Below are 57671 nucleotides of genomic sequence, written 5' to 3' on the forward strand. Positions count from 1 at the left end.
CTACCTGAAAATCTGGGGCCTGTTGTTCGTCCTGAGCACGTTGTCGTATCTGGTGGATTACTTTCACGTGCAGGGCCTGTTGCGATGGGTGCTGATCGTCATGCTGATGATCGCCAAGGCCGGGCTGATCGTATCGATCTTCATGCACATGATGTGGGAACGGCTCGCGCTGGTGTATGCGATTCTCATACCGCCGCTGTGCCTGCTGGTGCTCATGGTGCTGATGGCGGCTGAAGCGAATCATACCTTCGGAATGCGGGCACTCTTCTTTCATTGATCGGTTTTCTGGTCTGTGCATCGCGTGGCCGATGATTCGGGTTACGTATTATCTGATGCGCTTGCGTGCGAATGGTTGACTTTGGACAGGTGCCGTTAAAGGTGATTGGCCGGTGCCGCCCCATCTCTACCATCGGCAAAGTCCGTATCTACGTCTACAGTGCACCTGAAAACAGCAACCTAAACGCTCACTGTCGCTTGCGCTAGCGTAAGAGTTCGACGATCACGACATCCGTGTCGTCACGCGCCCTCAACTCGAGCCCCGTTTCACCCTTGATGGCAATGCCATCGCGTCGCGCCAGCGTGATCGGCCCGACGTCCAGTCGCCCATGATCTGCAACCAAATATGCAGAACCGGGCACCGGCAAAGCGTGCTGCATCACCGTGCCTTCACGCAGCGTCGCGATACGTACACGCGCGTTGGCGTGAATGGGCAACGCGCCGGCCCTGACATCCGCCGGGTCGCTGCTCGCCAACGTAACGAATCGGCCCTCACGACATCCGAGCGAACAGACTCGCGTCGCGCAGCGCGCGGTACTGGTCAGTGTGCGCGGACGTAGCAGGATCTGGAACTGCCGTGCGGGTAGATTTTCCTCGTTGCGCTCGGTGTGATGGATCGCAGTTCCGGTACTCAGCACATGGACGGAGTTAGCGACCAGACGTGCGCGATTGCCCGCGTCGTCTTCGTGCGTGATGACGCCCGAACGCACCCACGTGACTATCTCGACTTCGCGGTGAGCATGCATGCCGAGGTCCGAGTGCGGCGCGAATTCAACGTCGTTCCACACGTGGAGCGGATCGAGCTGCGCATGGTCCGCGCGATCGGGTTCGCCCGCGGTGAAATGCTGGCGCGCGTCGACATCGCCGCGCCGGAATGCGCGAAGTGTAAGAAAAGGCCGGTGTTCAATCATGGCGGAGTCCGGTTCCGGTACGTTGGGGGCGGATTTGCGAGCATCAAAGATCGCGTTCACCGCGCCCCACGCACCTTAGCCGCGCTCAGATCTGCTGCTGGCCGCCATCGACAAACAATTCGATGCCGTTCACGAAGCTCGCGTCGTCCGAGGCCAGGAACAGCACCGCGCTTGCGATCTCGCCCGGCTCGCCGAGGCGCCCCATCGGGATCTGAGCTGCCAGGTAATCGGCAAGCCCCTGGCGCTGGGCAGCATCGTTACCGGCAAGATCGAGCAGGCCCGGCGTGCGGGTCGCGCCCGGGCTGATCGTATTCACGCGGATCTGGCGGTCCTTGAGGTCGAGAATCCAGTTGCGTGCGAACGAGCGCACCGCAGCCTTGGACGCCGAGTACACGCTGAACGCCGCCGTGCCTGCGCTGCCTGCCGTCGAACCCGTGAGAATCACCGACGCGCCCGTGGCGAGCAGCGGCAGTGCCTTTTGCACCGTGAACAGCACGCCCTTCACGTTGCGGTTGAAGGTCTCGTCGAAGTGTTCTTCGGTGATGTTGCCGAACGGCAGCATCGATCCGCCGCCTGCGTTGGCGAACAGCACGTCGAGGCGCCCCTGTTCTTCCTTGATCTGCGCGTACAGCGCGTCGAGCTCGTTCAGCTTCGTCGAATCGACGCGCACGCCAGTCGCCTCGCCGCCCGCTTCACGGATGCTTTTCACGGCGATGTCGAGTTCGGCCTGACGACGGCCCGTGAGGTAGACGTGCGCGCCTTCGGCCGCGAAGCGCTGGGCGGTGGCGAGGCCGATGCCGCTGGTTGCGCCGGTAACGAGTGCGATCTTGTTGTCGAGTTTGCGTGCCATGGTAGTGCTCCTTTCGTTTCGTTCGGTAGACGTGGGCGTTGGCTGGTTCGGTGTTGCGTGCTGCGATGTAAGGAGAATATCGACGGCCCTGTCTTTTCGAAATAGAATTGATCGCAACTTAACGTTGCACAAATGAAAAGATGAGACGAAATGGCGAAACTGCCTGATTTCGAAGGACTCGCGATGTTCGCGAAGGTCGCAGAGGAGGGATCGTTCGCGGCTGCGGCGCGCGCCATGGGCGTGTCGGTGGCGACGGTCTCGCGCGCCGTGGCCCGCCTGGAGGACCGGCTGGGTGCGCGGCTTTTCAACCGCACGTCGCGCCAGCTTTCGCTGACCGAGTTCGGCCGCACGATCTGCGAGAAGGCCGGCGAGATCTACCGCCGGGCGGAAGAAGCAGAGAGCTCGGCGCGCGAAATGTCGGTGCAGCCGCGCGGGCTGGCGCGTCTGGCGGTGCCGATGTCGTTCGGGCTGCGCTGGGTCGCGCCGCTGCTGCCGGGGTTCTTTCGCGCGTATCCGGAGGTGTCGATCGACCTGCATCTATCGGATGCATCGGTCGATCTGGTCGCCGACGGCTTCGACGCCGCGCTGCGCATTGCCGCGTTGCCCGATTCGTCGCTGGTGGCGCGGCGGCTGTGCGCGGTGACACAATACGTCGTGGCGTCGCCGGAATATCTGAAGCGCGAGGGGCGGCCCACTCACCCGCGCGAACTGGCGGACCGGCCCTGTCTTTCGTACGCGTATCGCGCGCGTAGCGATGTCTGGCGCTTCACGAACGACGCGGGCGAGGAGGAACCGGTGATGCCGACCGGCCCGCTGCGCGTGACGAATTCCGATGCGTTGCTGCCCACGTTGCTGGACGGCCTGGCGATCGCCGAACTGCCCGAATTCATCGCCGCCGAGTATCTGGCCGATGGCCGCCTCGAAGCGATCCTCACGGACTGGTCGCTGACAAAGGGCGGTCTGTACTTCGTCACGCCGTCGGCGCGTGCGCGGCCTGCGAAGGTGGCGGCGCTATCCGATTACTTCGCCGAGCATCTTTCCGATCCCACGTGGCGATGGCCAAAGCCGCAATGAAGGCAGGCGCCCAGCGCAGCGCCGAGGTCGCGCGAGGCACTGGATACGATGGCTGCTGCACAGGCATTCTCGACGGCGCAGCCCGTTTGAAGATATGACAATGAAAGGCCGCTTTAACGATCGAAGCGGCCTAATAGGGTTTCATCCTGACTGGTCGCAGTTGGCCAACAGCGCGCCAAAACCTGCCGCCCGCTGTTCCACCACAAATCGGTAACCGCTAACGCACGATCAGCATTAGCGCGTACCGCGACCACCCGCCGGCTTGCCGGCCGGTTTCCGCGCCCCCGCCGCCGCCTTGCCGGCGGGTTTGCCGCGCGGCTTTTGCACGCTGAACGGGCTTCCGCTAGACAGGCTCGTCGCCTTGCCCGCCGCCCCGGCGCGCTGCCCGGCCGACTTGCGCTTGCCTTCCCCACCCTGCGGCCGTGGCTTCTTGCCAGCCGCCGGCATGGCACTCATCCCGGCCTGCGGCACTTTCGGCTTCTTCGGCTTTTTGGGTTTCTTGATGATCTGCCCTGTCGCGCTGGTTTCCGGCACGCGATGTTCCGCCTCGAAACCCGGCTCCTCTTCACGACGCAGCGTCTGCCGAATCAGCGCCTCGATCGCCGCCAGTTGCGGTGCTTCATCGGCACACACGAGGGATACCGCCACACCGCTCGCGCCCGCGCGGCCGGTACGGCCGATACGGTGCACGTAGTCTTGCGCCACGATCGGCAGATCGACGTTGATCACCAGCGGCAAGTCGTCGATGTCCAGCCCGCGCGCAGCCACATCGGTGGCCACCAGCATCTGCACTTCGCCCGTCTTGAAGCGCTCCAGCGCACGCAGGCGCGCCGGTTGCGGCTTGTCGCCGTGAATGGTGTCGACCGCGTAGCCGGCATCGTTCAGCATGGCCGCCAGGTAATCCACGCCATTGCGGGTCTTGACGAACACCAGCGCGTGGCCCCAGTTGTTCTCGGCCACCAGGTGCATGAAGAGGTCAGGCTTGTTCCGCTTGTCCACCGGCACGACCCACTGCTTGATCTTGCTGGCGGTGACATTGGGTGGGCTGACGCTGATGTTGACCGGATCGCGCAGAATGCTCGCCGCCATCGCGCGGATGTCGTCGGTAAACGTCGCGGAAAACAGCAGTGTCTGGCGCTGCACCGGCAACGCGGCAAAGACGGCGTTGAGTTCGCGTGCGAAGCCCAGATCCAGCATGCGGTCGGCTTCATCCAGCACCAGCGTCTGCACTTGATCGAACTGCACCGCGTTCTGACGATTGAGATCCAGCAGCCGGCCCGGCGTGGCGACGAGCACATCCACGCCCTTGCGCAACTTCATCATCTGCGGGTTGATGCTCACGCCGCCATAGGCTGCCAGAAATCGCAAGTCGAGACCCTTGCCGTATTCCACGAAACTCTGCAGCACCTGTTCAGCCAGTTCGCGCGTGGGCACCAGCACGAGAACGCGCGCACGGTTGCTGGACACCGCCGGCCCGTGCCGCACCAGTCGTTGCAGCAGCGGCAGCGCGAAACCCGCCGTCTTGCCGGTGCCGGTCTGTGCCGCGGCCATGACGTCCTTGCCGCCGAGTACAGCGGGAATCGCCTTGGCCTGCACCGGCGTGGGTGTCTGGTAATTGAGGCCCTGCAGATTACGCAGCAAGGGATCGATCAGGCCTAGCGAGGCAAAAGACATGGGCGTGTTCCGGGCTAAAACCGCAATTCTAGCGGTTGCCGCGATGATCGCCGTGGGGATAGCCGGTGCGGAGCAGCATTCGGCGTCGGGCGATCCCTTCGAGCATCACAAGGGCCGCCCGTCACCTGCCTATTTCGGCACGGCACGCGTGAAAGGTCGCGGTAGCCTGCCCGCCGCCTGACGATCGATCATCCAGCCAGGATACTCGGGCGGCAACGCGCTCACGGCATCGAGATGCGCAAGCTCGTCCTCGGTCAGGGCGACGTCGACCGCGCCGAGATTGTCTTCGAGCTGTTCGACGCGTTTCGCGCCGATGATGACGCTCGTGACATGCGGTTTGGCGAGCAGCCACGCGAGCGCGATCCGCGCGACCGACACGCGTCGCGCGTCCGCGATGGCGCGCATCGCGGCAACGCACGGCCACGCGCGCTCGAGATCGACCGGCGGAAAATCGAAATGGCTGCGTCGCGCCCCGTCTTCGGTCGGCGCCCCGGGACCAAACTTCCCCGAAAGCAGGCCGCCAGCGAGCGGCGACCAGACGAGAAGCGCCATCTGCTCGTCGATCGCCAGCGGCACCAGCTCGCGCTCCACATCGCGTCCGGCGATCGAATAGTAGGCCTGCAGTGTCTCGAAGCGCGTCGCATGGAGCGCTTCGCTGAGCCCGAGCGCCTTGCCGATCTTTCCGGCGCGCCAGTTCGAGACTCCAACATAGCGAACCAGCCCCTGACGCGTCAGATCGTCGAGCGCCCGCAGCGTCTCCTCGATCGGTGTCACGGGATCGTTCGCATGGATCTGGTAAAGGTCGATATGGTCGACCTGCAACCGTTCCAGACTTCGCTGCACGGAATCCATGATGTGGCCGCGCGATGCGCCCTGATCGTTGGGTTTCGCGCCCATCACGCCCGCTGTCTTCGTCGCCAGCACGATCTCGCCGCGCGCAACGCCGAGGTCCCGAAGCGCCTGCCCGACGAGCCGTTCGGACTGACCGAAGGAGTAGATGTCGGCGGTATCGATGAAGTTGATGCCCTCGTCCAGTGCGCGGGCGATCAGTCGCGTCGCGTCGTCCTGGCCGACCGCGCCGATCGCTGCCCACATGCCGGCATCGGCATTGCCGCCCAGCGTCATGGTGCCGAGACACAGCTCGGACACGTACAGGCCGGTGCGGCCCAGTTGCTTGTATTTCATGGCTGCTTCCTTCGAGGTCGGCGAGAAAAAGTACGGGGGCGTCCGTTCCGGGGCGCCCCGCACGCCAGTGTCAGTTGACCAGAGCGTGTCCGGCGCGAAATTGTCCGGCGATCGCTGCGACGCGTGCGCCATAGCGGCGGGCCGTCTCGAGGTCCCCCGGCGACATTTCGTCGGGCGACGCATCGGCCGGCGTCTGCGCCATCGGCGCGATATACGAGCCCATGCGGTTCAGGTCGTCACGCATCGACGCCTTCAGGTTCGCCGGCTTGATGTCCATGCTCACCCAGATGCCGCCATGCTGCCCGGCAAGCAGAACGAAGTATTCGAGCGTGTTGAGCTTGTCTCCGTTGATGCTTGCGCTATTGGTGAAGCCGCCGAAGATCTTGTTGCGCCATGCGCCTTCGAACCAGGCCTTCGACGATGCATCGGCGAATTTCTTGAACTGCCAGCTGGGGCCGCCCATGTAGGTCGGCGAGCCAAAAAGGATGGCATCCGCGCCTGCAAGCGCGTCCCATGCGTCCGGTGCGATGTTGCCATCGGCGTCGATTGCGACGAGGACGCCGCCGGCGCCCTCGGCAACAGCTGCCGCCATGCGCTCGGTATGCCCGTAGCCGGAGCGATAGACGACGATCGTTTTAACCGGAGAGATGTGCTGTGCCATGGTTGTGCCCTTTCGTTCAGGTGGTCGTCGGGGGACGACATCGCAAAGCACTTTACTGAGTCGGAATTGAGTTATAAATGACGTCCGATTGAACGTTCTGTTACCCCCAGGGTGAACAATGCAAAACCTCGATGCGCTTTTGATCTTCGCCCGTGTCGCCGAAATGACGAGCTTCACGCGCGCGGCCGAAAGCCTGGGCATCCAGAAAGGACGAGTGTCGATGGTGATCCGCGCGCTGGAGCGCGACGTTGGCGTCGCGCTCCTGCATCGGACGACGCGCAGCGTGCAGCTGACGGAAGACGGACGCGCCTTTTACGCGCGCGCACGCGACCTGCTGGCTGAAGTACAGGAGCTTCAGTCGATGTTCACCGGCAATGGCACGCGGCTGCGCGGACGATTGCGCGTCGACATGCCGACCGAGCTCGCGCGCAGCGTCGTGGTTCCAGCGCTGCCGCAACTGATGGCCGCGCATCCGGAGCTGGAACTGGAGCTGTCGAGCACCGATCGGCGCGTCGATCTCGTGCAGGAAGGATTCGATTGCGTAATCCGTCTGGGGCCGATCGTGGACGAGACGCTGATTGCCCGACCGTTGGGCCGCCTGCGCATGATCAACGCGGCGAGTCCCGGTTATCTGGCGCGCCATGGCGTGCCGCAAACGCTCGACGATTTGCTCGCCCAGGGACATCGGATGGTCCACTACGCGCTGACACTCGGTGCCCGGCATCCCGGTTGGGAGTATCCGAGCGGCGACGGCTATGCGACGCTTGCATTGCCGAGCGCAATGCAGGTCAACAACGTGCAGACCTATCACGCAGCCGGCCTTGCGGGCATCGGGTTGATCCAGGCCGGTTATTCAGCGCTCGCGAATCATATCGCAAGCGGCGCGCTGGTCGAGGTGCTGCCCGATTTGCGTCCCCAACCCCTCGCGGCGTCGCTCGTCGTCGCGCATCGGCGCAATCTGTCACCGCGCGTTCGGGCGTTCATGGACTGGATCGAGCGGGTGCTGGAGCCTTATTTCGATTGAGGGCGGTGTGGCGGGTAACGGACCGGCTCGCAAGGCGGAGTGACTGCCGGGGTAGCACCGACGCCGGGATGGTTCGAGATGGGACGCCACGGCACGGGGCGCTGATCTTCCGTGATCCACGTTGGCCAATTTGCTTTTCTGCGCGGGAAAATCGCCTGGAGCACCGTAGCGAATCGACCTGCGCGTAAAGGCTTCACCTACACAGGAACCTACAGAATGAAAATGGATGCATTTGCGTTCGGCACGACCGACTGGGCGGCGATCGAAAAGACGGAGCACCAAGGCGAAACCGGCACAGCCTATTGGCGCACCCGGCATTTCGGTGACCATCCGAATCAAATTCGCGTGCGGATGGTTGAATATACCCCTGGCTACCTTGCAGATCATTGGTGCAACAAAGGACATATTCTTTTCTGCATGGAAGGCGAACTGGAAACGACGCTCGCGGATGGGCGAAAGTTCGTTTTGACAGCGGGCATGAGCTATCAGGTAGGCGACAACGCGGAGCCACATCAGTCCTATACCAGAACGGGTGCAAAGCTTTTCATTGTGGACTGAACTGCGGACTCTCTGCCTCTGTATCGAAGTTGACGAAGCCCTTGCGACGGCAGAGCACGCGGAAGTTCGACGGCATCGCAGCCGGTGAGCGCTCGCTGGCCAAAACCCGCCTCAAGGTGAGGTGCGAGCACGCTGCCCCGGGGCGCACAAGCGCGTCGATTTCCCTTGCACCTGACGCCACGTCAGCTTTTATGGTTGATACCGACGACTGGGAAGGCAATGCGACTAAAAATCGGCGAACTGGCGAAGAAGACGGGATTGAGCGTCCGGGCTCTGCATCACTACGACGCAATCGGGCTACTGTCACCATCGCAGCGTACCGACGGAGGCGCGCGCCTGTATGGGCAGGACGACGTGATCCGTCTGCATCGCATTGAAGCCCTGAAACGGTTCGGCTATTCGCTGCCGGATATCAAGGCCAGCCTCGATGCTCAACCGGCCATCATTCCGCTGCAGCTTCTGCAACGTCAGATCACGGAGCTGAATGCGCAGGCAGTGCGCGCACAGCGTCTCGGCCGTCACTTGCAATACATCGTCGACATGGTCTCCACGGGCAGCGAGATCGCGGCGACCGACTGGATGAATGCTCTGGAGTTGATGAACATGTACCAAAAGCATCTTGATGACGAGGAACTCGATGCGCTGTTGGCATCCGGGCCGGAAGCGGTACTGCCGTCGGATCCGGCTTGGGCCGGTCTGATAGACGAGGTCCGCGTTGCGATGCAGCAGGCGTTGCCGATCGAAAGCGACGCGGCACAGGCATTGGCCTGGCGCTGGATCAGGCTCGTGATCCGTATGACCCGCAATGATCCGGACCTCGCGACCAAGCTGATGATGATGCAGCTCCGCGAGCCGCGCGCAAGGCAAATCGTCGGTATTACGGCAGAGATGCTGGAATGGATCGACCAAGCCTTCACGCACGCGCGCTGCGCGCTGTTCGCCAAGTACCTCAGCCCGGCACAGGCCGACGAGGTGCGGCGTCGCCAGTTCGCCACCGCGAAAAATCATTCATGGCCCGCGCTGGTGGTCGAACTGAGAGCCAACATGGAAGCGGGTGTCGACGCCGGTGCCGAGCCGGTCCAGGCGATCGTCAAACGCTGGCAGCAACTGTTTCGAGACAGTTTTTGCGGAGACGATGCGGTCCTGGAGGCACGTGTGCGCGATGCCATGATGCGCGAACCGGATCTGCAACTGGGCGTCGGCCTGGATGATTCGCTGTTGGCCTATCTGCACAAGGCACATATCGTCGGACGCGACACGTCGCCAATCGACGCCGGACCCAAGCCGAGCGCGTTGATGGTGGCGACGCAGCGGGCCGCGCATCAACTGCTCGATCGGCCGTTGGTCCTGGATGATCCCGTTGCGCTGACTATCCTCGGCGCAGCCGAAGCACAGGTACTGCGTGACAACATCGACCGGTTCCGCGATCCAACATCAGTGGGAATGCGCAGCTCCGTGATCGTACGCAGCCAGCTTGCCGAGGACGTGTGGCGCGAGGCTGTCGACCGCGGCATTCGCCAGTATGTGATTCTCGGGGCGGGGCTCGATACCAGCGCATTCCGGCATCCCGAGACACCGGCTCGCATCTTCGAGGTCGATTTGCCGGCAACGCAGGCGTGGAAGCAGGCCCGCCTGCGCGAGGCAGGCATAGCAGTGCCGCCGTCGCTGCATTTCGTGCCGGTTGACTTCGAAAGCGTCGGACTGGCAGAGGGATTGGCGCGTGCGGGTTTCGATGCTGATGCGCCCGCCATTTTCAGTTGGCTCGGCGTGACGATGTATCTCGATGAGGCGGCTGTCTTTGAGACGTTGCGCTTCATCGCCGGTTGCGCCAAGGGCAGCGCGGTCCTGCTCGAATATGTGACGCCTCTTTCGAGCTTGCCGCCGATCATGCGTATTGCCATGGAACAGTTGACGGCACGATTCGCCGAGCGCGGCGAGCCGTGGAAAACCTTCTTTGAACCGGCTGTCATTACCGAGACGTTGCGTGCATTGGGATTCAACCATACCGATGCGTGGACGCCCGAGGAATTGAACCAGCGCTATCTTGCGAACCGCGACGACGGACTGCTGATCGGTGTGACGCCCGCGCGGCTGATCCTCGCAACGGTCTGAGACTACTTCCCGGGTGGATGCGCTCCAAATCGCGATCCAGGCGTGACTTTCACTTCAACCGCGTCGCGATTTTCAATCGTGTGCCTCGGTGAAGATTGACGACCGTCGTGAGTCGATCTGATTTTCTTTCAGCGAGCGGTAACCAGTCCGCCGAGTGTTCGATGCTGCGAAGAAAGGTATTCAAGTAGCTTCTGGAGAGCGATACGCTCGCGTTGTTCTGGAGCGGGTGAAACAGAAAGGCTTCTTCGCCGGCCAGTTCAGCGTCGATGACAAGTCGCACTCGTTTTTCTTCGTCATTGACGAGCGCGAGCGGACTCAACGAGTCTCTTTTGCGTAAATCACGAACATTCCGGACTCCGTCATGTTGACCATCGCGAGGTGCTCCTCGCACGAGAACAGCATCTTCGCCTCTTCCGGGATTTTTCGAGCACCCTTCTTTTCCTCGCATCAACAATGCGGCACGGCCCGGAAAATCCAGGCCGTGCCGTCGATCAGCGGGCCGCCGCGAGCGTTTCGGTAATCGCCAGGAATCGCGCGATATCGTCCGGTGAATGACAATGGAGCGGCGATATCCGTACCGCGCCGCCCAGCCCGAACGACTTCAGCATCCGTCCCGAATACAGGCTCGACGCGACGCGTTCGTAGACGATCACGCCGTGCTGCTCATATGCCCGCACCGCCTGAGTCGGTTCGAGGTTCGCGAAGCCGATCCCGACGATCAGGTCGCGCTTCGTCAGGTCGTCGTGATCCCAGTAGACTTCGACACCGTCGATCGAGCGCAGCCCGCGACGACCGCCATACCCGTCGAGCAGCGCGGCCAGCAGCGCGCGCTCATGCAGTTCGATCCGGTGCATGCCCTCGACGAACAGCGTGCGCCGATCGTCCGAATCGCGGAAATACCGGCCGATCCAGGTCACGTAATCGACGATCGACGTCACGACCGCGAACTGCGCGGGCGCCGGGCTGCCCAGTTCCCATACGCCGTTCTCCTTCGCGGCAAGCCGGTGATGCGGCAACGCGGCCGCGCGCGGTGACAGCCACGAGATGCCCGAGCCGCGACAACCGAAGAACTTGTACGGCGCGAAATTGATGCCGTCGACCGGCGTGCGCTGCACGTCAATGATGCCGTGCGGCGCATGTTGAACGGCGTCGACGACGATGAACAGGTCCGGCTTCTTCTCCCGCGCACGGGCAACGATCGTCTCGATGTCGAATTTCGAGCCGGAAATGTTCGACGCGAACATCACGCTGAGCAGCGCGGTATCGGCGTCCACCAGCGACACGATTGCATCGACGTCCACGCCGCCGGTCTCCGGATTGCTCGGCGCGATGCGCAGTGTCTTACCGGTTCGTTGTGCGTAATACGTCATCGCATCGTAGGACGACGGATGCTCGAGCACGGTCGTCACCGCGTTGGTGCCCGGCACGTTCTCCATGATCGCGCGCACCATGTCGAACATCGCGCCCGACGCCGTCAGCGATGCATACACGGTGCCGTCGCGTGCGTTCAGGATCGTGCGAACGTCGTCCTCGCCGCGCGACTGGATCGCCTGGAGATCGAGCGCGCGCTCATGGATGCGCTCAGGGCAATCGGGCAGCGCGTCGATCCGCGCGTACGCGTCGACGGCGGCCTTCAGCCGGAACGATCCGCCCGCGTTGTCGAAAAACAGCCGCGCGCGGCCGTCGATATCGCGATCGACGTGACGAAAGCGCGCCTTGACCTGCTGCATCAACGCGTCGGGAAAAAGTGCTCCACGGGAACTACCCATCTTCGTGACTCCTGTCTGCTTCTGAATGTTGTGCACTGCATGCATCGCGGCGCTCATCCGCGCAGCGATTCGACGTACGCGCGGCCCTTTTCCGCGTCGTACCGGCCTTCCCATTTCGCGATAACGAGCGGCGCGAGGGCATTGCCGACGACGTTCAGCGCGGTGCGGCCCATGTCCATGATCCGGTCGACGCCGGCGATGAATGCCAGCCCTTCGAGCGGCAGCCCCGCGCTCGCAAGCGTGGCGAGCATGATCACGAACATGAAACCCGGCACGCCCGCAGCGCCCTTCGACGTGACGACCATGGTCAGCGTCAGCAGGATCTGCTGCTGCCAGCCAAGATGTACGCCGTACAGCTGCGCGACGAACAGCGTGCCGATGCCGAGGTAGATCGATGCGCCGTCGAGATTGAAGGTGTAGCCGGTCGGCACCACGAAGGTCGTGATGCTCTTCGGCACGCCGTAGTCCTCCATCTTCTTCATCAGCTGCGGCAGCACGGTCGCCGAACTGCAGGTCGAGAACGCGATGACCAGCTCGTCCTTGATCACGCGCAGCAGCGTGAGGATTCGGAAACCGAACAACCGCGCGGTCACGCCGAGTACGACGATCGCGAACAACAGGATCGCGAAGTAAGTCACCGCGACCAGCTTCAGCAACGGCAGCAGCGACCCGAATCCGAAGCTCGCAACCGTCACCGCAATGAGCGCGCACACGCCGACGGGCGCATAGCGCATCACCATGTTCGTCACCTTGAACATCGCATCGGCAACGCCCTTGAGCATCGCGAGCACCGGCTTGCGATGCTCGTCCGGCACGGTTTGCAGCCCGAGCCCGAACAGCAGCGAGAAGAAGATCACCGGCAGCAGGTCGCCCTTCGCCATCGACGCGACGATGTTGTCCGGGATGATGCCGAGCACCAGCGCCATCAGCCCGTGGTGCGCCTGCTGCACCTGTTGCGTGGCCTGCTGGTAACGGGAAATGTCCGTGTGCCCGAGCTGCGACATGTCGGTGCCGACGCCCGGCTGCAGCACGTTGCCGATCACGAGCCCGAGCACGATCGCGATCGTCGTGATCACCTCGAAATAGACCAGCGTCTTCAGGCCGATGCGGCCAAGCGACTTGCCGTCGCCGACGCCCGCGATGCCGATCACCATGCTCGTGAACACGATCGGCACGACGATCATCCGGACCAGCTTGATGAAGATGTCGCCGGCCGGCTGCAGCACCCCGGAAACGGCGCTATCGCGCAATTGCGGAAACCGGTTCAACACGAGCCCGGTCGCGATGCCGATGACGAGCCCGATGACGATCTGCCATGCGAGACCGATGCGCGGCTTGCGCACCGCGTCGGGAACGGGCCGGGATTCAATGACGGTGTCCATGCTGTCTCCACATAAAGGGGGCGATTGAACGCTGGATGCGATACGGCGCGTTTTCTGACGAACGCGCTCGTCGAACAACGCAACGGGAGAACCTTAAGCAGCCGAAATAGTTAAAAAAAGCGATTTTTTGATATGCGAAAATATCGCTTTTCGTCATCTATCGAGTGCCGCGCCATGCTTACGTTCAAACAGATGGAAGCGCTGTACTGGATCGTGCAACTCGGCTCCTTCGACGCGGCGGCGACGCGCCTGAACACGACGCAATCCGCCGTATCGAAACGGATCCAGGAACTCGAACGCGCGTTCGACCTGACGGTGTTCGACCGCACGCATCGCAGCGCCCGGCTCACCGACAAGGGCGCCGAACTGTTCGATCACGCAAAGGAATTGCTCGAGCAGCGCGACCGCGTCGTCGAGCGAATGAGTTCGAAGGAGGCGCTGGTGCGGCATGTCCGGATCGGCGTGACCGAACTGACCGCGCTGACCTGGCTGCCGCGCCTGATCGCGGCAATCCAGGCCGCCTATCCGCGCGTGCATGTGGAAGCGGAAGTGGACCTGACGGCGGTGCTGCGCGATCGTCTTGCCGCCGACACGATCGATCTGATCGTCGTCCCGCAGATTCATGCGACTGAATCATTCGCGGCGACGACGGTGGGCGAAGTCGACAACGCGTGGATGTGCGCGGCCGGCTTCATGCCGGCGCGCAAGGCGGCGATTTCATTGACCGACGTCGCGCGCTTTCCGCTGATCCTGCAAGGCACCCTGTCAGGCACCGGGCATCTGTACACGCGCTTTCTGCAGGAGCACGGCGTCGCGATGCAGCGCGTGCTGTCGAGCAACAGCCTGATCGCACAGATCGGCCTGACGCTGTCGGGGCTCGGTGTCAGCTACCTGCCGAAGGCATGCGTCGCCCATCTGGTCGCAAGCAAGGCGCTGGAGATCGTGCGCACGCGGCCGGCGCTGCCGCCGGTGCGCTATGTCGCGCTGCATCGTGCGGAACGGGCCCATTCGCTGACTGCCGAGATCGTCCGGCTGGCGGCGCAGACGTGCGACTTCAGCACGAGCCTGCTGGCCCCCGGTGCGCACGAGCAGGCATGACACCCGGCGACCGCAACGCCCTCGCGGCTCCATGACAGGCCGTCTGCTGCTCCGCACAAGCCGGAAGTCGGGTTGCGCCGCGCGCCGGCATCGTCGCGCCACCGGTGCAATCGTCGCCGGGCAATCGGTCGCGACATGGCGCTAGCGCAAACCCGCCCCCGGTTGCACTGTTCATCGCCGTTTGCGTCCTGTATTGTCCTTCCATCCCCGGTAGCAGAACCGGTGCATGGGAGGCTCACGATGCAGAAAAAAAATGCTGCAGCCGTCTGGATCCTGATCGCGATGGTCGCTGGCATCCTGATCGGCTACATGATCTTCTCGAGCTTTCCGGACAAAAAGGCCACCACCGAGATCGCCGGATACATCTCCCTTATCTCCGACGTGTTCCTGCGCCTGATCAAGATGGTGATCGGGCCCCTCGTATTCTCCACGCTGGTCGTCGGCATCGCGCACATGGGCGACGCGGCGTCGGTCGGGCGCGTGTTCGCGAAATCGATCGGCTGGTTCATCACCGCGTCGCTGATCTCGCTGCTGCTCGGGCTGTTCATGGCGAACCTGCTGCGGCCCGGCGACAACCTCGGCCTGCCACTGCCGGACATCGGCGCATCGGCGAACCTCGCGACCTCCAAGTTCACGCTCAAGGATTTCGTCGGCCACATGGTGCCGAGGTCGTTCGCCGAGGCGATGAGCAACAACGAGATCCTGCAGATCGTCGTGTTCTCGATGTTCTTCGGCGTGGCGCTCGCCGCGCTCGGCGAGCGCGGCAAGATCCTCGTGGCCGCGATCGACCAGCTGTCGCACGTGATGCTGAAGATCACCGGCTACGTGATGAAGCTCGCGCCGCTCGCGGTGCTGGCCGCGATGGCCGCGACCGTCGCGGTCAACGGGCTGTCGGTATTGCTGAAGTTCGCGGTGTTCATGGGCGACTTCTACGTCAGCCTGTTCCTGCTCTGGACGTTGCTCGTCTGTGCGGGGCTGCTGTTCCTCGGCCGCCGCGTATTCAAGCTGCTGGTGCTGATCAAGGAAGCGTTCATGCTGTCGTTCGCGACCGCCAGCTCCGAAGCCGCGTACCCGAAGATCCTCGATGCGCTCGACCGGTTCGGCGTCCGCCGCAGGATTTCGAGCTTCGTGATGCCGATGGGCTATTCGTTCAATCTCGACGGCTCGATGATGTACTGCACGTTCGCGGCGCTGTTCATCGCGCAGGCGTACAACATCCACCTGTCGCTCGGCACGCAGATCACGATGCTGCTGGTCCTGATGCTGACGTCGAAGGGAATGGCCGGCGTGCCGCGCGCGTCGCTCGTCGTGATCGCCGCCACGCTGCATCAGTTCGGGCTTCCGGAAGCCGGGCTGCTGCTGATCCTCGGTGTCGACACGTTCCTCGACATGGGCCGCTCGGCCACCAACGCGGTCGGCAACTCGATCGCGAGCGCCGTGGTCGCGAAATGGGAAGGCCAGCTCATGTCGGAGGCGGAAGCCGAGGCCAACGTGGCCCGCATCGACGCCGAGCAGGAAGGGACGATCGCCCATCCGGCGGATGTCTGACGGAGGTCCGGCGATGAAGATGCAGCGATTCTGGCGCGCGCTCGCGCTCGCAGGCCTCGTTGCCGCGGGCGCGGCCGCGCACGCGGAAGATGCGCCGTCCACGACGCCGCGCGTCGAGCCGTTCGCGCCGGCCCAACTGACCGGCACGCTCGCGAAGGTGCGCGGCAGCGGCACGATCGCGATCGGCTACCGCGACGCGTCGATCCCGTTCTCGTACCTGAATGCACGCAACCAGCCGATCGGTTATTCGATCGAGCTCTGCAAGGCGCTCGTGTCGTCGATCGAGGATGCGGTCAACAAGAGCCTGACGATCCGCTGGGTGCCGGTCACTTCCGACAATCGCATCGACGCGGTGGTCAACGGCACGGTCGATCTGGAATGCGGGTCCACGACGAGCAATCTGGAGCGGCAGAAGCGCGTGGCGTTCTCGCCGATCATCTTCGTGGCCGGCACGAAGGTGATGGTGAAGCGAGGCTCGCCGATCCGCTCGTTCCGCGATCTCGCGGGCAAGAAGGTCGCGGTGACGGCCGGCACGACCAACGAGAAGGCGCTGCGCGATCTGGACGCGCGGTTCAGGCTCGGGATCCAGCTGCAGGTGGTGCGTGACCACGCGCAGGGCTTCGCGCTCGTCGCGAACGGTCAAGCCGATGCATTCGCGACGGACGACGTGTTGCTGTACGGCCTGATTGCCGAGAATGCGGGCAAGGGCGGCCAGTACGACGTGGTTGGCGATTTCCTGTCATACGATCCGTACGGCATCATGTTCCGCAAGGACGATCCGCAACTCGCGCAGGTCGTGAAGAGCACGTTCGAGGAGCTGGCCGCCGACGGCGAGATCACGCGTCAGTACAAGCGCTGGTTCCTGCGACCGCTTCCTTCGGGCGTGAGCCTCAATTTGCCGATGAGTCCGCAACTCGAGACCATCATCGAGACGATCGGCGTCAAGGGCGAATGAGATTGCGCGGCGGATCACATCGCCGAATGTAAAAGCGGCCCCGGTGCCTGACCGCACACCGGGGCCGCCCGCATGACGCACCGCGTTCAACCGACCTGCGCTTCTCCGTGCCGCGCAGCCTCATCGTCTTGCGTCGCCGTTCGCGCCAGCACGGGCTTGAGCGCCTGCCCGGTATGGCTCGCCTTCACCTGCGCAAGCCCTTCGGGCGGCGCCGCCGCGACGATCGTGCCGCCGCCCACGCCGCCTTCCGGACCGAGATCGATGATCCAGTCGGCTTCGGCAATCACGTCGAGGTCATGCTCGATCACGACCACGCTGTGCCCGCCGTCGACCAGCCGGTGCAGCACGCGAATCAGCTTCGCGACGTCCGCCATGTGCAGGCCGACCGTCGGCTCGTCGAGCACGTACAGCGTGTGCGGCGCCTTCTGGCCGCGCCGCGTGACGTCGTCGCGCACTTTCGTGAGCTCGGTGACGAGCTTGATGCGCTGCGCCTCGCCGCCGGACAGCGTCGGCGACGGCTGGCCGAGCGTCAGATAGCCGAGGCCGACGTCCTTCATCAGTTGCAGCGGATGCGCGATGTTCGAAATCGGCGCGAAGAATTCCACCGCTTCGTCGATTTCCATCGTCAGCACATCGCCGATGTTCCGGCCGCGCCACGTGACCGCGAGCGTCTCCGGATTGAAGCGCTGCCCGTGGCACACGTCGCACGGCACCTTCACGTCGGGCAGGAAGCTCATCCCGATCGTGCGCACGCCTTGTCCTTCGCAAGCCGGGCACCGCCCGTCGCCGGTGTTGAACGAGAAACGCGACGCCGTGTAGCCGCGCGCACGCGCTTCCAGCGTATCGGCGAACAGCTTGCGGATCGTGTCCCACACGCCGATGTAGGTGGCCGGGCACGAGCGCGGCGTCTTGCCGATCGGCGTCTGGTCGACTTCGAGCACGCGGTCGATCCGCTCCCAGCCGCTCAGCGACTCGCAGCCTTGCCACGCGTGCGTGACGTTCAGCGACGGCCGCGGCGCGCTGCGCGCGAGCACGCTCGAGCGTCGGTTCGTGGCCGGCGCCTCCTGCTGCGCGGCCTTGCGCGCGCGCCGCGTGGCCGGCGACGACAGCACCGAGCGGCCGACCGCGTCGAGCAGGTTCGTCATCAGCACGTCGCGCGCGAGCGTCGACTTGCCCGAGCCGCTGACGCCGGTCACCGCGACGAGGCGTGCCAGCGGGATGCCGACCGTGACGTCGCGCAGGTTGTGCAGCGTCGCGCCATGGACGGTAAGCCAGCCCTCCGGCACCGCCGGTGCGCCGCTCTTGCCCGGCAGGCTCACCGCACGGCGCGGTTGCAGCGGGTGCGTCATCGGGTGCGCGAGCAAACGCCCGGTGACCGAATCCGGCTGTGCGGCCAGATCGGCGACCGCGCCCTCGGCGACCAGCGTGCCGCCGCGCTTGCCGGCGCCCGGGCCAACGTCGATGATGTGATCCGCGCGGCGGATCGTGTCCTCGTCATGCTCGACGACGACGAGGGTGTTGCCCTTGTCGCCGAGCTTGCGCAGCGCATCGAGCAGGATCTGGTTGTCGCGCGGATGGAGGCCGATCGTCGGCTCGTCGAGCACGTAGCACACACCCTGCAGGTTGCTGCCGAGCTGCGCGGCAAGCCGGATCCGCTGCGCTTCGCCGCCCGACAAGCTCGGCGCCGCGCGATCGAGGCTCAGGTAGCCGAGCCCGACCTCCTCGAGAAACGCGAGGCGGCTGCCGATCTCGCTGACGATGTCGCGCGCGATCTGCGCGTCGCGGCCGGTCAGTTTCAGCGCATCGATCCAGCGGCGCGTATCGGACACCGTCCACTGCGCGACCTCGACGATCGGATGCGCGTCGAACGTGACCGCGCGCGCGGACGGGTTCAAGCGCGTGCCGCCGCAATCCGGACATGGCTCGTTGCCGACGCCTTCCGGCTCCTGCTCGTCCGACGGCAAGGTTTGCTCGCGGCCGCGATCGTCCCCGGCGAGCACCGTGTCGTCGTACGCGGCGCGCTGTTCGCGCGTGAGCGTGACGCCCGTGCCGACGCAGGTCGTGCACCAGCCGTGCTTGCTGTTGTACGAGAACATCCGCGGATCGAGTTCCGGGTAGCTCGTGCCGCACACCGGGCACGCGCGCTTGACCGACAGCACCTTGATGTCGCCAACGCGCGCGGTCGAGCGCTCGTTCTGCATCGCGTGGTGCAGCCCGTCGAGCGGCGCGAGCAGATGCATCACGCCCTTGCCGAGCTCGAGCGTTTCGTCGAGCATGCGGCGCAACTCGGCTTCGTTGTCCGGCGACACGACGATGTCGGCCACCGGCAATTCGATCGTATGCTCGCGGAAACGGTCGAGCTTCGGCCACGGATCGACCGTCACGAACTCGCCGTCGACGCGCAGATGCGTGCTGCCGCGCGCCTTCGCCCACTTCGCGAGATCGGTATACACGCCCTTGCGGTTGACGACGAGCGGCGCGAGCAACCCGACGTGTTCGCCGCGATGGTCGCGCAGCAGCTGCGCGGCGATCGATTCGACTGTTTGCGACGTGACGGGCGTGCCGTCGTGGATGCAATGCTGAAGGCCGAGCTTCACGTACAGCAGCCGCAGGAAGTGCCACACTTCGGACGTGGTGGCGACCGTGCTCTTGCGGCCGCCGCGCGACAGCCGCTGCTCGATCGCCACCGTCGGCGGAATGCCGTACACCGCATCGACTTCAGGCCGCCCGGCCGGCTGCACGATCGAGCGCGCATACGCGTTCAGCGATTCGAGGTAGCGGCGCTGGCCTTCGTGGAACAGGATGTCGAACGCGAGCGTCGACTTGCCGGAACCCGACACGCCGGTAATCACGTTGAACTTGCCATGCGGGATGTCGACGTCGAGCGCCTTCAGGTTGTGCTCGCGCGCGTTGACGATGCGCACGACATCCTCGCCCTCGATCGCGCGCCGCTCGCGGGCGGCATTCAGCACGGCCTGCAGCGGCACGCCTTCGTCGGCGAGCGCGGTTTCGCCGTCCATCGCGCGATCGTACTGCAGCAGCGCGACGCCGGTATGCGATTGCGCGCATGCCTTCACGTCGTCGGGCGTGCCCGCGCACAGCACGAGGCCGCCGCCGTCGCCGCCCTCCGGGCCGAGATCGATCAGCCAGTCGGCCGCGCGGATCACGTCGAGGTTGTGCTCGATCACGATCAGCGAATGACCGGCCGCTAGCAACTTGCCGAACGCTCGCATCAGCTTCGCGATGTCGTCGAAGTGCAGCCCGGTCGTCGGTTCGTCGAACATGAACAGTTTCGCGCGCGCGATGCGCGCCTCCTCGCTCGCGATCCGGCGCCCGCCCGCGGCGGCCGCCGATTCGGCGAGGAAGCCGGCCAGCTTCAGCCGCTGCGCTTCGCCGCCCGACAGCGTCGGCACCGGCTGGCCGAGCTTCACGTATTCGAGGCCGACGTCGACGATCGGCTGCAGCACGCGCAGCACCTCGGCATCGGTCGCGAAGAACGCGGCCGCTTCGCTGACGGTCAGGTCGAGCACGTCGGCGATGTTCAGCGCACGGCCGTCGCGCTCGATGCGCACTTCGAGGATCTCGGCGCGGTAGCGGCTGCCGTCGCAATCCGGGCAACGCAGGTAGACGTCGCTCAGGAACTGCATCTCGATGTGCTCGAAGCCCGAGCCGCCGCAGGTCGGGCAACGGCCGTCGCCCGAGTTGAAGCTGAACGTGCCGGCGCCGTAGCCGCGCTGCAGCGCGAGCGGCGCCTTCGCGAACAACTTGCGGATCTCGTCGAACGCGCCGACGTAGCTGGCCGGATTCGAACGCGTGGTCTTGCCGATCGGCGACTGGTCGACGAACACGACGTCGCCGACCTGGTCGGCGCCCGTGAGGCTGCGATACGCGCCCGGCGACTCGGTCGCCTTGCCGTGGTGCCGCGCCATCGCCGGATAGAGCACGTCCTGCAGCAGCGTCGATTTACCGGAACCCGACACGCCCGTCACGCACACGAGCCGCTGCAGCGGAATCTCGACCGTCACGTCGCGCAGGTTGTGCTCGGTCGCACCTTCGAGCACGATGCGCGGCGTGTTCGCGTCCACCGGGCGGCGCGCCCAGTTCGACGCATGCGCGACGTGCTTGCGGCCGCCGAGATACTCGCCCGTCAGCGTGTGCGCGGAACGGATGTCGCCCGGCGTGCCGTCGTAGACGATCGTGCCGCCGCGCTCGCCGGGGCCCGGGCCCATGTCGATCAGCCGGTCGGCCGCGAGCATCACCGACGGATCGTGCTCGACGACCACCAGCGTATTGCCCGCGTCGCGCAGCCGCTGCATCGCCTCGACGATCCGCGTGAGGTCGCGGGGATGCAGGCCGATGCTCGGCTCGTCGAGCACGAACAGCGTTTTGGTGAGCGACGTGCCGAGCGCGGTGGTCAGGTTGATCCGCTGCACCTCGCCGCCCGACAGCGTGCGGCTCTGCCGGTCGAGCGTCAGGTAGCCGAGGCCCACGTCGCACAGGTATTTGAGGCGCGTGCGCACCTCGGCGAGCAGGAGCTTCAATGCCTCGTCGAGCAGCGCGCTCGGCAGCGTGATTTCGTCGAAGAAGCGGCGAATGCGCTCGATCGGCAACAGCATCAGGTCATGCACCGTCAGGCCCGGCAGCGCCTCGAGCTGCGCGCGCGTCCAGTCGACGCCGCGCGGCATGAAGCGATTCGCGGGCGCGAGCACCGCATCGGCGTTCGCCTTCGAGCCGAGCCGCCACTGCAGCGATTCCGTCTTCAGGCGCGCGCCGCCGCAGACTTCGCACGGCGTGTAGCTGCGGTACTTCGACAGGAGCACGCGGATGTGCATCTTGTACGCTTTTGATTCGAGATAGCCGAAGAAGCGTTTCACGCCGTACCACTGGCTCTGCCACTTGCCGTTCCAGTCCGGCGAGCCGTTGATCACCCAGTCGCGCTCGGCGTCCGTCAGCTCGGACCACGGCGTGTCGCGGCGGATGTCCGCCTTCGCCGCGTAGCGCATCAGGTCGTCCTGGCACTCCTTCCACGCGGGCGTCTGCATCGGCTTGATCGCGCCGCCGCGCAGCGTCTTGCGCGCATCGGGAATCACCAGACCGAGATCGACGCCGATCACGCGGCCGAAGCCGCGACAGGTCTCGCATGCGCCGTATGCCGAGTTGAACGAGAACAGCGCCGCCTGCGGCTCCGCGTAGCGCAGGTCGCTGTCGGGGTCGTGCAGCCCGGTGGAGAAACGCCACACCTGCGGCTCGGCGAGCGCATTTTCCGCTTCCGGCGCGAGCACGTAGACGTTCACGCGGCCGCCGCCGCGCTTGAGCGACGCCTCGATCGCCTCGACCACCCGCACCTTGTCGGCCCGCTGCACGCGGAAGCGGTCGGCCACCACGTCGAGCAGCTTGCGCGGGCCCGTGGGCGACGCGACTTCGCGCTGCGCCTGCACACGCGTGTAGCCGCTCGCGGACAGCCACTGCGCGACTTCATCGTCGGACGCGCTTTCCGGCAGCTCGACCGGGAACGTGACGACGACGCGCGGATCGTCGGCGCGGGTGCGCTCGACGAGTTCCGCGTAGATCGTCTCGGGCGTGTCGTGCCGCACCTGCCGCGCGGTCTGACGGTCGAACAGCTCGGCCGCGCGCGCGTACAGCAGCTTCAGGTGATCGTTGAGCTCGGTCATCGTGCCGACGGTCGAGCGCGAACTGCGGACCGGGTTGGTCTGGTCGATCGCGATCGCGGGCGGCACGCCGTCGACGCGCTCGACCTGCGGGCGGTCCATCCGGTCGAGGAACTGCCGCGCATACGCGCTGAAGGTTTCGACGTAGCGCCGCTGCCCTTCCGCGTACAGCGTGTCGAACACGAGGCTCGACTTGCCGGAGCCCGACGGGCCGGTGACAACCGTCATTTCGCCGGTGCGCAGGTCTAGATCGAGATTCTTGAGGTTGTGCTGACGTGCTCCGCGAATGCGGATCAGATTGCTGGATGACAATTTGCCTGCCCGTCTGAATGAGTTAGCCGGAATTCACGGTGCCGGAACGCTGCGGCTGATGCCCGCAGGCGCGGCGCACGGGCCGCACGGGTGATGCCCGCGCCGCTCGAGTTCGCCGGATACTATACTGTATATTCATACAGTTTTCCACGAGCAGCGCGAAGGCTCGGTCCGCATGCTCATCGCGGCAGTCCACGCTCCGAAGCGTGCTGCCGTCACCGCAAGACATGCCGTGCGCCGACGCCGACAAGCGCGCCTGTCGCGCCGCCGTGCTACGCGGGTTTGCGCAGCGGCTCCAGCAGGTGCCGCAAGCCGTTATGGTCGATTTCGTGCATGAGTGCGAGCTGCCGGCCGAGTTCGCCGCGCGGGAACCCTTCGCGAGCCAGCCAGTTGAGATAAGGTCCGGGCAGTTCGGCGATGAGTCGGCCCTTGTATTTTCCGAAGGGCATGGTGACGGTAACAAGGCATTCAAGATCGGGGGCTCGCATGCGCGTATTGTGCACGGCTTTCCGCTCTCCCGCGCATCGCCGCGCCGCCGCGCGCTCGCCGCCCCACGCCGGCCCGCGGCCGCGGACCCGGCCCTTCACGGACGGCCGAATCGACGAACCGGCCCCGATTGACGGCCGGAATTCGCGTCGGCCGCCGGCTTCCTTCCTGCCTGCTAGACTGGAACTTCCCCCTGCAAACCATGGAGGGAATCATGATGTCCATCTACGTCGTGAAGACCGGCGAGCAGTTCCTGTGCACCGCCGAAGACGGCGATATCGGCATGGCGCCGGCAATCGAAGACGCCGCATCCTTTGGTTCGTATGACGATGCGGAGAAAGCCGCGAACGCGCATGCCGACCCGGGATACGAAATCGTGGCCGTCTGCGTGATCAGGCACTGAGCGCCGATCCGCGTGCCGGACGCCCGTCACCGTGCGGGGCGTCGTCGCCAGGCGACGCACTCCGCATGCGCACGCAGCGACGGGCCTTTCCCGCCGCCGTCCGCGCCGAGCCTCATTGCCGCCAAGCGAGCCGTCCGCTTCGACGGCTACGCTTGCGGCAACCCGATCGCGGCAGCCTATTTCTGCAGCGAGATTTCCACGCGGCGATTGCGCGCCCGTCCTTCGACCGTATCGTTCGGTGCCGCCGGATTGGCTTCGCCGTGACCGGTCGCGGCAAACGAATCCGCTTTCAGCCCGTGCTCGCGCAAATATCCGGCGACCGCATCCGCCCGGCGCTTCGATAGCGCCCGGTTGTGCGCGTCCGAACCGGTGGCGTCGGTATAACCGTCCACTTCCACGCGCGAGAAATGCCGATCGCCCTGCTGGTTCAGCAGTTTGTCGAGCGCGGCGGTGGCCTCGGACGTCAGCACGGCCGAATCGGTCGCGAAGTACGCATCGCCGGTCAGAGTCACCTTCTCGACCGGCGCGGGCGCCGGCGCAACGGCCGCGGCGGCCGGCGCTGGTCCCGCACCGCACTGGAACACGATCGAATGCGGATCGGCGCCGTCGCGGTACGGCGTGGTGGTGTCGACCAAACGCACGGGTTCGTTGCCGCACATGCGCGTCGCGACCTTCATGCAGGTCTTCGCGGTCGACAGGATGCCGTGGCAGTCGACCTGGAACGTCCGGATGCCGTTGCGCGACTGCAGTTCGTATGCGTTGTACGTCGGGCCCGACGCGCTCGAACAGGCTGCGAGGGACACCACGGACGCCAGCAGGACAAGATGGATGTTTTTCACTTGACGACTCCGAAAATACGTTGAGCGCGGCGCGATGGCGCGGCCGCATGCGTTGGGTTCGGCGCGGTCCGCTCCGGCAGCGCGTGCCGGAACGAACCGCCGCGCGCGATTACTTCCACTGATACAGCATGCCTGCGCCGACGACGCGCTGGCTGCCGGCGAAACCGCCGTTCAGCGTCGCCTTCAGGTTCTCGGTGATGCGCGCCTGCATGCCGACCGCCATCGCCTTCTGGCCCTGGAACGACGCCGTGCCGACCCCCATCGCGAAGTTCGAATCGCGGTCCATGTGCGGGATCGACGCCATCGCGGCGGTCGCGGCAATCCCTTCACGTGCCATCGAATCGGTCTGCTGGATCTGCTGCTGCATCTGCGTGAGCTGGTTGTTGACGGTGTTCAGCGACTGCGTGAACTGGTTCGACACCGCATTCAGCTGGTTCACGTTCACCGCGTCGGTACCCTGCGTGCCCGCCGCGACGTTGACGACCTGCCGCGCCGAATCCGCCGAACCGACCGCGACGACGTTCGAGCGGCCGCCGTCATTGCTGCCCGCGCCGACCGCCGCCGAGTTGCTGCCCGACGAGGTCGCGCCGACGCCGAGCGCGGTCGAGCCGCTGCCGGACGCCGTCGAACTGTTGCCGACCGCCGTGCTGTTCGAGCCGGAGGCCACCGCGCCCGAACCGCCGGCCGACGAGTTCGAGCCGGACGGCCCCGGCGGCACGTTGCCGCCGGACGGGTTCGACGTGTAGGAACCGCCGATGTTGGTCGTGCGCTGATCGATCAGCGTCGTCAGCTGGTTCGCAATCGAATCGAGCTGCGACACGTTCACCGCGTCCGTGCCGTTCTTGCCGGCGGCAAGGCCCGTGATCTGCCGGTTGCCGACGTTCACTTCGCCGGCCGACGACTGCGGGCTGCTCAGGCCATACGCGACGTAGTTCGTCAGCGCGCCGACCGTCGTCAGCGAGCCCGCGCCGAGCGCGACGCTGTTCGCGAACGTCGCCGACGCGCCGGCGCCGAGCGCGAGCGCATCGGTCGCGTTGCTGCGGGCGCCCGAGCCGAGCGCGACGCTGCCCACGCTGACCGCCGCCGCATTGGCGCCCTGCGCCACGGACTGCGCGCCGGTCGCCGTCGCGCCGCTGCCGAGCGCGATCGCGTCGGCCTGCGCGGAACTCGCCGCCTGCCCGATCGCAATCCCGCCCGGCGCGGTCGCATCGACGATCGCGCCATTGCCGATGCCGACGCCGTTGTCGCCGTTGACGACCGTCGTCGGCCCCACCGCGACCGATTCCGCGCCGACGGCGAGCGAATCCGCCGCCGTCGAATTCGCGTGGAAGTACTTCTGGCCCGTGACCGCGAACGACTGCAATGCGCCGGCAAGCTGCCGCACCGTCACCGCGTCTTGCTGGCCGGTGCCGTCCGCGACATTGGTGATCTGGCGATATGTCTTGCTCGTCGCATCGCCGACCGATACCGCGCCGAGCAGCGTCTGGTCCGTCGTGTTGAACGGGATCGCCGCGGTGCCGTTGCGGATGATCCCCGACGCCGGCACCGTCGCGCGATCGGCCACCGAGCCCGCGCCGAGCGCGATGCTGCCGTCCACCCGCGAAATGGCGTTCGGCCCGATCGCCACGCTGTCGACGCCGATCGCCTGGCTGTCCGGCGCGGTCGAGTTCGCGTGGAAGTACTTGATGCCGTGCGCGTTGATGTTGTCGATCGCGGAACCGACGTTGTTGTTGATCGTCGTCGAACCGTCGCTGTTGTACGTCACGTATGACGGCGCCGAGATCGTGCCGGTCGTCGGATCGTAGGTGGCCCCGCCGCCAATCGCGCCGGCCGTGCTGTTGCCGAGGTTGGTGTTGTTGTTGGCGATGGAGCTCAAGCCCGTCGACAGCGAACTGATGCCGGTCGACGTGGCGGTCGACAGCGACGTCAGGCTGCTGTTCGTGCTCGACAGGCCGGTCGACAGCGAACCGATGGTGGTCGACGTCGAGGTCGACAACGAGGTGATCGAGCTGTTGGTCGAGCTCAGGCCGGTCGACAGCGAGCTGATGCCGGTCGACGTGGAGCTCGACAACGAGGTCAGGTTGCTGTTCGTCGAACTCAAGCCGGTGGACAGTGAACCGACGACGGTCGACGTCGACGTCGACAGCGACGTGATCGAGCTGTTGGCCGAACTCAGGCCGGTTGACAGCGAGCTGATGCCCGTCGAAGTGGAAGTCGACAGGGACGTTACCGAACTGTTCGTGGAGCTGAGGCCGGTGGAAAGCGAACTGATCCCCGTCGAAGTCGACGTGGACAACGACGTGATCGCGCTGTTCGCCGATGACAAGCCCGTCGATGTGGAAGTCGACAAGGATGTCACTGAACTGTTCGTGGAGCTGAGGCCGGTGGAAAGCGAACTGATCCCCGTCGAAGTCGACGTGGACAGCGACGTGATCGCGCTGTTCGCCGACGACAAGCCCGTCGATGTGGAAGTCGACAAGGACGTCACTGAACTGTTCGTCGAGCTGAGGCCGGTAGAAAGCGAACTGATCCCCGTCGAAGTCGACGTGGACAACGACGTGATCGTGCTGTTCGTCGACGACAGGCCCGTCGACAACGACGACACCCCGGTCGACAACGACGTGATGCTCGACAGCGTCGACGTCGACAGCGACGTCACCGCCTGGTTCGTCGCATCGAGCTGCGACCCGTTGATCGCGTCCGTGCTCGACGAGCTGATCCGCCCGGCTGCGACGTTGGTAATCTGCCGCTCGCTGCCCGGCGCGCCGACGCTGACGACGCTGGTGGGATTGATGCCTTTGAAACTGTACGTGACGCCGCCGATCGTCGCGGTCGCGGTCGGATTCGGCGCGGCCGTCACCGACCCGGAGCCGAGCGCGACATCGTTGGCGTTGTTCGCCACGGCCGACGCGCCAAAGGCCACCGCACCCGCCGCGGCCGCCGTCGACGTATTGCCCAGCGCGAGGGAGCCGACACCCTGCGCGTTGTTCGAATTGCCGATCGCCACCGCGCCGTCGCCATTCGCGGTGTTGTTCGAACCCATCGTGACCGCGCCGGTGCCGATCGCGGTGCTCGGATCGCCGATGGCGACCGCGCCGTTGCCGCTCACGGTCTGGCCTTCGCCGAGCGCAACGGCGCCGGTGCCGCTCAGCACCTGCGAGTTATTCCCGCCGGCGATCGAGCCCGCGCCAGCCGCCGCCGCAACCGAGTTGCTCGCGCCGATTGCGACCGTGGCGCCAGCGGCCGCCACGCTGTTGATGCCGATCGCCGTTGCATTCACGGCAGACGCCGTCGCGCCGGCGCCCAGCGCGGTGCCCGAGATGCCCGTCGCGAGCGCGAGATTGCCGAGCGCGACGCCGAATTGCTGCGTCGCGGTCGACTGCACGCCCATTGCAATCGAGCTGAGGCCGGACGCATTCGCGTTCAGGCCGAACGCCAGCGCATTGTCCGCACCCGCCGAGGTATTCGAGCCCATCGCGATCGAACTGGTGCCGAGCGATTGCGTGCCCGATCCCGGCACGCCTGCGGTGCCGCCCCAGCCGATGGCGATCGACGACGTACCCTTCGCACCGCTGTTTACGCCCATTGCCACGGCCGAATTGCCGGAAGCGAGCGAGCCACTGCCGACGGCAACGCCGGCCGAGCCCGAACTCGTCGACTGGTTGCCGAGCGAGACGGCGCCCGTATTCGTGGCATTGGACGAAAAGCCGAGCGCGACGGCTTGCGCCCCGGAAGCGACCGCCCCGAGCCCGAGCGCGGCCGCATATTGACCGGAGGCCGTTGCATTGTTCCCGAGCCCGATCGCGGAAACGCCGATCGCCGACGCACCGCTGCCGATCGCCACCGAGCCGCTTTGGGTCGAGCTCGACAGGTTGCCGATCGCGACCGAATAGCTGCCGGATCCGATTGCCTGCACGCCCATGGCCACGCTGTTCACGCCGGTTGCCTGAGAGTTGATGCCGACGGATGTCGAGCCGTCGGCGATGGCGTGCGCGCCCGGGCCAATCGCCGTGGCTGAAACGCCCGTCGCCGTGGACAGGTTGCCGAACGCGGTGGAATTCACCTGTGTGGCAATCGAGCCGTTACCGACGGCGATCGAACTGGCGCCGCCCGTCGCGGAACCGCCGCCTGCCGAATACTGCGCGTGGGCCCCCGCCTGAAACAGTCCGAGATACGCAGCCGCCATCATCGTGGCGATTCGCCGCGGCGATAGCCCCGCCAGCGCTGCCGCGCTCGCGGCGGCGCCAGCGCCCGGTTCGGCATGTACGTGCGCACTTCCCGACGACGCCACGCGCTTGCCGCGCGCGCGATCGAGCTCGGACGCAGCGACCCACGCCCCCAATGCTTCGTTCCAGATCGACTTGAACGACTTGTTCATGTTGTTTTCCCTCGGTTCTCGTGTGCTGAATCACGCGACAGCGACGCGACGGCAAACGAAGCGCGCATCTACACACGCGCTCGTCATCTCGCACCGCTCCGGTGTCTCACTTCGGACGACTAAATTGACTGCCGAATGGCCCTGCACGACACTCGCGACCGCTGTCGCGATCACGCGACCGCACACCGCGCATGCCAGTCGGACACGAGGCGCAGCGACGATCGCGGGTTATCGAATCATGGAAGCCGATGTCGCTCGCCGGATGACGGCGCGACGCGCGGCACGCCGCGAAGCCAACGCGCGCGGACACCGTCGCGCCGGACCGGCGGCGACTTCGAATCTCATGAGGAGGCGTCGTTCAGACGCCGGATGGACGCAGCCAGCCTGACCTGCAGACCGGCCGCCCTGGTTCATTCGGGAGGAGGATGCCGCCGTGCGGCCTCCGGGGCTGACGCATGCGCCGCAGGATCGCGAACGCTGACAGCCGACACCGGTCCGAGCGAGCCGGTGCGTTGATCCGCCGTGCCTTTGATGTTCATGTCTTCTCGTGCCTGCCTGATCGACAGCGGTGTCGCGCGACCGCCGTTCGAAGGATCGAACTGCCCGGCGATCGACGCGTACACGCTCACCCCTTTTTACATCCAGGCCAGCGCCGGACATTCCGGATTTCCGGAAAAACCGCCGACTGGCCGGATGGCCCCTTCACCACATTTATCGACTGACTTTCTTTGACGATTTATTGCCGCCTTATGTGTCAAACTCGCATCAACTTCTGCATTCCTCGATGCATCCTGTTGCATCGGCACATTCGAAGAATGATGAAGTTTTTATTACCCTCGTGCCGGTCTCCGTCGCATCGCCGCAATCCCGGAATATGAGATTGACAGCATGCAATGTCACATTGAATGTGGCGCCCCAAAAGGGTGCTTACAGAAAGCCTTTTCGCTAAAGCCGCTTGTGCTGCAGAACCGATTCCAGGCTCTTCCGGCCTAGTGTGCCGGCGTTCGTCAGAACAAACCTTTTCTCAAGCGGAAAAATTCTTTTCCAGAGCAGACGATATTTACATTCATACAACCCCGCCGGGGTGAAATTTAAATGTGAAAGCGATCTTAATCATGGAGACGATTAATTGAGGAACTCTGCCAGCACCAGATTCGGGCATTGCAACGACATAATTTTCTTAAAGACATCATTCGGGCCACGCGATTTTCACAAGGAATCATGCGGCAATAAGAACCGATATGAAATTGGTAATTCGGAAAGTTTTTCCACTCGCTGTTTACTCGAATCGATCGGAGCGGCCAAGCACCCGCGCAACCGTGTCAGACATGCCCACACAAATCGCACGGACTCCCCACCGTCGACGCAATCGTCGTCATATAATTTTTCGCAACAATCGTGCACATAGATGCATCGAGTCCGACCCCGGCCTACCCTCCGTTCACGTCCGCAACCATGTCATCTCGCTCGTCCAGTCCGGCGTCGCTCCGCGCCACGCCGGATCTCGTTGGCGCCCACATTCTTGTCGTAGATGACCGACCGAACGACCTGCGGCTCCTGACGGAGATCCTGCGTTCCGCTCGCTGCCGGATCAGCGTCGCATTCGATGGTCTGCAGGCCTATCACCGTGCGCAGGCAATCGCGCCCGACCTGATCCTGATCGACGTGAGAATGCCGCGCATGGACGGCTTCGCCGCGTGCCGGCTGCTGGCCTCGACATCGTCGACGCAGAACATTCCCGTCATCATCCTGACTGCCGCGAGCGATCTCGACGATCGCATCGCGGGGCTCGAAACCGGTGCGCTCGACTACATCGTGAAACCGTTCGAGCCGGCCGAGGTCATTGCACGGATCCGCAATCATCTGAAACGGACGCGGCGCAGCCAGCCGTTCGCGCACCTGCCCGAGCTGCCCGACCACCCGGACGCCGCGCTGGTGCGCGCGGCATGCGACATCCTGCTGCGCGAACTGCGCAATCCGCCGGGGCTCGACGAACTCGCGAAACAGGTCGGCACGCACGAAAAACGGCTGTCGCGCGTGTTCCGCGATCATCTCGGCCAGACCGTTTTCGAATATCTGCGCGACACGCGGCTGCGCGCCGCGAGGCACTTCCTCGCCGAGACGTCGATGGGTATCGGCGACATCGCCGAGGAAATCGGCTTCTCTACGCCGGGCAATTTCGCGACGGCATTTCGCGAACGGTTCGGCATCACGCCGTCCGACTGGCGGCGCCAACGGCCGGCGGTCGATATTGCGCCGCCGCCGCATGACCACCCGAGCGATGCATAGGCGCTTCGCCTCGGGCTGGCACACGGTCGTGCTGCTGCTGGCGGCACTGGTGCTCGCGTGCGCGACACACCGCGCCCACGCGACGGAAAACCCCGCGCAACTGGACGCGGTCTCGTTGCTCGAGGATCCGGGCACGCAGATGTCCGTCGATCAGGCCGCCGCACGGCTCGCCGAATCTCAACGCCGTGCCGCCGCGGCGGCGCGACCGTCGTTCAACATCGAATTCTCACGCTCCGCATGGTGGGTCGGCGCGACGCTGGTCAACCGCGGCGGCGTTGAACAGCCGCTGGTGCTGGCGATCCGCGACGCACGCGTCGACCGTGCCGATTTCTATGTCGAGCACGGCGGCACGTGGGCCCTCGCCGGCCGCTTCCCGGCCGACGAAAATGGCATGAGCCGGCCGGCTTCCCGGTATCCGGTGCTCGATGCAACGCTGCGCCCGGGCGAACGGCTGCCCATCCTGATCCGCATCACGTCGCGCAAGGAACTGCGGCTCGCGCCGAGCGCCTTCACGCGCGACGCGTGGCAGACCCACGAGCTCCACGCGACCATGTGGAACTTCGGCTTCCTCGGCGGCCTGCTCGCGCTCGTGTGGTGTGCGCTTCTGATCGGGTTCTTCTCGCGCAGCGGCATGTTCGTCGTGCTGGCCGTGCTCGCGTTGAACACGGCGCTGTTCGAGGCAACCTACCGCGGCTACACCGCGCTGTATCTGTGGCCTGCCGCGCGCGAATGGTCGGCGCGCGGCGAGGTGATCTTCGTCTACCTGTCGATCGTATGCTTCATCGCGTTCATCCTGACGGTCGCCCATCGCGAGAAGGCGCGCATCCCGTTTCGCGCGATCTACGCGGGGTTCATCGCGCTCGAGTGCGCGGGCATCGTTGGCGCCGCATGCGGCGACCTCCTCACGTTCACGTGGTTCTGCCTGCGGCTGAACACCGTGCTGGCGATCGTGAACCTTACCCTCGCGCTGACGCTCGCGATTCGGCGCACACCGACGGGCCGCGTGATGTTGATCGCGATCGCGTTCGCGAGCTTCAACATGGCGATCCGCATCCTCGACGGCAAGGACGCAATCCCGGCGTGGCTGTTCTGGCTCAAGTCCGATATCTATCCGAACCCCGTCATCGCGATCATCGGCCTCGCCACGCATCTGCTCGTGCTGGCCGCGTGGATCAACCATGTCGGCCGTCAGCGCACCGAAGCACGCAAGCGGCTCGAGCACTGGCAACTCACCGAGCAGGATCGCCTGCGCGACGAGGTCGCGAAACGCACGGTCGCGCTCAACGACGCGCTGCAACAGGTTCGCGTGCACATGCAGCAGAAGATCGAGACGCTAGGCTATGTGAGCCACGATCTGCGCGCGCCGCTGTCGACGATCAACGGTTACGCGAAGCTGCTGCTGCAAGGCGCGACGCGTAGCCAGGCCAGGCTGATCCGCTCGATCGATCGCAGCATACGCTACCAGCTCACGCTCATCGACGAATTGCTGCAATACACGAAGGCCGAGTTGCAGCCGCTCGGCATTTCGCCAGACGCGACCGACCTGCCCGGCCTGCTGAGCGACATCGGCGACTATGCGGTCGCGCTGTGTTTGCAGCAGAACAACCGATTCAATTACCGGCCGTTGACGCCGTTGCCGCGCAAGCTGTCGATCGACGGCATTCGGCTGCAGCAGGTGTTGCTCAACCTGTTGTCGAACGCGTCGAAGTTCACGCGCGACGGCACGGTCACGCTGTCGGTCGGCGCATATGCGGAAGGCGATGCATGGCGGATCGTGTTCGAGGTCGCCGACACCGGAATCGGCATCGACATCGACAAGACCACCGACATATTCCGTGCGTATCAGCAGGTGCAGGCGGTCAACGGCGGCACCGGGCTCGGCCTGTTCATCGCGCAGCGGATCGTCGGCGCGATGCACGGCGAGCTGGCCGTGTCGAGCCAGCCGGGTGTCGGCACGTCGTTCACGTTCCAGATCATGGCGCCCGCGATCGGCCGCGCGATGATCCCGGCGTCGGCGCTCGTGCGCGCCGCCGAACCCGCCGTTCAAGCCGAGCCCGTGCCGGCCGCCCACGCGATGCGCTGTCCGCCTGCCGACGCGCTCGACGAACTGGCCGTGCTCGCGAGCGAAGGTCGCCTCACCGATATCGAGGAATGGCTCGGACAGCACGCGTACGCGCCGCGGCATGCCGCATTCGTGCAAGCGATGCGGGACCGCCTCGATGCGCTCGATCTGCAGGCGATCGAACGACTCGCCGAGTCGCTGAAACAGGCCAGCGTCGCGGATGCGTCGTTCGATACGGAACCCGACATGGCCGGGCCGGCTTGATCGCAACGGATGCGCCGCTGTCGCGCAACGCACGTTCGCTGCTTGCTCGGCTGCGACCGGCCGCCGCCTCGACGCGCTGCTGAAAGCCGGCAACCGCGACGAAGCACGCGATGCCGGTCCGCCAAGCCGCCCGAACGCGCGTCGGCATCACGCCGAACGCTGAAAGCGCAACAGCCTGCGCATCGTCGAACCGAGCGCCGCATCGTCGCTCGGCGCGGCGGGCGCCACCTGTGCGGCGTCGCGCTTCCGCCGTTTCGGATCGAGCCCGGTCCCACCGCTACGCCGCCGCGCCGCATGCCGCTCGATGACCCGCTGCAGCAGGCAGAACACGCACAGCAGCGCGCCGATCACGATCCGCGTCCACCACGAACTCAACGTGCCGTCGAACGTGATCAACACCTGGATCGTGCCGAGGATGCCGACGCCGAACACGGATCCGATCACGTACCCGACGCCGCCCGTGAGCAACGTGCCGCCGATCACGGTCGCGGCGATCGCGTCGAGTTCCATCCCCTGCGCCTGCAGCCCGTAGCCGGACAGCACGTACAGCGTAAACACCACGCCGCCTAGCGCCGAACAGAAGCCGCTCAGCGCATATACGCCGACCTTCGTGCGCGCGACCGGCAGCCCCATCAGCAGCGCCGATCGCTCGTTGCCGCCGACCGCATACACGTTGCGGCCGAAGCGCGTGAAATGCGCGACGTAGATCGCCGCGGCCAGCGTCACGAGCGCGATCAGCGCGCCCGCGCTCAGCGTCCCGCCACCAACCGGCACGCTGATGCCCGCGAGCGCATGGAAGGTCGGCTCGTTGATCGTGATCGACTGCGTCGTGATCAGGAAGCACGCGCCGCGCGCGAGAAACATCCCGGCCAGCGTGACGATGAACGGCTGCAGGCGGAAGTAGTGAATCAGCGCACCCATCGCCGCGCCGTACAGTGCACCGAATACGAGCACGAGCGGTACGATCGCCCAGACGGGCCAGTGCAACCGTTCGGCGCCGACTGCGCAGAAGATCGTTGTCAGCGCAACGACAGATCCGACCGACAGGTCAATGCCGCCCGACACGATCACGAACGTCATCCCGATCGCGACGATCAGCAGGAACGCGTTGTCGACGAGCAGCCCGGTCAGCACCTGCATCGAGAAGAATCCCGTGTACATCACGGATCCGAAGCCGAACAGTGCGGCGAACAGCACGATCGTCACGACGATCGGCAGCGTGCGCGGGTCGGTCAACCGTGCGAAGAATCGGTTCATCGCGGCGTGGCTCCGGTGGTGGTGCGCGAACGGGTGGAAGACAGCAGCCGCGACGCATGCTGGATCACCAGCGCGCGCGCCGCGTCCGACTGGATCAGCGTCACGACGATCACGACGAGCGCCTTCACGACGAGCGTCGCCTCCGGCGGCACGCCGATCGAATAGGTCGTGTAGGTGAGCGTCTGGATGATCAGCGCGCCAAGCACGGAACCCGCGAGGCTGAAGCGGCCGCCGAGCAGCGATGTGCCGCCGAGCGTCACCGCGAGAATCGCGTCGAGTTCGAGCAGCAGCCCGGCGTTGTTGCCGTCGGCGCTGCGCACGTTCGAGCTGGCGAGAATGCCCGCGAGCGCCGACATCACGCCGGAGAACAGATAGACGCCGAACACGACGGCCCCCGCGCGCAGCCCGACGAGCCGCGTCGCGACCGGGTTCACGCCGATCGCGCGGATGAACAGGCCGAGCGCCGTGCGGTTCACCAGCAGCGCGGTCGCCGCGATCGTCGCGATCGCGATCCAGACCGAGCACGGCACGGCAGCGAGATAGCCGCCGCCGAGCTGGAGATAGCCTGGCGCGCCGATCGGGATGATCTGTCCGCCCGTCAGCAACTGCGCGATGCCGCGTCCGGCGACCATCAGGATCAGCGTCGCGATGATCGGCTGCATCCCGACGAACGCGACGAGCACGCCGTTCCATGCGCCTGCGAGCAACCCCACGCAGAGTGCGGCGGCCAGCGCCGTGCCGACCCGCGTCGGATCGCCATCGAGCACGATCGCCGCGGCCGCGCCGGCAATCGCGACGATCGCGCCGACCGAGATGTCGATCCCGCGCGTCGCGATCACGAGCGTCATGCCGAGCGACACGATCACGAGCGGCGCCGCGCGATTGAGGATGTCGATCGGCGCGCCGAACAAGTGGCCGTCGAGCACCGCGATCGACAGGAAGCCCGGCCGATGGGCGACGTCGAGCGCGAACAGCAGCGCAAGCGTCAGCACCGGCCACACGAGCGGATGGCGAAGCAACGTGCGTAACCGGATCATGACCGGCCTCCCGCGATCAGTTGATACACGTGTTCCTCCGACGCCTCGGCACCGGTCAGTTCGGCGACCTTGCGGCGATCGCGCAGCACCGCGATCCGGTGGCTCACGCGCACCACTTCGCTGATCTCCGACGAGATGAACAGGATCGCGAGCCCCTGCGCGCACAGCGCGAGCACGCGCTCCATGATGTCGAATTTCGCGGCGACGTCGATGCCGCGCGTCGGCTCGTCGAGGATCAGCAGCTTCGGCTCCGTCGCGAGCCAGCGCGCGAGCAGCACCTTCTGCTGGTTGCCGCCGGACAGCAGCCCGATCGGCTGCTCCGCGTCGCGCGCCTTGATGCCGAGCCGCGCGATGTATGTCTCGGCGAGTTCGCGCTGGCGCGCGCGGCCGATCAGCCGCCACCAGCCGCGCCGTGCCTGCAGCGCGAGGACGATGTTCTCGCGGATCGACAACGCCGCGACGATCCCTTCCTTCTTGCGATCCTCCGGGCAATACGCGATCCCGTTGCGCACGGCATCGTGCGGCGACGCGAGACGCTTGCGCGCACCGTCGATCTCGATCGCGCCGGTGTCGGTGCGCTCGGCCGCGAACGCGAGCCGCGCGGTTTCCGTGCGCCCGGAGCCGAGCAGCCCGGCCAGCCCCACGATTTCGCCGGGCCGCACGTCGAGGTCGAGCGGGCTCATCATTCCGCGCCGGCCGGCCTGCTGCATCGACAGGAACGGCGCGGCCGCATCGGCATCACGCTGCACGGCCGCCGCGCCTGCCTGCAGCGTGCCGGACATCGGTTCGCGGCCAGTCATCTTCGCGACCAGCATGTCGACCGGCAATTCGCGCGCGAGATACTCGCCCTCGCGCTCGCCGTTGCGCATCACCGTGATCCGGTCGGACACCGCATAGGTCTGTTCGAGAAAATGCGTGACGAACAGGATCGCGATGCCCGACGCCTTCAGCCGGCGCAGCACGTCGAAGAGCCGAGCGACCTCGCCGTCGTCGAGGCTCGATGTCGGTTCGTCGAGAATCAGCACGCGCGCATCCACCGACACGGCTCGCGCGATCGCGACCATCTGCTGCACCGCGATCGGATATGCATCGAGCGAGCGCGTGACGTCGAGCGACAGGTCGAGCTCGGCGAGCGCATCGCGCGCCCGCGCATGGATCGTCTTCCAGTCGATCGCGCCGCGCCGCATCGGCTGCCGGCCCGCGAAGATGTTCTCGGCGACCGACAGGTTCGCGCACAGGTTCACTTCCTGGTACAGCGTCTGGATGCCCGCGGCCTCGGCCTCGCGCGGCGCGGCGAAGTGCACCGGCGCGCCGCCGACGCGAATCTCGCCCGCATCGTGCGCATGAACGCCGGTCAGCACGTTGATCAGCGTCGACTTGCCGGCGCCGTTCTGGCCCATCAGCGCGTGGATCTCGCCCGGAAACAGCCGGAAGTTCACGCGCTGCAGCGCGTTCACGCCCGGGAACGCCTTGTCGATGCCGATCATCTCGACCACCGGCGGATTCGTCATGGATTGCCCTCGATTCGAAGCGGATGGCGGACGGCGGCAGCCGCGCCGCCGCCCGCGCCCGCCGGGACTCAGTACTTGCGGGTCGGCAGCACTTGCGCCGCAACGCTCATCGGGAACACCGTCTCGTTCGTGACGATGCGCTTCGGCAGCTGCTTGCCGGCGACGACGTCCTTCACCGCGGTCATCAGTTGCGGGCCGAGCAGCGGGCTGCATTCGACGTCGACGTTGATCTTGCCGGCCACCATCGCCTGGAATCCGCCCTTGGTCGCGTCGAACGACACGACGCTCACGTCCTTGCCCGGCTTGATGCCGGCCTCCTCCATCGCCTGGATCGCGCCGAGCGCCATGTCGTCGTTGTGCGCGTAGACGACGTTGATCTGCTTGCCGTAGGTCTTCGCGAACGCTTCCATCACCTGCTTGCCGCCGGCGAGCGTGAAGTCGCCGCTTTGCGACGCGATCACCTTGAACTTCGGATTGTTCTTGATCACCTCGAGCAGACCCGCGCGGCGGTCGTTGGCCGGCGCGGAGCCGACCGTGCCCTGCAGCTCGACGATGTTGATCGGGCCCGCATCGTTCTTGTAGCGCTCTTCCATCCAGTGGCCGGCGCGTCGCCCTTCCTCGAGGAAGTCGGAACCGATCATCGTCACGTACAGCGACGGATCCTTCACGTCGACGCCGCGATCGGTCAGGATCACCGGGATATGGGCCGCCTTCGCTTCGGTCAGCACCGGCTCCCAGCCCGACTCCACGACCGGCGAGAACGCGATCACGTCGACCTTCTGCGCGATGAACGAGCGGATCGCGCGAATCTGGTTTTCCTGCTTCTGCTGCGCGTCCGAGAATTTCAGGTTGATGCCGGCGTCCTTCGCCGCGCTCTTCACCGACACGGTGTTCGCGGTGCGCCAGGCGCTCTCCGCGCCGACCTGCGAAAACCCGAGCGTGATCGGCTTTTGCTGCGCGTGCGCGCCCGACGCGAATACCGTCGCCGCGGCGACGAGCGCACCGGCCGTCAGCTTCCTGATGAATGTCATGGTCCGTCTCCGATGATGTCGTTGTATGCCGCGGCGCCGGGCCGGCGCGGTGCCGTGCTGTGCTGTTGTGGTTCTGCGTGGCGCGGGCGCGGGTCGGGGCGGCGCCGGCCGGCGCGTGCGGCCGGTCCGGTATGTGCGCCCCGGATCAGTCTAGGAACAAGTCCGATAACCTTCCAATGAAATATTGGATTGAACCGATATCGGTATCGGCATACGTATAAACACCTAGCGCTCCGCGCGCGTCCGACCGGCTGGCAGCCTCGGCCGGCGTCACGAGTATCCACCTTCTTCGCGTGCTCCATCCGTGTGGACGTGAACTCAACGTGGACCGGGCGGCGGGTTCCTCGGCGGCGCACGGATCTTGCTCAGGCGGCTGGCAAGCGCCGTTCAAGCCCCGCGACGGCCGCCCCGACGACAAGGAGAACAATGATGCCCGCCGCGCATGAACCGCAATCGCCGCACTGGGATAAGCCGCTGCGCCATGTCGACGACCGGCGCCCCGGCTATACGCGCCGGCGGTTGCGCCACGGCTTCGCGTACTACACGCAGGACGGCGTCCGGATCCGCGACCCCGACGAAATCGCCCGCATCGATGCGCTCGCGATTCCGCCTGCGTATACCGACGTCTGGATCTGCATGGACCCGCGCGGCCACTTGCAGGCGACGGGGCGCGATGCGCGCGGGCGCAAGCAGTATCGCTATCACCCGCAATGGCGCGAGACGCGCGACGCGAACAAGTACGCGCGGATGGCAGCCTTCGCCCGCGCGCTGCCGCGCATCCGCAAGCGTGTCGCGCACGATCTGGCACTGCCCGGGATGCCGCGCGACAAGATCGTCGCGACGATCGTCCGGCTGCTCGACACGACGCTCGCGCGGATCGGCAACGCCGAGTACGCGCGCGAAAACGCGTCGTACGGGCTGACGACGCTGCGCAAACGGCACGTGACCATCCGGCCGGGACAGGTTCGCCTGCGCTACACGGGCAAGAGCGGCATCGAGCATGACGTGACCGTGGAAGACCCGCGCGTCGGACGGATCGTGCGGCGCTGTGCGGAGCTGCCCGGGCACGAATTGTTCCAGTATGTGGACGACGACGGCGCACGTCATTCGATCGGCTCGTCCGACGTGAACGACTATCTGCGCGAAGCAGCAGGCGCGGAGTTCACCGCGAAGGATTACCGGACATGGGCGGGCAGCGTGCAGGCGCTGGCATTGCTGCGACGCGTCCCGCATGAGGATGTCACGCATGCGCGCAAGCAGATCGTCGAAACGGTGCGGGCCGTCGCCGACATATTGCGCAACACGCCGGCCGTGTGCCGGCGCTGCTACATCCACCCGGCCGTGCTCGATGCGTTCGAAGCCGGGATGCTCGCGGCGCTCGAGGTGCACCGATCGCCGCGAGGGCTGCGCGCGGACGAAGCCGCGTTCGCCGCGTTGCTCGAGCAGGCGGCGCGCCCCGCTCGAATCAATCCGGATTGCGCCCGATCAGAAACCGCTCGCGACGGCCGCCCTTGATCCACCCCGGCTCCCGGCCGCGTCCGCTCCAGGTCGCGCCGGTCTTCGGATCGCGATACCGGGGCGCCGATGCGCTCTTGCGCGACGTCGTTTTCGCGGCGCGGCCGTGGCGGCCGAAGATCTGGCTGGCGGTCAGGCCGTACTCGGCGACCCGGGTGCGAATCTCCTGAATGACGGCCTCGAGTTCGGCGAGCCGGGCTTCCTCGACACGCTTCATCAATTCATCGGCTTGCGCCTTCAATTCGCGATAACCGGACATGCGATTCCTCCACATTTTCATGGCGTGAGAAAAGACCGAATGGACGCGGGATTGCCACGATGCAATCCGCTTGAAAGCCGTGAGTCGAACATCCATTCGGGAAAACCGGAAAGCGGCTCACGCACGGCCCGGCGCGTTTTCGGCGCGAAATTCACACACCAGTTCGCCGCGGGCCGCAAGTTCGTCGATCTGATCCGGCGTCAACGCGTCGATCGATGCGGCCATTTCATCCGAAATGCCCAATTGCCGCTTGCCCTGTTCAAAGTCGATACGCAAGATGCGCTGCGCGAGCGCGAGATATGCGCGGTTGAATTCCGCGATTGCATCGAAGATGTCGCCGTGTCCGGTCATGACTGCTCCTGAGCCGACGGCGGCCGGTGCGCGTGACGCGCGCAGCGCCGTGACCGGCCGTCCAGTAGTGAATGCCTGAATCTAAGTCATGCAATCGACGTCATGCCGACAATTCCTAGACGGTATCCGACATTCATGAAATCGGCGCTTGCAATTCGCGATTGGCGTATTCGTGATTAACGATTCGCAATTCGTCGCTGTCGGATTCGACCTAGATTCGGTCACTACCCGAAACCGGGACGTCAATACAATTTTCGAACGGTGCGCAAGTCCGATCGCGCGAACCATACGACACCGGCGAGCGACGATTGCACGCGCGCATCGCCGCCTTTCCTCGGCATCGCTGATGCCCGATCCTGAACGGATGGAATCCGACAATCATGATGAAAGTGACGAAAGCCGTATTTCCGGTCGCGGGTCTCGGCACGCGGTTTCTGCCCGCGACCAAGGCCAGCCCGAAAGAAATGCTGCCGGTCGTGGACAAGCCGCTGATTCAATACGCGGTCGAGGAGGCGATCGACGCGGGCATCACCGAGATGATTTTCGTGACCGGCCGCAGCAAGCGCGCGATCGAAGACCACTTCGACAAGTCCTACGAGATCGAAGCCGAGCTCAAGGCGCGCGGCAAGGAAAAGCTGCTGTCGCTGGTACGCAGCATCAAGCCGAGTCACGTCGACTGCTTCTACGTGCGCCAGGCCGAAGCGCTGGGGCTCGGCCATGCCGTGCTGTGCGCGGAGAAGCTGGTCGGCGACCAGCCGTTCGCGGTGATCCTCGCCGACGATCTGCTCGACGGCCCGAGGCCCGTGCTGCGCCAGATGATCGACGTGTTCGATCACTATCACGCGTCGGTGATCGGCGTGGAGGAAATCGCGCCCGAGGCGTCGAAGTCGTACGGCGTGATCGAAGGCAAGCGTTGGGAGGACAACCTGTTCAAGCTGTCCGGGATCGTCGAGAAACCCGAGCCGGCGAAGGCACCGTCGAATTTCGGCGTGGTGGGCCGCTACGTGCTGAAGCCGAAGGTGTTCGAACATCTGCGCGCATTGCGTCCAGGCGCCGGCGGCGAACTGCAGCTGACGGACGCGATCCAGTCGCTGCTCTCGGACGAGCAGGTGCTCGCCCATCGCTACGACGGCACGCGCTTCGATTGCGGCAGCAAGCTCGGGTACCTGAAGGCGACGGTCGAGTTCGCGCTGCGGCATCCGGAAGTGGCTGCGGATTTCGAAAGCTATCTGGCCACGCGCATGTCGGCGCTGCTGGCCGCCTGATCGGGCCGTCGTCGCGAACCCGGTCATGTGGACGGCCGTCAGCGATCTCGGCGACGCGGCGATGACGTTGCCGCTTGCCGCCGTGTGCGTCGCCTGGCTCTCGCGCTCGACGGCCGGGCGGCATCATGCGGCGTCATGGGCGCTGATGCTCGCAGCGGGCATGGCGCTGGTCGGCACCACCAAGATGTTGTACGCAGGCTGCGGGCTCCAGATCCGCGCGATCGATTTCCGCGTGATCAGCGGCCATACGATGCTTGCGTCGGCGGTCTGGCCGATGACATGCATGCTGGCGCTGAGCGGCGGCGTGCGACTGCGGGCTAGCACGGCGCTGTCGTTCGGGCTCGCGCTCGGCGCGCTGATCGGCGTCGCGCGCGTGTTCGACGACGCACACACGCCGTCGGAAGTCGTCGCCGGCTGGCTCGTCGGCTCGACGGTCGCGCTGGGATTCGCGTGGCGGAACGGCGCGCCGCGCATCGACGCGCGGTATCGCGCGCTCGTCGCCGGCTCGCTGCTGGCCGTGTCGGCCGTCGCGTATGGCCGTCATGCGCCGATTCAGGCGGCGATCGAAATGTATTCGCCGTTTTTGTGCGGGCGGTTCGCGCTGCCGCCATGACGAGCGCGATCACGCGACCGGACGTCGCTATACGACGCGGCGCCCGCCGCCGACCCCGCCGGAAAAAGACAGAATCCCGCGCGAATCGGACAACGCGACTCGCCCGGCCGCTCAACCCCCTATCCTTGATCGCCGGAACCGTTTCGTTCCGGACGACGGATAACGAACGCATGTTCCGCGTGCGAACCGTCGCGCAAGCCAGCCCGGCCGACAGGCCCCTTGCCCGGCATCGCACGGCATCTCGCCGCGCAGCGCCGGCACGGCCGGCACGCAGCGGATCCGGAGTCTCCGATCGGGCACACGCATGTCGACCTTGCTCTTTTCTGCCAGCGTACTGTTCTTTTCGCTCAACGCGTTCAGCGTGCGCGCGACCTTCATCGCGTATTTCCTGCTGTGCGCGCTCGCCTTTCTGCGCGCGCCGACGCTGATGAACCGACAGCGGCACCTGTTTCCGGTCTGCACGTACTGGCTGATCAGCACCAGCCTCGCGTTCATCCTGTCCGCATTCGGCGATTTCTACGTGAACTTCTTCATCAAGTTCGTGCTGATCCAGACGTACATCGCGCTGAGCTACTGGATGTTCGCCGGCGGCGTGCTCACACGGGAATCGCTCGATACCGCATGCAAGACGCTCATCTACGTCCACGCCGCATTCTTCACGTTCCAGCTCGTCTACTACCTCGGTACCGGCACCTTCATTGATTTCGACAGCTATGTGCGCGAAGCCGACTCCGAAGCGCTATACGCGACCAAGGCGCTGACCGACAGCCTGATCTCGATCCGCACGCTGGGCCTGTATTCCGAGCCGTCGTTCTATGCGATGACGGTCGTCCCGAGCGCCGTGATCCTGCTGCTGTCCAAGCAGCGCATCACGCTCGCGTCCGCGGTCGGGTTCGCCACCGCGTTGCTCAGCTTCTCGGTCGCGTCGATGGCCGTCTGCGCGGCGCTGTGCGGGCTGCACGTGCTCACCGGCCGTGGGCGGCTTCGAACCCGGATCGCCGTCATCGTCGTCGCGCTCGCCTGCGTCCCATGGCTCTACAGCGTGTACGATCAGCGGGTGAACCAGTCTGTCGATTACGATGCGGTCGGCAGCCGTACGCTTGTGCTGACTGAACTGTCCGAGCGCGACGTGCTCGCGGGCGTGTTCGGCGGCGGTCTGTTCTGGGACGAACGCAACAACGTCGGAAAAACCCACTTGCGCGGCTATCAGGTGCGGGACAGCTCGTTCTACATCTACCTCGTGTTCGCCGCCGGCGTCGCCGGTTTCGTCGTGTTCTTCGGTACGCTCGTCATGCTGTTCCGCCGCAAGCGGCGACGCAAGTATCTGCTCTATCTGCTGCCGATTCTGCTGTTCAAGTATCACGTGCTCTATGGCATGCTCTGGCTCACCATCCTGCTGTTCCTTGTATTGGCCGACCAGGACGCACCACACCGGCGCGCGCTCGCCCGCCCCGTCCCGAACCCGTCCGGCGTCGAGCCGCTCGCGCACCTGACATGACATCACACCGACATGCGCGGACGTTGCGCGCGATGAAACGGTCGCTCGTCGCGGCGCTGTGCATGGGCTGCGCAACGATGACGGCAGGCGCGGAGGCCGTCCCCGCGCCGCCCGGCGAGGTGATTGCGCATAGCCGCGCGGCGACGCGCGTGTATCTCGGCTCGCCGTCGCTGGCCGTGCTGCCGAACGGCGACTACGTCGCGAGCTTCGATACGTTCGGCTCCGCCTCGGCGCAAAACCGGGTGTCCGTGTTCACGTCGCACGACAAAGGCGCAACGTGGTCGCGGCTCGGCGACGTGCCGGACCAGTACTGGTCGTCGCTGTTCGTGCTCAACGGCGCACTGTACCTGATGGGCACCAACCGCTCGATGGGCACGCCGACGATTCGCCGTTCCGACGACGGCGGCGCGACGTGGACCACGCCGGTCGACGCGTCGACCGGGCTGCTGCCATATCGTGGGCGCTTCATCACCGGGCCGGTGCCGATCCTCGTCGATCGCGGACGCGTCTGGCGCGCGTACGAAAGCGTCGAGGACGGCGACCTGCGCGCGCTGGTGATGTCCGCGCCCGTCGATCGCGATTTACTCGACGCGCGCAACTGGCGTGTGTCCACGCATCTGCCGTCGGACAAGCGTTGGCTCGACGGCAGGTTCCAGTCGTGGGAAGAAGGCAACGTGGTCGGCAGGCCGGGTACGACGCCGGCCGTCATGCTGCGCGTGAACACCGAGAACGGCCCCGAGAAGGCCGCGCTGGTGGCAACGAACGACGACGGCCGCACGCTGTCGTTCGACCCTGCGCGCGATTTCGTCGACCTGCCGGGCGCCGGCAAGAAGTTCACGATTCGCTTTGATCCGCAGTCGCAGCAATACTGGACGATCACGAACGCAGTCCCGAAAAGCGTGGGACGGATGAACCTCGAGCGCGTCCGCAATACGCTTGTGCTCCTGTCGTCGCCGGATCTTCGGCAGTGGACGGCGCGGCGCGTGCTGGTACAGCACGCCGACACGAAACGGCACGGTTTCCAGTACGTTGACTGGCAATTCGACGGCAGCGATCTCGTCGCGGTCCTGCGTGTCGCGTTCGACGACCCGGAAGGTGGTGCCACAAGCCAGCACGATTCGAATTTCGTCACGTTCCTGCGGGTGCGTCGGTTCCGCCAGGACGCCACGTCGAGTGCATTGACGCAAAGCCTCCAATAGCCGGGGCCGGCACGTCTCCCGCGCGACGCGGCGGGAGACGCGCCTCCTTCACTTCTTGAACACGCCGACGACGTCGCCGCCGTCAACCACCAACAACGCACCGATGCGCTGCTGCTGCATCAGCAGCAACGCATCCTCGACGCGCGTGCCAGGCCGTACCGTCGACGGCTCGATCGACATCATGTCGGCCGCCGTTCGCCGCAGCACACCGTCGCCGTGCCGCTCGATCGCGCGGCGGATATCGCCATCGGTCACGATGCCCCAGCCGGTGTCGCGCCTCACGATCGCGAGCCCAAGCCGGCCGCGCGTCATCGCGTCCAGCACGTCGAGCGTCGACATGTCCTCCGTCACGAACGGCAGGTTTCCGCGCGCCATTTCGTCGTCGACCGTCGACAGCAGCCGACGGCCGAGCGAGCCACCCGGATGGAAGCGCGCGAAGTGTTCCGGCTGGAAGCCGCGCGCCCGCATCAGCGTGACCGCCAGCGCATCGCCCATCGCGAGCGTCGCCGTCGTCGACGCCGTCGGCGCGAGCTGCAGCGGGCACGCCTCGCGTTCGACGCCGATGTCGAGATGGATCCGCGCGGCGCTCGCGAGCGTCGATGCAGGATTGCCGGTCAGCGCGATCAGATCGTTGCCGTTGCTGCGCAGGAACGGAATCAGCTTGATCACCTCGTCCGTTTCGCCCGAATTCGAGATCGCGAGAAACGTGTCGTCCGGCGTCACCATGCCGAGATCGCCGTGATAGGCCTCGCCCGGATGCATGAAGAAGGCGGGCGTGCCGGTGCTCGACAGCGTCGCGGCGATCTTCCTGCCGACGATGCCGGACTTGCCCATGCCGCACACGACGACGCGTCCGCTCGACGCGAGGATGATCTCGACGGCTTCCTCGAAATTCGCGTCGAGCCGCGCGGCCACGCCGGCCAATGCCCGCGACTCGATCTCGAAGACCTGCCGGGCGGATTCAATGTGGTTCTGTCGCATCATGGGTTTGCCGTTTGAGAAGGGAGACGACACGGGCGACGTCGTCGGGCGTATCGACGCCGGCGGGCGGCACATCGGGCCAGCGCATCACGTCGATCGGCATGCCGAGCCAGAGCGCGCGCAACTGCTCGAGCTTCTCCAGCTGCTCGAGCTCGCACGGCGCGGCGCTCGCCAGCGCCTGCAGGGTCGCGTTCACGTAGCCGTACAGGCCGATGTGCCGCAGGAACATGCGTTGAGTCGATCCATTCGAATCGTCCGGGCCCGCCGGCCGTCCATCGCGACAGAACGGGATCGCCGCGCGCGAGAAGTACAGTGCGCGGCCCCGGTGGTCGGTGACGAGCTTGACGATGGCCGGCTCCTCGAGCAGAGCAGCATCCCCGATCGGGCAAGCGGCCGTCGCGACCCCGAGGTCCGGCGCATCGCGGCAGAAGCCTGCGAACGCCTTCAGGAGCGCGGTCGGCACGAGCGGTTCGTCGCCCTGCACGTTGAGCACCGCATCGGTGCCCGGCCAGCCGAACATGCGCGCGACTTCCGCCGCGCGGTCGGTGCCGGACGCGTGACCGGCATCCGTCATTGCGAAGCGGATGCCGCGCGCGTCGAGCGCATCGGCGATGCGTACGTCGTCGATCGCGACGACGATGTCGGTATCGGGCAACGCGCGGCGCACGCGCGCGTGCACGCGAACGATCATCGGTTCGCCGTCCAGATCGACGAGCGGCTTGCCCGGCAATCGCGTCGAGCCGTACCGCGCCGGAATCACGACGCGCACGCGCCGCCTGTTATTGAACGATGTCATGACCGCTCCATTGTTCGAGCAACGGCCGGTACGCGTCGTCGAGCGACAGCCCGGCATCGGTCAACAGATGCTCGGCCACCTCGCGCGCGACACCCCGGCCGCCGGCCGTGCGCGCGACGTGGTCGACGCGCGCGCGGACCAACCGATGCGCATCGGCTGGCGCATACGACACGCCGACGCGCTCGATGACCGCGAGATCGTTCACGTCGTCGCCGACATAGGCGATCTCGTGATCGTCGACCCGTTGCCGCGCCTTGATGTCCGCGTAGCCGGCACCCTTGTCGTCGCAGCCGCTGACGAGCACGTCGACGCCGAGCTGCGTCGCGCGCCACGCCAGCGCGCCGCTGTGCTTGCCCGACAGGATGCCGGTACGGATCCCGTGCGCGCGCAGCAGCGCGACCGCGACACCGTCGTGCGCGTGAAAGCTCTTCATGAACTCGCCTTCGGCCGTGACGTGCAGCAGGCCGTCGGTCAACACGCCGTCGACGTCGAACAGCACCAGCCGCACCGGCCCGCGATACATCGCGCCGCTCACCGGATATCGAGCGGCGGCAGCCGCTTGACCAGATCGTCCACCGCCTTCACCTGCTGCAGGAACGCGTCGAGCAGCGCGAGCGGAAGCGCGCTCGGCCCGTCGCAGCGCGCGCGATCGGGATCGGGATGCGCTTCGAGGAACAGCCCGGCCAGCCCGACCGCCATCCCGGCACGCGCGAGATCGAGCACCTGCCGCCGCCGGCCGCCCGACGCGGCGCCGCGCGGATCGCGCATCTGCAGGCTGTGCGTGACGTCGAAGATCACCGGGCAGTCGCCAGTCGCGTCGCGCATTTGGCGAAAGCCCAGCATGTCGACGACGAGATTGTCATAACCAAACGACGCGCCGCGCTCGCACAGGATCACCCGGTCGTTGCCGGCTTCGCGGCACTTCGACACGACGTGCTCGATCTGCGTCGGGCTCATGAACTGCGGCTTCTTGATGTTGATCGCATTGCCGGTTTGCGCGATCGCGACCACAAGGTCCGTCTGGCGTGCGAGGAACGCCGGCACCTGAAGCACGTCGACGACCTGCGAGACCGGTGCGGCCTGCCACACTTCATGCACGTCGGTGATCACGGGCACGCCGAACCGGCGCTTGACCTCGCCGAAAATCCTCAGCCCCTCGTCGAATCCGACGCCGCGATACGAATGGATCGACGAACGGTTGGCCTTGTCGAACGACGCCTTGAACACCAGCGGAATGCCGAGACGGCGCGTAACCTCGACGAACGTATTGCAGACGTCGAGCGTGAAGTCGAGGCTTTCGAGCACGTTGAGGCCGCCGAAGAGCACGAACGGCAGGTTGTTGCCGACGGTGACGTCCGGCGTGATGGTGACATTCATAGGTTTCTCCACGAAATTGAGGCGGCGCTCGGCGCGTTGCGCGGCGGCGAATGCCGCACGATCGCGCCGGTCGAGCGCAGCCGGATGCGAGTGTCAGCGAGCTGCCCATGCAGCATAGAGCGGCGCGAGCTCGTCGAACAAGCGGTCCTCGCCGAAGCGCTGCCGCGCCTCGTGGCTCGCCCTCCGGGCCAGTTCGCCCCGCAGCGCATCGTCGCCGGCCAGACGCTCCAGCCATGCGACCGCATCGGCCGCGGTCGCGTAGATCACGCCCGTCTGCAGGTGGCGCACGACATCCACGTTGCCGGCGCAACCGGATACGATGACGGGCCGGCCGGCCAGCATCGCCTCAATCACCGACACCGGCATGCCTTCCCACGACGACGTCGACAGGTAGATGTCGGCGTGTGCGAGTCGCCGCGCGACCTCGTCGCGTGGCAACCATCCGGTCACCTCGACGCCCGCTTCGGCCAGCCGCGCCTTGGCTGCATCGTCGCCGTCGCCGATCCAGACGAAGTGCGTGCCACGCGCGCGCATGCCGTGTGCGATCCGCGCGAACAGCTCGGGATTCTTTTGCGCACGGATGCCACCGACGGTCACCACGCACGGCGGGCGGTTCGGCGGCCCCTCCGGCTCGCCCGGCTGCGAGGACGAAAGCGTGGCGCTCACCGCATTCTCGACCACCACCACCGGCTGACGAAGCCATGCGCGGATCGCGCGGCCTTCGCTCTCGGAGCACGCGACGTACAGGCATTTCCTGACGCACGCGATCCATTCGAGGCCGACGAACGCCAGGCGCTTCACGCCCGAGATATCGCGGCGCATGAACGAGATGCAGTGCGGGCTGTAGAAGAACGCCGCCTTCGGCAACGCGAACAACGTCGACAGACGCCCGAGGAACCCCGCGAACGACGAGTGCAGGTGCACGGCGTCCGGGCCGATCTCGTTGAGCGCCGCGCGCAGCCGGCCGACGGTCCGCAGCAGGCCCGCGCCTTTCATCTGCACGTGGCGCAGTGATACGCGCGCGTCGAACATCGCGGCAAGACCCGGGGGCGTATCCGGCCGCACCGAGTAGACGACATGCACGTCGTGCCCTTCGCGAGCGAGGCGGTTCGCGATCAGGCACACCATCGACAACGTGCCCGTGGCGCTGGATTCGACTATGTGGACGATCTTCATCTGGATCCGTTCCGTGAGGGATGAGCCGTCGCACACCGACGGCGAATGACATCGTCAGACACCCGCCCCGCGCCCCGCGGCCGCGTCGATATACGCAAGCACGCCCGAACGTTCGATCACGCGCCCCCATTCGAGCGATTTCATCACCGACGGGTCGGGACGGGTCGCGCGGATCCGCGACAGCGGAAACAGTTCGTCGAAGATCGTCGCGCCGGTGACGTGGCACTGGATTCCCAGTTCATGCGCAGTGCGTACGTTCGACGGTGCGTCGTTGCAAACGATCTTCTTGCCGAGCGACGCGTATTCGAGCAGCTTCGTCGGTGTCTGAAAGCAATGCGGCCGGTGATACGGGAAGAAGCACACCGCGTATTCGCTGTCGCGGACGATCCGCAGCGCATCGGGCTGGGGCAGGCGGCCGACGAAACGGACGCCCGGCGTATCCGCGAATGCCTCGCGGATGGCGGGCTCCGGGTTGCCGACCAGCACGAGCGTGTCCGATTCGTCACGCCGTGCGTCGCGGTAAGCAGCAAGCACCTTGTGAAAACCGCGCTCGCGGCTCATCTCGCCGATATAGCAGAACCGTCCGGACGGTAACGGCGCGGCATCGGCGCCATCGGCATCCAAGTCGGTCCGATCGAAGATCCAGTCCGGCACGCCCATCGGCAACAGCAACGAACGCACGCCGTCACGAAACGCCATCGCGTCGCGCATCCGCTCGTTCTGGAAAATCCGCAGGTCGGGCCGCACGTTCAGCACCCGCTTCACACGGTCCTTGACGGCCGCGAGCCGGCCGACAGACAGCGATCGATAATCGTGAATCACGAACCGGGCGGGCGGCAGTGTGCGATAGAAACCCATGATGCACCACAGGATGCACACGTCCCGATCGGGAAATTGCGCATACGCATCGAGATCGCCATCGAACACCTCGAATCCGTGCGTTTTCAGGCGGTGGCCGTAGGCGGCGATCTCGGGGTAGTTCGCCTTGCCGGGATGCAGAATGAACACTTTCATTTGGGTTCCTGTCCATTGTCGAGAATGCGCGCCGGGACGCCGACGGCCACGCGACCGTCGGGCACATCGCGCAGCACGACCGCGCCGGCGCCGATCCGCGCGCGGTCGCCGACGCGCACTGCGCCGAGCACAACGCTGTGCACGCCGAACTCGACGTGGTCGCCGATCGTCGGCACACCGCCGAGCGTGCCGTCCTTCAGGATGGTGTTGCCGATGGTCACGCCATGCCGCAGCGTGCAGTAATCGCCGATCACCGCGTAGCCGTTGATCACGAGGCCCGTGCCGTGATAAATCGCGAGCCCCTTGCCGATCTTCGTCTTCGCCGGAATCTCGATGCCCATCAGCCAGTCGCACAGCACGATGTAGAGCAGGATGAGCGGCGCGCCGGCCAGCAGCGTGAACCGGCTCCGGCACGCGAGGTAGTGCACGACGCGATAGAAGATCACCACGCTGCGCGTCTTCACGAACGCGTTGCGGCGGCAGTCTTCGGCGATCGCCTCGGCGGTCTGTCGCAACGAGACGGCCATGTCAGTGCCGCCTCGCGAACACGCGTCGGGCCGCATCGGCGGGGATGCGCGCGGCGCCGAAATAGTCGATGCCGTCGACCAGGAACGAATGGATGTACTTCAACAGCCGCGCGCGATCGAACTCCTTGTAGAAGCACCGGCCGAGCGACACCACGCGCTTGCCGTACAGCATCGCCTCGAGCCCGACCGTCGAATTGATCGTGACGACTGCGTAAGCGTGCCGAATCAGGTCGGTGGTCGACGACGTGACGATCTCGAAGTGATAGGTCTGCTGCAGGCTCACGATTGCGTCAATCTCGGCCGCATCGGTTTCGGCCGGATGCAGCTTCACAAACAGGTCGGCGCTCTCGTTCGCCGCGAACTCGAACGCATGGCGGATCGCGTCGAGATTGCCGACATCCGAGTGCAGCTTGATCTGCGTGTCGCCCGACACCTGCAGCGGCAGGAACACGTAGCGGCAGGTCGCCAGCGTATCGGCCGGCATGAAGACGGCCTGTCGCGGCGCCGGCATGGCGTTGCGCGCGCGCACGCTCGCCAGGCGCCGCCGCGCGACGCCGCCGCTGACCGCCTTCAGCAAGTAGTTGGTGGCCGACGTCGCCTTGCGCGCGAACGACGTCCTGGCCTGCGGCAGCGGCATCTGCTTGTAGCGTTCGTAGGTCGACAGCCAGCGCGCATGCGTGTCCTCGTCGGGCAGCGGCAGCCGATCGATGACCTCGGGGTTGCGGCTGATCGTCGACAGCGCATTGACGCCCAGCGAATCGACAAACAGCTTGCCCGGCAGATTCGAGATCTCGATGAAGCGGGTCGCCACGCCGTGCACCGCACAGGCCTGCCGCACCGTTCGGCATACCAGCTGCTGCCCGTTCCACATCACGCACTGCTCGACATGCAGGCCGCGCAGCACTTCCGACGCGATGTGGAAAATCGCCGCCGACTCGCGCTGCGCGCGCGCCTCGGTCATCTGCCCGTTCAGCACCTCGATCGACAATTGATACGGCGTGCGGTCTGCCGGCTGACCATCGGGCACGTCGATCGGCATCAGCCGGTTCAGGTACACCGAGCGGAACCCGCCCAATAGCAGGCCGAGATGTGCGACGGGTTCGCTCGTCAGGAACGCGAACTCGTATTCGTGCCGGACCGCGTTCACCAGGCGGGTGGCGAAGTAGTAACGCTCGAGGGAATCGATGACTATCAGGATCATGGTGTGCTCGTTCGTCGTATCGGCGATCTCACGCCAACGCCCGGGACCGGGACAGGTTCGTGTCGAGTACGCGGTACGTCAGCGCGATGCCGGCCGCCATCAGCACCGCGCCGGTCAGCGAAAAAATCTGTACGCTCGTCGGGGCCGACAGGTTCATCAGCCGCGCGATGCCCAGCGCGCCGGCAAGACACACGCCGCAGGTCAGCTGGAACAGGAAGTCGATGCGCTGCGCGCGCGTCGCGAGGAAGATCTGCGACAGCGGCACGTAGATCAGTTGCAGCGCGAACAACGGCATCAGGCTGTGATAGAACCCGACCGAGCCGCGCCAGCTCTCGCCGAAGAACAGATTGACGAGCGGTGCGAACAGCAGCAGCCCGCCCGCCATGTACACGACCGCGAGCGCCGTGAGCGCGCGGGCATAGGTGCTGTACACGCGCGGCACCGTCATGCCCGCATCCGGACGCGCCATCGCGCCGATCGCATCGCGACGGAACACCCCGCCGACGCTCTGCGCGATCAACGACACCGGAAAGAACCCGAGCCGGTAAGCCGCGGCGAAGTAACCAGCGCTCTGCGCATCGAACCAGTGCGGAATCGCGATCGACAGCGCGTAGGTCAGCACCGAAGCGCACAGCGTCGACGGCAGGATATACAGTGCAAAGCGGCGGTTCCTGATGAAAAACCGGCGAGACAGCCGGAACGAATACCCGGCTCGATGGCCGGAGAACAGGATCGCCGCGGCCATCACGATCGAGACCACAGCCGTCACCCATGCGTACAGCGCAAACACGTCGACGTGCCCGCACGCGGGGCATGCGAGCGACAGCACCAGCCCGACGAGAAACGATCCGTTGACGACGACGCGCGACGCCGCAATCCATCCATAGCGCCTGAGGCTGTTCAGGTAGGATCCGGCGGCCAGCTGCACGAACGATGCGAGCGCATAGATCGCGACGAGATAGAGGTCCCCGCGGCCCGAGACGACGATCAGGAAACCGAACGCCGCGATCACGACCAGGCTCAGCGCCGTCACGTTGACGAACGCGTTGAACGACTCGTCCGGCGCATCGTCGACGCACGCGAGCTCGTAGCGGAACGCGAGCAGCGTGCCGACGAAGGTCGCCAGCGCGAGCAGGTAGTTGAAGTGACCGAGCGCCTCGGGCCCGAAGCGCCGTCCGATCACGAAGATGCAGACGAACAGCGCGATCTGTCCGATCACGACGCCGGCCAGCGACACGATCGAATCCCTCGGATTGATCATCCCGCCTCCGTATGCCGCGCGCGACCGGATGCGCGGCTCCGTGCGCCGGCGGCATCACGAGCGTCACACATCTTGCGTCCCGTATTCGTAGGCGACGTAGCGATAACCACCATACTTCGAGCCGTATCCATACTGTCCGAGCCTCGGATTGACGCCGTTGAAGATGACGCCGTTCAGTCGAACGCCGTTCTGCGCAAAGCGCTTCGCGGATTCGCCGATCTCGCCGAGCTTGGTCTTGCCGGCCATCGTGACGAGCAGCGCGGTGCCCGCGAACGCGCCGAGAATGCCGGTGTCCGGCACGGCGAGCACCGGCGCCGAGTCGATCACGACGATGTCGTAACGCGATGCCAGATCGGCGAGCATCGTCGCGAGATTGCGGTTCAGCAACAGTTCCGCGGGGTTCTTCGGCATCGTCCCGGTCGAGATGAAGTCGAGACCTTCGACCACCTCGCGGTGAATCACGTCGTCGGCGCGTGCGCTGCCGGCAATCAGCTCCGTGAAGCCACGGCCGCGCGGGAAGCCGAGATAGTCGTGCAGCCGACCCTTGCGAATGTCGCCGTCGATCAGCAGCACGCGCTTGCCGGCGCTCGCCATCACGACCGCGAGGTTCGATGACAGGAAGGTCTTGCCGACGCCCGGCGCCGGTCCGGCGATCAGCACGATGTTGTTCTTCGCCTCGAGCATTGCGAACTGCAACGCGGTGCGCAGGCTGCGCAGGCACTCGACGGCTGGCTCGTTCGGGAAGTCGATCGAAAGGATCGACTTGTGGCCGCTCTTGCGCGCGGCCTCCTCGGCCAGGTCGTGCTGATGGTCGCTCAGCGGAACCGTCGCGTACACCGCGAGGCCGAGACGGCGCTCGATCTCGTTGTGGTCGGAAATGCCATGGAACAGCATCGAGCGGACGATCGCGGTGCCGCAGCCGGCGAGCAGGCCGAGCAGCAGCGACGCGAGCGCGACGAGGACCTTCTTCGGCCGCACTGCCACTTCCGGCACCGCCGCCGTGTCGACGAGCCGCACGTTACCGGTCTTGCCGGCCTGCACAAGCTGCAGCTGCTGCATGTTGTTGAGCAATGCCGTGTAGAGATCGGTGTTGACCTTCACGTCGAGCATCAGCCGCACGGCTTCCTGCTGCAGGTCCGGCAGGCGCCGGATCTGCTGCTCGGCGGTATTGCGATAACCGTTCAGCGCGGCGATCTGCTCGTCGATCACGGCCACGCTCGGGTGCCGTTCGGTGAAGCGGGACATCAGCTCCTGCCGCTTCTGCTGGAGTTCGAGCAGGCGTGTCTTCGCGTCGGCGGTCTGCGCCAGCGCGAGCTTCGCTTCCTCGGTGAGGTCGACCGTGCCGCGCTCGTTGCGCAGTTTCGTCAGGCGCGCTTCGGAATCGGTCAACTGCTGCTTGAGCTGCGGCAGTTGCGCGGTCAAGAATTCGAGCGACTGCGCGGCCTCCGCCGATTTCCGCTCGATGTTCTGCCGCACGTACTGACGGCCGATCTCGTTCATCGTGTCGCTGACCCATTTTGGATCGGTGTCCTGCAGGCTGGCGACGACGACGTCCGACTGCTTCACGCGCTCCTGCACGTTGAGGCGATCGCGGATATCCTCGATCGTCTTCAGCCGCGAGTTGCGCACCAGCACGAACGCGGCGCCCGGCTTCGCGGCGATCGACGCAACCAGCAACGTGATCGGGCCGCGCGGCGAGCGGAAATGCTCGAGCGTGCCGACCGTGCCCTCCACCGCGGCATCGAAATCTCCGCCTTCGAGCCGATAGCGCTTGCCGCCGAGGCTCGTCAGCGTGAACGCGTCGCCTTCGTTCTTGCGCGGCACGTCGAATCGCGGCACGTCGATGCGCTCGCGACCCCACGCGTAGCCGCCGAAGCCGGCCAGGCCGGGATCGGACAGGCCGTCTGCGTGGCGCGCGATCCAGTCGCCGATCAGCGGAAAGCGCTTCGGCGACGCGTCGATGAACAGGTTGAGCTTGTCGACGGCGCGCTCGACGACGAGGCGCGATGCGAGGATCTGCTGCTCGGCGGCGGCCGAGGACTTGACGTCGAACAACGACGACACGTCGCCCAGCAGCGACTTGGCGGCCGACGTGTCCGGGCTGTCCTCGACCTGGACCATGATGTTGGCTTCGAACACTGGCTTGCCGAGAATCGCGTATGCGAGGCCGGCGACCAGCAGCACGCACGTGATGGTCGCGATCAGCCAACGGCTTTCCAGCAGGATGTCGAGCACCGCGACGAAGTCGGTCTCGCTGCCGTCTTCGGCAGGTTGCTGCGGCGTGGCGGGAGGTTGGGTCATGGCAAGGATAGAAGGCGTATTGGGTTCCAGTGGGGCATCGACCAACGGCCGCTTCAGACGATGCGCAGGCGCTTCGACCACTCGGACACACCGAGCTCGATCAGGCGCGCGCAGCGTTCGAACACGAATCTGGGCTGGCGGTAAGGGTCGTGCACGTCGAAATCCGTGTACTCGCCAAGACGGAATACGCGCCCGCGGACGAACGGAAACTGGTTCTCGAGCGACGTGCGCTGTCGACGGTCCATCACGAGGATCAGGTCGGCGTCGGTACACAACGAACGGCCGATCTGCTGCGCGCGATGCGTCGATACGTCGAAGCCGCGCATCCGCATCACCTCCTGCGCATACGGCGCGGCCGGCATGCCGACCAGCGCGTTCAGGCCGGCGGAGGCGACGCGACGCCCGGGCATGGCCCGGCGCAACATCGCCTCGGCCATCGGACTGCGGCAGATGTTGCCCTCGCAGACGATCAGGATGGATTCCATCATTTGGTCGCGATCGCCGCGGTCAGGCCGGCGTTGATGGCCGGCAGCAGCAGGCTGAGCACGCGGCTGAAGCGAACGAGCCCGTTGCCGTCGACGTACACGACGTCCTTCGGCTTCAGCTGGAACTGATTAGCCAGCACCATCGCGACCGGCGAGCGCGCGTCGAGGTGATAGACCTGCGGCTGCTGGTCCTGCATCCCGCGCACCACGTAGAGCTGCGCGGCGTCGGCCGTGTTCGCATTCAGGCTGCCGGCCTGCGCGATCGCCTCGCTCAGTGTCAGCCGGCCGTTGCGCATCGGCAGCGCCGTCACGGGCTTGTTGACCTCGCCCATCACGAACACGCCGCTCTCGTCGCGCGGCAGCACGCGCACGAGATCGCCGTTGCGCAACACGATCTTCGATGGATTGCGCCCCTGCTCGGCCATCTCGGTCAGGTCGATCCGGCGCTCGACGCCGTCGCGCACCAGCACGATGCGGCTCTGGTCGGCCGCCGCCGAAAAACCGCCGGCCCGCCCGATTGCGTCATACAGCGTCATCGGGATGTCGTTCACGGGTTGCGAACCCGGCGTATGCACTTCGCCCTCGATGTATACCTGCTTCGCGCGGAATGATGCGATACGCACCGTGACCTGCGGATTCCTGAACGTCTTGTCGAGGCGGCGCGTGAGCTGCGTCTGAACCTGCTCGGCCGTCAGCCCCGCGACTGCCAGCCGGCCCGCGAACGGAAACTGCAGCGTGCCATCCTGGTCGACGACGAAACCCGGCGGCGCATCCGCCGCGCGTGGCGCGGCCTGTGCCGGCGCACCGAGCGCCGCCGCAAGTTCGGGGTGGTCCCATACGGTGATCTGCAGCACGTCGCCACGCCCGATGGTGTATGCGTCCGGCGATGCGACGATGTCGCGGGGCTCGCCGTGCGTACTGCGTTCGCTGTCGCGCATGCGCCGGATCAGCGACAGATCGATGTTCGTGACCGGAACCGGCAGCGCGGCGCTTTCTGCCGGCGTGGCGCCGCTTTGCAGCGGAATCGACGCCGGCTGCTGCATGCGCATGCCCGGCGCGATGCCGCAAGCACCGAGCAACGCGCACAGCGGAAGGATCATCACGAGCGGCCCGACCCGCGATGGCCGGCGCGGCGCGCACCCGCGCGCCAACTCCATTTGACGCAACCTCTGCATTACAACCTCGCACTTTTTTAATTTGAAATTGCTCCGGTCGCCCCGCGTCGTGTCGACCACGA

General features: G+C 65.8%; 47 protein-coding genes (1 of these 47 cut by a window edge). 16 read left to right on the forward strand and 31 right to left on the reverse strand.

The window, feature by feature from the left end; translation table 11 throughout:
- Positions 1-277: the 3' portion of a cytochrome C oxidase subunit IV family protein gene (locus WI26_RS29230; RefSeq protein ID WP_069228150.1), read on the forward strand. It extends 65 nt beyond the left edge of the window; 277 of the gene's 342 nt are visible here — the last part of the coding sequence; its start codon lies off the left edge, out of view; the stop codon is at positions 275-277.
- 202 nt (positions 278-479) lie between these two features.
- Here WI26_RS29230 and WI26_RS29235 read toward each other — a convergent pair whose 3' ends face one another.
- Both WI26_RS29235 and WI26_RS29240 read right to left on the reverse strand, forming a co-directional pair.
- On the reverse strand, positions 480-1187 hold the full coding sequence (locus WI26_RS29235) for a pirin family protein (protein WP_069228151.1): 708 nt from the start codon (positions 1185-1187) through the stop codon (positions 480-482).
- 85 nt (positions 1188-1272) lie between these two features.
- The gene (locus WI26_RS29240) at positions 1273-2037 is read right to left on the reverse strand and encodes an SDR family NAD(P)-dependent oxidoreductase (protein ID WP_069228152.1); all 765 of its coding nucleotides are present in this window, start codon (positions 2035-2037) and stop codon (positions 1273-1275) included.
- Between the two features lie 150 nt (positions 2038-2187).
- Here WI26_RS29240 and WI26_RS29245 point away from each other — a divergent pair, with 150 nt between their 5' ends.
- Entirely contained in the window at positions 2188-3111 is a 924-nt protein-coding gene (locus tag WI26_RS29245; RefSeq protein ID WP_069228153.1) for a LysR family transcriptional regulator, read from the forward strand.
- 234 nt (positions 3112-3345) lie between these two features.
- On the opposite strand, the gene WI26_RS29250 is transcribed toward WI26_RS29245, so the two are convergent.
- The 3 genes from WI26_RS29250 to WI26_RS29260 form a co-directional block, all read right to left on the reverse strand.
- Positions 3346-4785, reverse strand: a complete 1440-nt coding sequence (locus WI26_RS29250) for a DEAD/DEAH box helicase (RefSeq protein ID WP_069228154.1) — start codon at positions 4783-4785, stop codon at positions 3346-3348.
- Between the two features lie 129 nt (positions 4786-4914).
- Entirely contained in the window at positions 4915-5970 is a 1056-nt protein-coding gene (locus tag WI26_RS29255; RefSeq protein ID WP_059539237.1) for an aldo/keto reductase, read from the reverse strand.
- Positions 5971-6040: 70 nt separating this feature from the next.
- Entirely contained in the window at positions 6041-6631 is a 591-nt protein-coding gene (locus tag WI26_RS29260) for a flavodoxin family protein (RefSeq protein ID WP_069228155.1), read from the reverse strand.
- 118 nt (positions 6632-6749) lie between these two features.
- On the opposite strand from WI26_RS29260, the gene WI26_RS29265 reads away from it, so the two are divergent.
- The 3 genes from WI26_RS29265 to WI26_RS29275 all read left to right on the forward strand — a co-directional run bounded on the left by WI26_RS29265 (position 6750) and on the right by WI26_RS29275 (position 10325).
- Positions 6750-7655, forward strand: coding sequence for a LysR family transcriptional regulator (locus tag WI26_RS29265; protein WP_069228156.1), 906 nt, complete (start codon positions 6750-6752; stop codon positions 7653-7655).
- Between the two features lie 216 nt (positions 7656-7871).
- Entirely contained in the window at positions 7872-8213 is a 342-nt protein-coding gene (locus tag WI26_RS29270) for a DHCW motif cupin fold protein (RefSeq protein ID WP_059539234.1), read from the forward strand.
- Positions 8214-8432: 219 nt separating this feature from the next.
- Complete coding sequence (locus WI26_RS29275) at positions 8433-10325, forward strand: SAM-dependent methyltransferase (protein WP_069228157.1); 1893 nt, start codon at positions 8433-8435, stop codon at positions 10323-10325.
- A gap of 49 nt (positions 10326-10374) precedes the next feature.
- Here the strand turns inward: WI26_RS29275 and WI26_RS32525 are convergent, their stop codons facing one another.
- The 3 genes from WI26_RS32525 to gltP all read right to left on the reverse strand — a co-directional run bounded on the left by WI26_RS32525 (position 10375) and on the right by gltP (position 13476).
- A complete protein-coding gene (locus WI26_RS32525; RefSeq protein WP_167359277.1) occupies positions 10375-10644 on the reverse strand; it encodes a hypothetical protein in 270 nt (89 codons plus the stop codon).
- Between the two features lie 172 nt (positions 10645-10816).
- A complete protein-coding gene (locus WI26_RS29280; protein WP_069228366.1) occupies positions 10817-12094 on the reverse strand; it encodes an aminotransferase class V-fold PLP-dependent enzyme in 1278 nt (425 codons plus the stop codon).
- Between the two features lie 53 nt (positions 12095-12147).
- On the reverse strand, positions 12148-13476 hold the full coding sequence (gene gltP, locus WI26_RS29285) for a glutamate/aspartate:proton symporter GltP (RefSeq protein ID WP_069228158.1): 1329 nt from the start codon (positions 13474-13476) through the stop codon (positions 12148-12150).
- Positions 13477-13650: 174 nt separating this feature from the next.
- Between gltP and WI26_RS29290 the strand changes: the two genes are divergently transcribed.
- From WI26_RS29290 to WI26_RS29300, 3 genes are all read left to right on the forward strand, one after another.
- Entirely contained in the window at positions 13651-14574 is a 924-nt protein-coding gene (locus WI26_RS29290; protein WP_059510613.1) for a LysR family transcriptional regulator, read from the forward strand.
- Between the two features lie 240 nt (positions 14575-14814).
- Positions 14815-16122, forward strand: coding sequence for a dicarboxylate/amino acid:cation symporter (locus WI26_RS29295; RefSeq protein ID WP_059510612.1), 1308 nt, complete (start codon positions 14815-14817; stop codon positions 16120-16122).
- A gap of 13 nt (positions 16123-16135) precedes the next feature.
- Positions 16136-17077 (forward strand): amino acid ABC transporter substrate-binding protein, encoded by a 942-nt coding sequence (locus WI26_RS29300; RefSeq protein ID WP_069228159.1) that lies wholly within the window; start codon positions 16136-16138, stop codon positions 17075-17077.
- An 86-nt stretch (positions 17078-17163) separates the two neighbouring features.
- On the opposite strand, the gene uvrA is transcribed toward WI26_RS29300, so the two are convergent.
- Both uvrA and WI26_RS29310 read right to left on the reverse strand, forming a co-directional pair.
- Positions 17164-23058: an excinuclease ABC subunit UvrA gene (gene uvrA / locus WI26_RS29305; protein WP_069228160.1), complete on the reverse strand. Its 5895-nt coding sequence runs from the start codon at positions 23056-23058 to the stop codon at positions 17164-17166.
- A gap of 272 nt (positions 23059-23330) precedes the next feature.
- Positions 23331-23546 (reverse strand): DUF3820 family protein, encoded by a 216-nt coding sequence (locus tag WI26_RS29310; RefSeq protein WP_059510609.1) that lies wholly within the window; start codon positions 23544-23546, stop codon positions 23331-23333.
- A gap of 212 nt (positions 23547-23758) precedes the next feature.
- Between WI26_RS29310 and WI26_RS29315 the strand changes: the two genes are divergently transcribed.
- Complete coding sequence (locus WI26_RS29315; protein ID WP_059510670.1) at positions 23759-23947, forward strand: hypothetical protein; 189 nt, start codon at positions 23759-23761, stop codon at positions 23945-23947.
- A 176-nt stretch (positions 23948-24123) separates the two neighbouring features.
- Here the strand turns inward: WI26_RS29315 and WI26_RS29320 are convergent, their stop codons facing one another.
- The 3 genes from WI26_RS29320 to WI26_RS29330 form a co-directional block, all read right to left on the reverse strand.
- Positions 24124-24786, reverse strand: coding sequence for an OmpA family protein (locus WI26_RS29320; protein ID WP_069228161.1), 663 nt, complete (start codon positions 24784-24786; stop codon positions 24124-24126).
- A gap of 109 nt (positions 24787-24895) precedes the next feature.
- Positions 24896-29164 (reverse strand): YadA-like family protein, encoded by a 4269-nt coding sequence (locus tag WI26_RS33365; RefSeq protein ID WP_069228162.1) that lies wholly within the window; start codon positions 29162-29164, stop codon positions 24896-24898.
- Between the two features lie 410 nt (positions 29165-29574).
- Positions 29575-29787 (reverse strand): hypothetical protein, encoded by a 213-nt coding sequence (locus tag WI26_RS29330; protein WP_155626430.1) that lies wholly within the window; start codon positions 29785-29787, stop codon positions 29575-29577.
- Positions 29788-30619: 832 nt separating this feature from the next.
- Here WI26_RS29330 and WI26_RS29335 point away from each other — a divergent pair.
- A complete protein-coding gene (locus WI26_RS29335; protein ID WP_059540456.1) occupies positions 30620-31453 on the forward strand; it encodes a response regulator in 834 nt (277 codons plus the stop codon).
- Positions 31446-33779 carry a sensor histidine kinase gene (locus WI26_RS29340; RefSeq protein ID WP_069228163.1) on the forward strand — a complete coding sequence of 778 codons (2334 nt, stop codon included), beginning with the start codon at positions 31446-31448 and terminating at the stop codon, positions 33777-33779. The genes WI26_RS29335 and WI26_RS29340 overlap by 8 nt, the downstream gene beginning before the upstream one ends.
- 147 nt (positions 33780-33926) lie before the next feature.
- On the opposite strand, the gene yjfF is transcribed toward WI26_RS29340, so the two are convergent.
- The 4 genes from yjfF to WI26_RS29360 form a co-directional block, all read right to left on the reverse strand.
- Positions 33927-35036: a galactofuranose ABC transporter, permease protein YjfF gene (gene yjfF, locus WI26_RS29345; protein WP_059510602.1), complete on the reverse strand. Its 1110-nt coding sequence runs from the start codon at positions 35034-35036 to the stop codon at positions 33927-33929.
- Entirely contained in the window at positions 35033-36073 is a 1041-nt protein-coding gene (locus WI26_RS29350; protein WP_059540453.1) for an ABC transporter permease, read from the reverse strand. Before WI26_RS29350 ends, yjfF begins: the two co-directional genes overlap by 4 nt.
- Positions 36070-37584 (reverse strand): sugar ABC transporter ATP-binding protein, encoded by a 1515-nt coding sequence (locus WI26_RS29355; protein ID WP_059510600.1) that lies wholly within the window; start codon positions 37582-37584, stop codon positions 36070-36072. The genes WI26_RS29350 and WI26_RS29355 overlap by 4 nt, the downstream gene beginning before the upstream one ends.
- A gap of 68 nt (positions 37585-37652) precedes the next feature.
- On the reverse strand, positions 37653-38615 hold the full coding sequence (locus tag WI26_RS29360) for an ABC transporter substrate-binding protein (protein WP_059510599.1): 963 nt from the start codon (positions 38613-38615) through the stop codon (positions 37653-37655).
- A gap of 429 nt (positions 38616-39044) precedes the next feature.
- Between WI26_RS29360 and WI26_RS29365 the strand changes: the two genes are divergently transcribed.
- Complete coding sequence (locus WI26_RS29365) at positions 39045-40130, forward strand: DNA topoisomerase IB (protein WP_069228367.1); 1086 nt, start codon at positions 39045-39047, stop codon at positions 40128-40130.
- Here the strand turns inward: WI26_RS29365 and WI26_RS29370 are convergent.
- Together WI26_RS29370 and WI26_RS29375 are read right to left on the reverse strand one after the other, a co-directional pair.
- Positions 40081-40389 carry an H-NS histone family protein gene (locus WI26_RS29370; RefSeq protein ID WP_059540450.1) on the reverse strand — a complete coding sequence of 103 codons (309 nt, stop codon included), beginning with the start codon at positions 40387-40389 and terminating at the stop codon, positions 40081-40083. The genes WI26_RS29365 and WI26_RS29370 overlap by 50 nt on opposite strands.
- A 117-nt stretch (positions 40390-40506) precedes the next feature.
- Positions 40507-40740, reverse strand: coding sequence for a flagellar transcriptional regulator FlhD (locus WI26_RS29375; protein WP_069228164.1), 234 nt, complete (start codon positions 40738-40740; stop codon positions 40507-40509).
- A gap of 380 nt (positions 40741-41120) precedes the next feature.
- Between WI26_RS29375 and galU the strand changes: the two genes are divergently transcribed.
- From galU to WI26_RS29395, 4 genes are all read left to right on the forward strand, one after another.
- Positions 41121-42005: a UTP--glucose-1-phosphate uridylyltransferase GalU gene (gene galU / locus WI26_RS29380; RefSeq protein WP_069228165.1), complete on the forward strand. Its 885-nt coding sequence runs from the start codon at positions 41121-41123 to the stop codon at positions 42003-42005.
- Positions 42006-42030: 25 nt separating this feature from the next.
- Positions 42031-42618 carry a phosphatase PAP2 family protein gene (locus WI26_RS29385; protein WP_069228166.1) on the forward strand — a complete coding sequence of 196 codons (588 nt, stop codon included), beginning with the start codon at positions 42031-42033 and terminating at the stop codon, positions 42616-42618.
- Between the two features lie 304 nt (positions 42619-42922).
- Positions 42923-44116 (forward strand): hypothetical protein, encoded by a 1194-nt coding sequence (locus WI26_RS29390; RefSeq protein WP_069228167.1) that lies wholly within the window; start codon positions 42923-42925, stop codon positions 44114-44116.
- A 62-nt stretch (positions 44117-44178) separates the two neighbouring features.
- Positions 44179-45315, forward strand: a complete 1137-nt coding sequence (locus WI26_RS29395; protein WP_420480799.1) for a sialidase family protein — start codon at positions 44179-44181, stop codon at positions 45313-45315.
- Between the two features lie 48 nt (positions 45316-45363).
- Here the strand turns inward: WI26_RS29395 and WI26_RS29400 are convergent, their stop codons facing one another.
- From WI26_RS29400 to WI26_RS29455, 12 genes are all read right to left on the reverse strand, one after another.
- A complete protein-coding gene (locus WI26_RS29400) occupies positions 45364-46299 on the reverse strand; it encodes a KpsF/GutQ family sugar-phosphate isomerase (RefSeq protein WP_059510591.1) in 936 nt (311 codons plus the stop codon).
- Positions 46277-47092, reverse strand: a complete 816-nt coding sequence (gene kdsB, locus WI26_RS29405; protein WP_069228169.1) for a 3-deoxy-manno-octulosonate cytidylyltransferase — start codon at positions 47090-47092, stop codon at positions 46277-46279. Before kdsB ends, WI26_RS29400 begins: the two co-directional genes overlap by 23 nt.
- The gene (locus tag WI26_RS29410; RefSeq protein WP_155624047.1) at positions 47076-47615 is read right to left on the reverse strand and encodes a KdsC family phosphatase; all 540 of its coding nucleotides are present in this window, start codon (positions 47613-47615) and stop codon (positions 47076-47078) included. The genes kdsB and WI26_RS29410 overlap by 17 nt, the downstream gene beginning before the upstream one ends.
- 8 nt (positions 47616-47623) lie before the next feature.
- Positions 47624-48469, reverse strand: coding sequence for a 3-deoxy-8-phosphooctulonate synthase (gene kdsA, locus WI26_RS29415; RefSeq protein WP_069228170.1), 846 nt, complete (start codon positions 48467-48469; stop codon positions 47624-47626).
- 93 nt (positions 48470-48562) lie between these two features.
- A complete protein-coding gene (locus WI26_RS29420) occupies positions 48563-49645 on the reverse strand; it encodes a glycosyltransferase (protein ID WP_069228171.1) in 1083 nt (360 codons plus the stop codon).
- Positions 49646-49699: 54 nt separating this feature from the next.
- Positions 49700-50659 (reverse strand): glycosyltransferase, encoded by a 960-nt coding sequence (locus tag WI26_RS29425; protein WP_069228172.1) that lies wholly within the window; start codon positions 50657-50659, stop codon positions 49700-49702.
- Positions 50656-51186, reverse strand: a complete 531-nt coding sequence (locus WI26_RS29430; RefSeq protein ID WP_059913960.1) for a serine O-acetyltransferase — start codon at positions 51184-51186, stop codon at positions 50656-50658. The genes WI26_RS29425 and WI26_RS29430 overlap by 4 nt, the downstream gene beginning before the upstream one ends.
- A gap of 1 nt (position 51187) precedes the next feature.
- Positions 51188-52387 carry a capsular biosynthesis protein gene (locus tag WI26_RS29435; protein ID WP_069228173.1) on the reverse strand — a complete coding sequence of 400 codons (1200 nt, stop codon included), beginning with the start codon at positions 52385-52387 and terminating at the stop codon, positions 51188-51190.
- Positions 52388-52415: 28 nt separating this feature from the next.
- Positions 52416-53648, reverse strand: a complete 1233-nt coding sequence (locus tag WI26_RS29440; RefSeq protein WP_069228174.1) for a lipopolysaccharide biosynthesis protein — start codon at positions 53646-53648, stop codon at positions 52416-52418.
- 63 nt (positions 53649-53711) lie between these two features.
- Positions 53712-55949, reverse strand: coding sequence for a polysaccharide biosynthesis tyrosine autokinase (locus tag WI26_RS29445; RefSeq protein WP_069228175.1), 2238 nt, complete (start codon positions 55947-55949; stop codon positions 53712-53714).
- 53 nt (positions 55950-56002) lie between these two features.
- Complete coding sequence (locus tag WI26_RS29450; protein ID WP_059510581.1) at positions 56003-56437, reverse strand: low molecular weight protein-tyrosine-phosphatase; 435 nt, start codon at positions 56435-56437, stop codon at positions 56003-56005.
- Positions 56434-57609 carry a polysaccharide biosynthesis/export family protein gene (locus WI26_RS29455; RefSeq protein WP_069228176.1) on the reverse strand — a complete coding sequence of 392 codons (1176 nt, stop codon included), beginning with the start codon at positions 57607-57609 and terminating at the stop codon, positions 56434-56436. The genes WI26_RS29450 and WI26_RS29455 overlap by 4 nt, the downstream gene beginning before the upstream one ends.
- Positions 57610-57671 lie beyond the last annotated feature (62 nt).

Origin of the sequence: Burkholderia diffusa (assembly GCF_001718315.1) — a bacterium.
GTDB lineage: Bacteria > Pseudomonadota > Gammaproteobacteria > Burkholderiales > Burkholderiaceae > Burkholderia > Burkholderia diffusa_B.

Excerpts from the sequence above, each read along its gene's own strand:
- WI26_RS29335 (WP_059540456.1), top strand. The coding sequence starts at position 30,620 with ATGTCATCTCGCTCGTCCAGTCCGGCGTCGCTCCGCGCCACGCCGGAT.
- gltP (WP_069228158.1), bottom strand. The coding sequence starts at position 13,476 with ATGGACACCGTCATTGAATCCCGGCCCGTTCCCGACGCGGTGCGCAAG.
- WI26_RS29375 (WP_069228164.1), bottom strand. The coding sequence starts at position 40,740 with ATGACCGGACACGGCGACATCTTCGATGCAATCGCGGAATTCAACCGC.
- galU (WP_069228165.1), top strand. The coding sequence starts at position 41,121 with ATGATGAAAGTGACGAAAGCCGTATTTCCGGTCGCGGGTCTCGGCACG.
- WI26_RS29395 (WP_420480799.1), top strand. The coding sequence starts at position 44,179 with ATGGGCTGCGCAACGATGACGGCAGGCGCGGAGGCCGTCCCCGCGCCG.
- kdsA (WP_069228170.1), bottom strand. The coding sequence starts at position 48,469 with ATGAATGTCACCATCACGCCGGACGTCACCGTCGGCAACAACCTGCCG.
- WI26_RS29435 (WP_069228173.1), bottom strand. The coding sequence starts at position 52,387 with ATGATCCTGATAGTCATCGATTCCCTCGAGCGTTACTACTTCGCCACC.
- WI26_RS29355 (WP_059510600.1), bottom strand. The coding sequence starts at position 37,584 with ATGACGAATCCGCCGGTGGTCGAGATGATCGGCATCGACAAGGCGTTC.
- WI26_RS29260 (WP_069228155.1), bottom strand. The coding sequence starts at position 6,631 with ATGGCACAGCACATCTCTCCGGTTAAAACGATCGTCGTCTATCGCTCC.
- WI26_RS29295 (WP_059510612.1), top strand. The coding sequence starts at position 14,815 with ATGCAGAAAAAAAATGCTGCAGCCGTCTGGATCCTGATCGCGATGGTC.
- WI26_RS29240 (WP_069228152.1), bottom strand. The coding sequence starts at position 2,037 with ATGGCACGCAAACTCGACAACAAGATCGCACTCGTTACCGGCGCAACC.
- WI26_RS29360 (WP_059510599.1), bottom strand. The coding sequence starts at position 38,615 with ATGACATTCATCAGGAAGCTGACGGCCGGTGCGCTCGTCGCCGCGGCG.
- WI26_RS29235 (WP_069228151.1), bottom strand. The coding sequence starts at position 1,187 with ATGATTGAACACCGGCCTTTTCTTACACTTCGCGCATTCCGGCGCGGC.
- WI26_RS29400 (WP_059510591.1), bottom strand. The coding sequence starts at position 46,299 with ATGATGCGACAGAACCACATTGAATCCGCCCGGCAGGTCTTCGAGATC.
- WI26_RS29255 (WP_059539237.1), bottom strand. The coding sequence starts at position 5,970 with ATGAAATACAAGCAACTGGGCCGCACCGGCCTGTACGTGTCCGAGCTG.
- WI26_RS29455 (WP_069228176.1), bottom strand. The coding sequence starts at position 57,609 with ATGCAGAGGTTGCGTCAAATGGAGTTGGCGCGCGGGTGCGCGCCGCGC.
- WI26_RS29385 (WP_069228166.1), top strand. The coding sequence starts at position 42,031 with ATGTGGACGGCCGTCAGCGATCTCGGCGACGCGGCGATGACGTTGCCG.
- WI26_RS29420 (WP_069228171.1), bottom strand. The coding sequence starts at position 49,645 with ATGAAGATCGTCCACATAGTCGAATCCAGCGCCACGGGCACGTTGTCG.
- WI26_RS29340 (WP_069228163.1), top strand. The coding sequence starts at position 31,446 with ATGCATAGGCGCTTCGCCTCGGGCTGGCACACGGTCGTGCTGCTGCTG.
- WI26_RS29370 (WP_059540450.1), bottom strand. The coding sequence starts at position 40,389 with ATGTCCGGTTATCGCGAATTGAAGGCGCAAGCCGATGAATTGATGAAG.
- WI26_RS29430 (WP_059913960.1), bottom strand. The coding sequence starts at position 51,186 with ATGGCCGTCTCGTTGCGACAGACCGCCGAGGCGATCGCCGAAGACTGC.
- WI26_RS29440 (WP_069228174.1), bottom strand. The coding sequence starts at position 53,648 with ATGATCAATCCGAGGGATTCGATCGTGTCGCTGGCCGGCGTCGTGATC.
- WI26_RS29275 (WP_069228157.1), top strand. The coding sequence starts at position 8,433 with ATGCGACTAAAAATCGGCGAACTGGCGAAGAAGACGGGATTGAGCGTC.
- kdsB (WP_069228169.1), bottom strand. The coding sequence starts at position 47,092 with ATGACATCGTTCAATAACAGGCGGCGCGTGCGCGTCGTGATTCCGGCG.
- WI26_RS29250 (WP_069228154.1), bottom strand. The coding sequence starts at position 4,785 with ATGTCTTTTGCCTCGCTAGGCCTGATCGATCCCTTGCTGCGTAATCTG.
- WI26_RS29450 (WP_059510581.1), bottom strand. The coding sequence starts at position 56,437 with ATGATGGAATCCATCCTGATCGTCTGCGAGGGCAACATCTGCCGCAGT.
- WI26_RS29280 (WP_069228366.1), bottom strand. The coding sequence starts at position 12,094 with ATGGGTAGTTCCCGTGGAGCACTTTTTCCCGACGCGTTGATGCAGCAG.
- WI26_RS29265 (WP_069228156.1), top strand. The coding sequence starts at position 6,750 with ATGCAAAACCTCGATGCGCTTTTGATCTTCGCCCGTGTCGCCGAAATG.
- WI26_RS29410 (WP_155624047.1), bottom strand. The coding sequence starts at position 47,615 with ATGTATCGCGGGCCGGTGCGGCTGGTGCTGTTCGACGTCGACGGCGTG.
- WI26_RS29270 (WP_059539234.1), top strand. The coding sequence starts at position 7,872 with ATGAAAATGGATGCATTTGCGTTCGGCACGACCGACTGGGCGGCGATC.
- WI26_RS29290 (WP_059510613.1), top strand. The coding sequence starts at position 13,651 with ATGCTTACGTTCAAACAGATGGAAGCGCTGTACTGGATCGTGCAACTC.
- WI26_RS29445 (WP_069228175.1), bottom strand. The coding sequence starts at position 55,949 with ATGACCCAACCTCCCGCCACGCCGCAGCAACCTGCCGAAGACGGCAGC.
- yjfF (WP_059510602.1), bottom strand. The coding sequence starts at position 35,036 with ATGAACCGATTCTTCGCACGGTTGACCGACCCGCGCACGCTGCCGATC.
- WI26_RS29315 (WP_059510670.1), top strand. The coding sequence starts at position 23,759 with ATGATGTCCATCTACGTCGTGAAGACCGGCGAGCAGTTCCTGTGCACC.
- WI26_RS29365 (WP_069228367.1), top strand. The coding sequence starts at position 39,045 with ATGCCCGCCGCGCATGAACCGCAATCGCCGCACTGGGATAAGCCGCTG.
- WI26_RS29390 (WP_069228167.1), top strand. The coding sequence starts at position 42,923 with ATGTCGACCTTGCTCTTTTCTGCCAGCGTACTGTTCTTTTCGCTCAAC.
- WI26_RS29350 (WP_059540453.1), bottom strand. The coding sequence starts at position 36,073 with ATGATCCGGTTACGCACGTTGCTTCGCCATCCGCTCGTGTGGCCGGTG.
- WI26_RS33365 (WP_069228162.1), bottom strand. The coding sequence starts at position 29,164 with ATGAACAAGTCGTTCAAGTCGATCTGGAACGAAGCATTGGGGGCGTGG.
- WI26_RS29245 (WP_069228153.1), top strand. The coding sequence starts at position 2,188 with ATGGCGAAACTGCCTGATTTCGAAGGACTCGCGATGTTCGCGAAGGTC.
- WI26_RS29300 (WP_069228159.1), top strand. The coding sequence starts at position 16,136 with ATGAAGATGCAGCGATTCTGGCGCGCGCTCGCGCTCGCAGGCCTCGTT.
- WI26_RS29310 (WP_059510609.1), bottom strand. The coding sequence starts at position 23,546 with ATGCGAGCCCCCGATCTTGAATGCCTTGTTACCGTCACCATGCCCTTC.
- WI26_RS29425 (WP_069228172.1), bottom strand. The coding sequence starts at position 50,659 with ATGAAAGTGTTCATTCTGCATCCCGGCAAGGCGAACTACCCCGAGATC.